This is a genomic window from Brevundimonas mediterranea (assembly GCF_011064825.1).
GTDB lineage: Bacteria > Pseudomonadota > Alphaproteobacteria > Caulobacterales > Caulobacteraceae > Brevundimonas > Brevundimonas mediterranea_A.
The window spans coordinates 1289410-1346627 of record NZ_CP048751.1; the positions used below are offsets into that span (position 1 = coordinate 1289410).

General features: G+C 67.9%; 50 protein-coding genes and 1 tRNA gene (2 of these 51 only partly in view). 16 read left to right on the top strand and 35 right to left on the bottom strand.

The window, feature by feature from the left end:
* The 4 genes in view from GYM46_RS06365 to mutM are tightly spaced (at most 53 nt apart) and all read right to left on the bottom strand, a layout consistent with a single transcriptional unit that may run on beyond the window.
* A protein-coding gene (locus GYM46_RS06365; protein WP_040349184.1) for an alpha/beta fold hydrolase crosses the window boundary here: on the bottom strand, positions 1 to 373 show its 5' portion. Its footprint begins 530 nt before the window's first position; 373 of the gene's 903 nt are visible here — the first part of the coding sequence; its start codon is at positions 371 to 373; the stop codon falls past the left edge of the window.
* 53 nt (positions 374 to 426) lie between these two features.
* Complete coding sequence (locus GYM46_RS06370; protein WP_008262106.1) at positions 427 to 1212, bottom strand: enoyl-CoA hydratase; 786 nt, start codon at positions 1210 to 1212, stop codon at positions 427 to 429.
* Between the two features lie 47 nt (positions 1213 to 1259).
* Positions 1260 to 1703: a hypothetical protein gene (locus GYM46_RS06375; RefSeq protein WP_008260728.1), complete on the bottom strand. Its 444-nt coding sequence runs from the start codon at positions 1701 to 1703 to the stop codon at positions 1260 to 1262.
* Between the two features lie 19 nt (positions 1704 to 1722).
* Positions 1723 to 2586, bottom strand: a complete 864-nt coding sequence (mutM, locus tag GYM46_RS06380; protein WP_164952624.1) for a bifunctional DNA-formamidopyrimidine glycosylase/DNA-(apurinic or apyrimidinic site) lyase — start codon at positions 2584 to 2586, stop codon at positions 1723 to 1725.
* A 139-nt stretch (positions 2587 to 2725) separates the two neighbouring features.
* Here mutM and GYM46_RS06385 point away from each other — a divergent pair, with 139 nt between their 5' ends.
* Entirely contained in the window at positions 2726 to 3508 is a 783-nt protein-coding gene (locus tag GYM46_RS06385) for a phosphatase PAP2 family protein (protein ID WP_154726061.1), read from the top strand.
* Positions 3509 to 3585: 77 nt separating this feature from the next.
* Positions 3586 to 5652, top strand: a complete 2067-nt coding sequence (locus GYM46_RS06390) for an OPT family oligopeptide transporter (protein WP_164952625.1) — start codon at positions 3586 to 3588, stop codon at positions 5650 to 5652.
* 177 nt (positions 5653 to 5829) lie between these two features.
* On the opposite strand, the gene ubiG is transcribed toward GYM46_RS06390, so the two are convergent.
* Positions 5830 to 6648: a bifunctional 2-polyprenyl-6-hydroxyphenol methylase/3-demethylubiquinol 3-O-methyltransferase UbiG gene (ubiG, locus tag GYM46_RS06395; protein WP_008262621.1), complete on the bottom strand. Its 819-nt coding sequence runs from the start codon at positions 6646 to 6648 to the stop codon at positions 5830 to 5832.
* Between the two features lie 56 nt (positions 6649 to 6704).
* Between ubiG and GYM46_RS06400 the strand changes: the two genes are divergently transcribed.
* From GYM46_RS06400 to GYM46_RS06425, 6 genes are all read left to right on the top strand, one after another.
* Positions 6705 to 7994 (top strand): aspartate kinase, encoded by a 1290-nt coding sequence (locus tag GYM46_RS06400; RefSeq protein ID WP_008258777.1) that lies wholly within the window; start codon positions 6705 to 6707, stop codon positions 7992 to 7994.
* Positions 7995 to 8056: 62 nt separating this feature from the next.
* The gene (ptsP, locus tag GYM46_RS06405) at positions 8057 to 10315 is read left to right on the top strand and encodes a phosphoenolpyruvate--protein phosphotransferase (protein WP_369732953.1); all 2259 of its coding nucleotides are present in this window, start codon (positions 8057 to 8059) and stop codon (positions 10313 to 10315) included.
* A gap of 184 nt (positions 10316 to 10499) precedes the next feature.
* Entirely contained in the window at positions 10500 to 11585 is a 1086-nt protein-coding gene (locus GYM46_RS06410) for a helix-turn-helix domain-containing protein (RefSeq protein ID WP_008259738.1), read from the top strand.
* Between the two features lie 46 nt (positions 11586 to 11631).
* A complete protein-coding gene (gene ispG / locus GYM46_RS06415) occupies positions 11632 to 12771 on the top strand; it encodes a flavodoxin-dependent (E)-4-hydroxy-3-methylbut-2-enyl-diphosphate synthase (protein ID WP_008263463.1) in 1140 nt (379 codons plus the stop codon).
* 171 nt (positions 12772 to 12942) lie between these two features.
* Positions 12943 to 13377 (top strand): PEGA domain-containing protein, encoded by a 435-nt coding sequence (locus GYM46_RS06420; protein ID WP_035311190.1) that lies wholly within the window; start codon positions 12943 to 12945, stop codon positions 13375 to 13377.
* Complete coding sequence (locus tag GYM46_RS06425) at positions 13377 to 13907, top strand: hypothetical protein (RefSeq protein WP_008263699.1); 531 nt, start codon at positions 13377 to 13379, stop codon at positions 13905 to 13907. The genes GYM46_RS06420 and GYM46_RS06425 overlap by 1 nt, the downstream gene beginning before the upstream one ends.
* 57 nt (positions 13908 to 13964) lie before the next feature.
* On the opposite strand, the gene GYM46_RS06430 is transcribed toward GYM46_RS06425, so the two are convergent.
* Genes GYM46_RS06430 through GYM46_RS06440 form a run of 3 tightly spaced genes read right to left on the bottom strand, consistent with a single transcriptional unit; the run spans position 13965 to position 15941 of the window.
* Positions 13965 to 14741 (bottom strand): sulfite exporter TauE/SafE family protein, encoded by a 777-nt coding sequence (locus GYM46_RS06430; RefSeq protein ID WP_008260663.1) that lies wholly within the window; start codon positions 14739 to 14741, stop codon positions 13965 to 13967.
* Positions 14742 to 14774: 33 nt separating this feature from the next.
* On the bottom strand, positions 14775 to 15215 hold the full coding sequence (locus GYM46_RS06435; protein WP_008264352.1) for an RrF2 family transcriptional regulator: 441 nt from the start codon (positions 15213 to 15215) through the stop codon (positions 14775 to 14777).
* 60 nt (positions 15216 to 15275) lie between these two features.
* A complete protein-coding gene (locus GYM46_RS06440) occupies positions 15276 to 15941 on the bottom strand; it encodes a response regulator (RefSeq protein ID WP_008259015.1) in 666 nt (221 codons plus the stop codon).
* 181 nt (positions 15942 to 16122) lie between these two features.
* Here GYM46_RS06440 and prfA point away from each other — a divergent pair, with 181 nt between their 5' ends.
* Entirely contained in the window at positions 16123 to 17190 is a 1068-nt protein-coding gene (gene prfA, locus GYM46_RS06445; RefSeq protein ID WP_008262463.1) for a peptide chain release factor 1, read from the top strand.
* Here the strand turns inward: prfA and GYM46_RS06450 are convergent, their stop codons facing one another.
* From GYM46_RS06450 to GYM46_RS06500, 11 genes are all read right to left on the bottom strand, one after another.
* Positions 17191 to 17535, bottom strand: coding sequence for a hypothetical protein (locus tag GYM46_RS06450; RefSeq protein ID WP_197019800.1), 345 nt, complete (start codon positions 17533 to 17535; stop codon positions 17191 to 17193). It lies immediately after the preceding gene.
* A gap of 154 nt (positions 17536 to 17689) precedes the next feature.
* Positions 17690 to 18325, bottom strand: coding sequence for a glutathione S-transferase family protein (locus GYM46_RS06455; protein WP_008263124.1), 636 nt, complete (start codon positions 18323 to 18325; stop codon positions 17690 to 17692).
* Positions 18326 to 18381: 56 nt separating this feature from the next.
* Positions 18382 to 19905, bottom strand: a complete 1524-nt coding sequence (odhB, locus tag GYM46_RS06460; protein ID WP_008259347.1) for a 2-oxoglutarate dehydrogenase complex dihydrolipoyllysine-residue succinyltransferase — start codon at positions 19903 to 19905, stop codon at positions 18382 to 18384.
* Between the two features lie 42 nt (positions 19906 to 19947).
* The gene (locus GYM46_RS06465; RefSeq protein ID WP_008258795.1) at positions 19948 to 22962 is read right to left on the bottom strand and encodes a 2-oxoglutarate dehydrogenase E1 component; all 3015 of its coding nucleotides are present in this window, start codon (positions 22960 to 22962) and stop codon (positions 19948 to 19950) included.
* A 372-nt stretch (positions 22963 to 23334) separates the two neighbouring features.
* A complete protein-coding gene (gene sucD / locus GYM46_RS06470; RefSeq protein ID WP_008262761.1) occupies positions 23335 to 24237 on the bottom strand; it encodes a succinate--CoA ligase subunit alpha in 903 nt (300 codons plus the stop codon).
* Between the two features lie 18 nt (positions 24238 to 24255).
* Complete coding sequence (locus GYM46_RS06475; protein ID WP_008262108.1) at positions 24256 to 24681, bottom strand: PIN domain-containing protein; 426 nt, start codon at positions 24679 to 24681, stop codon at positions 24256 to 24258.
* Positions 24665 to 24928: a ribbon-helix-helix protein, CopG family gene (locus GYM46_RS06480; protein WP_008263623.1), complete on the bottom strand. Its 264-nt coding sequence runs from the start codon at positions 24926 to 24928 to the stop codon at positions 24665 to 24667. The genes GYM46_RS06475 and GYM46_RS06480 overlap by 17 nt, the downstream gene beginning before the upstream one ends.
* Before the next feature lie 53 nt (positions 24929 to 24981).
* Complete coding sequence (locus GYM46_RS06485) at positions 24982 to 25893, bottom strand: hypothetical protein (protein WP_008263103.1); 912 nt, start codon at positions 25891 to 25893, stop codon at positions 24982 to 24984.
* Between the two features lie 33 nt (positions 25894 to 25926).
* On the bottom strand, positions 25927 to 27117 hold the full coding sequence (gene sucC, locus GYM46_RS06490; protein WP_008263529.1) for an ADP-forming succinate--CoA ligase subunit beta: 1191 nt from the start codon (positions 27115 to 27117) through the stop codon (positions 25927 to 25929).
* A 99-nt stretch (positions 27118 to 27216) separates the two neighbouring features.
* A complete protein-coding gene (locus tag GYM46_RS06495; protein WP_008259696.1) occupies positions 27217 to 28737 on the bottom strand; it encodes a spinster family MFS transporter in 1521 nt (506 codons plus the stop codon).
* Positions 28738 to 28856: 119 nt separating this feature from the next.
* Positions 28857 to 31082, bottom strand: a complete 2226-nt coding sequence (locus GYM46_RS06500) for a TonB-dependent receptor (RefSeq protein ID WP_008263148.1) — start codon at positions 31080 to 31082, stop codon at positions 28857 to 28859.
* A gap of 189 nt (positions 31083 to 31271) precedes the next feature.
* Here GYM46_RS06500 and GYM46_RS06505 point away from each other — a divergent pair, with 189 nt between their 5' ends.
* Complete coding sequence (locus tag GYM46_RS06505) at positions 31272 to 32039, top strand: TetR/AcrR family transcriptional regulator (RefSeq protein WP_008260658.1); 768 nt, start codon at positions 31272 to 31274, stop codon at positions 32037 to 32039.
* On the opposite strand, the gene GYM46_RS06510 is transcribed toward GYM46_RS06505, so the two are convergent.
* On the bottom strand, positions 32036 to 32560 hold the full coding sequence (locus GYM46_RS06510; protein ID WP_008260551.1) for a DUF2306 domain-containing protein: 525 nt from the start codon (positions 32558 to 32560) through the stop codon (positions 32036 to 32038). The genes GYM46_RS06505 and GYM46_RS06510 overlap by 4 nt on opposite strands.
* Positions 32561 to 32717: 157 nt before the next feature.
* On the opposite strand from GYM46_RS06510, the gene GYM46_RS06515 reads away from it, so the two are divergent.
* Entirely contained in the window at positions 32718 to 33491 is a 774-nt protein-coding gene (locus GYM46_RS06515; RefSeq protein WP_008263690.1) for a LytTR family DNA-binding domain-containing protein, read from the top strand.
* 13 nt (positions 33492 to 33504) lie between these two features.
* Here the strand turns inward: GYM46_RS06515 and GYM46_RS06520 are convergent, their stop codons facing one another.
* Positions 33505 to 33960 carry a COG3650 family protein gene (locus GYM46_RS06520; RefSeq protein ID WP_008263361.1) on the bottom strand — a complete coding sequence of 152 codons (456 nt, stop codon included), beginning with the start codon at positions 33958 to 33960 and terminating at the stop codon, positions 33505 to 33507.
* 79 nt (positions 33961 to 34039) lie between these two features.
* On the opposite strand from GYM46_RS06520, the gene GYM46_RS06525 reads away from it, so the two are divergent.
* The gene (locus GYM46_RS06525) at positions 34040 to 35206 is read left to right on the top strand and encodes a DNA cytosine methyltransferase (protein ID WP_008261759.1); all 1167 of its coding nucleotides are present in this window, start codon (positions 34040 to 34042) and stop codon (positions 35204 to 35206) included.
* Between the two features lie 51 nt (positions 35207 to 35257).
* On the opposite strand, the gene GYM46_RS06530 is transcribed toward GYM46_RS06525, so the two are convergent.
* The 3 genes from GYM46_RS06530 to GYM46_RS16685 form a co-directional block, all read right to left on the bottom strand.
* Positions 35258 to 35617: a DUF1318 domain-containing protein gene (locus tag GYM46_RS06530; RefSeq protein WP_008261324.1), complete on the bottom strand. Its 360-nt coding sequence runs from the start codon at positions 35615 to 35617 to the stop codon at positions 35258 to 35260.
* A gap of 32 nt (positions 35618 to 35649) precedes the next feature.
* Positions 35650 to 35838, bottom strand: a complete 189-nt coding sequence (locus tag GYM46_RS06535) for a YnbE family lipoprotein (RefSeq protein WP_008262758.1) — start codon at positions 35836 to 35838, stop codon at positions 35650 to 35652.
* Positions 35839 to 35914: 76 nt separating this feature from the next.
* Complete coding sequence (locus GYM46_RS16685; protein WP_232216201.1) at positions 35915 to 39223, bottom strand: intermembrane phospholipid transport protein YdbH family protein; 3309 nt, start codon at positions 39221 to 39223, stop codon at positions 35915 to 35917.
* Positions 39224 to 39576: 353 nt separating this feature from the next.
* Here GYM46_RS16685 and GYM46_RS06545 point away from each other — a divergent pair, with 353 nt between their 5' ends.
* Positions 39577 to 40902, top strand: coding sequence for a M23 family metallopeptidase (locus tag GYM46_RS06545; protein ID WP_008260466.1), 1326 nt, complete (start codon positions 39577 to 39579; stop codon positions 40900 to 40902).
* Between the two features lie 319 nt (positions 40903 to 41221).
* Positions 41222 to 42151, top strand: a complete 930-nt coding sequence (locus GYM46_RS06550; RefSeq protein ID WP_008259675.1) for a hypothetical protein — start codon at positions 41222 to 41224, stop codon at positions 42149 to 42151.
* Between the two features lie 131 nt (positions 42152 to 42282).
* Here GYM46_RS06550 and hfaB (GYM46_RS06555) read toward each other — a convergent pair whose 3' ends face one another.
* The 11 genes from hfaB (GYM46_RS06555) to GYM46_RS06605 all read right to left on the bottom strand — a co-directional run bounded on the left by hfaB (GYM46_RS06555) (position 42283) and on the right by GYM46_RS06605 (position 56126).
* A complete protein-coding gene (gene hfaB, locus GYM46_RS06555; RefSeq protein WP_156796388.1) occupies positions 42283 to 43347 on the bottom strand; it encodes a holdfast anchoring protein HfaB in 1065 nt (354 codons plus the stop codon).
* Entirely contained in the window at positions 43344 to 44234 is an 891-nt protein-coding gene (gene hfaB / locus GYM46_RS06560) for a holdfast anchoring protein HfaB (RefSeq protein WP_008262450.1), read from the bottom strand. The genes hfaB (GYM46_RS06555) and hfaB (GYM46_RS06560) overlap by 4 nt, the downstream gene beginning before the upstream one ends.
* Complete coding sequence (gene hfaA / locus GYM46_RS06565) at positions 44231 to 44668, bottom strand: holdfast anchoring protein HfaA (protein ID WP_050771585.1); 438 nt, start codon at positions 44666 to 44668, stop codon at positions 44231 to 44233. The genes hfaB (GYM46_RS06560) and hfaA overlap by 4 nt, the downstream gene beginning before the upstream one ends.
* A gap of 87 nt (positions 44669 to 44755) precedes the next feature.
* Complete coding sequence (locus tag GYM46_RS06570; protein ID WP_008263046.1) at positions 44756 to 45370, bottom strand: hypothetical protein; 615 nt, start codon at positions 45368 to 45370, stop codon at positions 44756 to 44758.
* A 441-nt stretch (positions 45371 to 45811) separates the two neighbouring features.
* Positions 45812 to 47386, bottom strand: a complete 1575-nt coding sequence (locus GYM46_RS06575) for a sensor histidine kinase (RefSeq protein WP_008258931.1) — start codon at positions 47384 to 47386, stop codon at positions 45812 to 45814.
* Complete coding sequence (locus tag GYM46_RS06580; protein WP_008260411.1) at positions 47383 to 48105, bottom strand: response regulator transcription factor; 723 nt, start codon at positions 48103 to 48105, stop codon at positions 47383 to 47385. Before GYM46_RS06580 ends, GYM46_RS06575 begins: the two co-directional genes overlap by 4 nt.
* A 2-nt stretch (positions 48106 to 48107) precedes the next feature.
* Positions 48108 to 49685 carry a DUF4153 domain-containing protein gene (locus tag GYM46_RS06585; RefSeq protein ID WP_008259869.1) on the bottom strand — a complete coding sequence of 526 codons (1578 nt, stop codon included), beginning with the start codon at positions 49683 to 49685 and terminating at the stop codon, positions 48108 to 48110.
* Positions 49686 to 50194: 509 nt separating this feature from the next.
* Positions 50195 to 53560, bottom strand: coding sequence for an error-prone DNA polymerase (locus GYM46_RS06590; protein ID WP_008262477.1), 3366 nt, complete (start codon positions 53558 to 53560; stop codon positions 50195 to 50197).
* Positions 53557 to 54975, bottom strand: coding sequence for a Y-family DNA polymerase (locus GYM46_RS06595; protein WP_035309439.1), 1419 nt, complete (start codon positions 54973 to 54975; stop codon positions 53557 to 53559). Before GYM46_RS06595 ends, GYM46_RS06590 begins: the two co-directional genes overlap by 4 nt.
* Before the next feature lie 43 nt (positions 54976 to 55018).
* Positions 55019 to 55813, bottom strand: a complete 795-nt coding sequence (locus GYM46_RS06600) for a hypothetical protein (RefSeq protein ID WP_155988146.1) — start codon at positions 55811 to 55813, stop codon at positions 55019 to 55021.
* 208 nt (positions 55814 to 56021) lie between these two features.
* Positions 56022 to 56126 (bottom strand) — tRNA-OTHER (locus tag GYM46_RS06605).
* 215 nt (positions 56127 to 56341) lie between these two features.
* Here GYM46_RS06605 and GYM46_RS06610 point away from each other — a divergent pair.
* Together GYM46_RS06610 and GYM46_RS06615 are read left to right on the top strand one after the other, a co-directional pair.
* Positions 56342 to 56674 carry a hypothetical protein gene (locus GYM46_RS06610; RefSeq protein ID WP_035309448.1) on the top strand — a complete coding sequence of 111 codons (333 nt, stop codon included), beginning with the start codon at positions 56342 to 56344 and terminating at the stop codon, positions 56672 to 56674.
* Between the two features lie 55 nt (positions 56675 to 56729).
* A protein-coding gene (locus GYM46_RS06615; protein ID WP_040349180.1) for a TolC family protein crosses the window boundary here: on the top strand, positions 56730 to 57218 show its 5' portion. The gene runs 765 nt beyond the window's last position; the window shows 489 of its 1254 coding nt (coding positions 1-489); it begins with the start codon at positions 56730 to 56732; the stop codon falls past the right edge of the window.

Consider the following 57218-nt stretch of genomic DNA (forward strand, 5'->3'; position numbering starts at 1 on the left):
CCAGCGAATGTCCGATCAAGGCAGGGCGCGAAAGCCGCTGTTCGCGGATGTAGCGTTCGATCTCCAGGGCGGCGGGCGCGGCCAAGGCGCCGCCGGCGTTGGCGCCGATGTCCGTCTGGCCGAAGCCCCGGATGGTGACCAGATGGACCCGATACCGGCCCTCCAGCTTGTCCGCCGTCGACCGCCACGCCGCCCCGGTCGAGCCCAGGCCCGGAATGAAGACGATATCCGGCCCCGCGCCGCGCGTCTCGACGATGATCCTGTCGGAACGGAAGGCGGGGGCCAGAGACGCCGATACTGTTGTCCGGGCGGCGGAGACGCCGGGCAGGACGAAAAGCAGGATCGCGAAAAGCGGAGCAAGAAGACGGCGCATGACCCGCACCTAACGCACGATCACGGCGATCGGTTGACGGCCGCGACCGTTAGTCATCGCCCCTTGAAGTCCGGCTTGCGCTTGTCGACGAAGGCGGACATGCCCTCCTTCTGGTCCTCGAAGGCGAAGAGAGAGTGGAACAGGCGGCGCTCGAACCGCACGCCCTCGGTCAGGGTCGTCTCAAGGGCGACATTGACCAGTTCCTTGTTCATCATCACCGCCAGCGGGCTCTGGGCCGCGATCTTGGCCGCGGCGACGCGGGCCTCGTCCAGCAGGGCGTCGGGGGCGACGACGCGGCTGACCAGGCCGGCGCGCTCGGCCTCGGCGGCGTCCATCATGCGGGCGGTCAGGATCATGTCCATGGCCTTGGACTTGCCGACCAGACGGGTCAGCCGCTGCGAGCCGCCGATGCCGGGCGCGACGCCCAGATTGATCTCGGGCTGGCCGAACTTCGCCGTCTCGGACGCGATGATGAAATCGCACAACATCGCCAGTTCGCAGCCGCCGCCCAGGGCGTAGCCCGACACGGCCGCGATGATCGGCTTGCGGAACCGCATGATCCGGTCATGGCCCAGGGCGAAGAAATTGCCCTTGAACATGTCGGCGTAGGACTGGTCCGCCATCTCCTTGATGTCGGCGCCGGCGGCGAAGGCCTTGGCCGAGCCGGTCAGGATCAGGCAGCGCACGCTGTCGTCGGTCTCGACCACATCGAGGAAGGCGGCCAGTTCGCCGAACAGGGTCGAGTTCAGAGCGTTCAGCGCCTCCGGCCGGTTCAGGGTCACGACGGCGTAGCCGTCGGCGCAGCGTTCGATCAGCAGGGTGGAATAGGCGTCGGCCATGGGCGGTCTCCTTTGAGCGCGGTCATACAGGGACGAAGGCGGGCTTGCTACCGGCGCGGCGTCAAGGCCAGCGTCAGGCCGGCGCGCACCAGTTCGGCGACGACCGCCATGCCGAGCAGCAGATTGGCGGCGATCACCTGGCCGCGCGCGCCCGACAGATCCAGCGTCCAGCCGAAGACGGATGAAAGCGCCAGGACCAGGGCCGAGAGCAGGATCAAGCCGACCAGCAGCATCAGGGCGACATGCCCCGCCTTCAGCGCCGCCTGAAGCGTCGGCCCGTCGTCCAGCGCACGGGTGCGCCGTCTAAGCAGACGGGCGATCAGCCCGGTGGCGGCCCCTTCTGCGACGACGGCGACGATCAGGGCGGCGAGAAACCACCAGATCAGTCCCCCGAGATCGCCGGAGCGCAGACCTTGAGCGAAATGAAGGAAATAGGCGCCCCAGACCAGGACGCCGACCACCAGACTGATCCACAGATGGATTTTGCGCATGGGGCGGACCTCCTCGGGATTACGTCTTCTGGCAGGACGGGCAGTAGAAGGTCGAGCGACCACCCTGGACGATGCGCGCCACGACGCCGGAGCAGCCTTCGCCCTGACAGGCTTGACCCTCGCGGCCATAGACGTCGAACCGGTGCTGGAAATAGCCCTGGCCGCCCTCGGCGTTGGCGAAATCCTTCAGGGTCGATCCACCGGCGGCGATGGCGTCGTTCAGCACGTCGCGGACGACGGCGGCCAGCCGCTCCAGCCGCGCCTTCGAGACCGATCCGGCCGCGACCAGGGGCGAGATGCGGGCGCGGTAAAGCGCCTCGCAGACATAGATGTTGCCCAGTCCGGCGACGATCCGCTGGTCCAGCAGCGAGACCTTGATGTTCTGTGTCTTGCCGACGAAGGCCTCGACTAGGTGCGCGCCGGAAAAACCATTGCCCAGGGGTTCGGGCCCCAGGCCGGCGAACCACGGGTGGACCTCGACCTGGTCGGTCGGGATCAGACCCATGAAGCCGAACCGGCGGGCGTCGGCGTAGCCGATCCGGGTCGAGGCGCCGTCACGGACGGCGCAGCCGCTGAAATGCTCGTGCTTGCCGGCGGTGGGCGCAGCCTCCTCGAACTCGCCCAGTTGGGTTCCGTCCAGGGTGAACCGGCCGGTCATGCCCAGATGGGTGATCCAGGTCTCGCCGCTAGACAAAGGCATCAACAGATATTTGGCCCGTCGGTCGATCCGTTGGACCGTCGCCCCCTCCAGCCGCTCGACGAACCGGTCGGGAAAGGGAAAACGCAGATCGGGCCGGTTGATCCTGACCCGGGACAGGCGCGCGCCCGCCAGTACGGGCGTCAGGCCGCGTCGGACGGTTTCGACCTCGGGGAGTTCTGGCATGGGTCGGTCCTAGCCCCTCGGTGATCGCGGGCCAAGCGGATCGTCCGCCCCCGCTGCGATCTTCAGAAAACCTTGTTCGAACCGACGTTCAGCCGACACCCTGGTCTGTCATCCGTTTTAGGCGCACTCCGGGGGGAACGTGTCTCAATCGATCATCATCCGCCGGCCCGGCGTCCGCGTCTCGAACCTGATTCGTTCGGTCGGTCTGACGCGCGACGACGCCGCGATCCTGGCGGCGGCGGCCGTTTTGGCGGTCAGCGTCTATTTCCTGGCCTTTCCCGGCGTCGATATTGCGGTCAGCCGTCTGTTCTACCGGCCCGAAGCCGGCTTCTTCCTGGCCGACAATCCCCTGCTGAAGGCGTTGCGCAAAAGCTCCTCCCTCGTTCTGGCCCTTATGCTTCTGGGCGTGATCGGCCGACTGGCGTGGCGCGCCCTGCGTCGCCGGCCCCTCGGCGCCGCCGCGCGCCGCGCGGTCTTCGTCCTGGCCGCCCTCGCGGTCGGGCCGGGCCTGGTGGTCAATCTGGTGCTGAAGGGGCTGTGGGGCCGCGCCCGTCCGGTTCAGATCGACCAGTTCGGCGGCGACGCGGCCTTCACCCCCGTCTGGATGGTCAGCGACGCCTGCCAGTCCAACTGCTCCTTCGTCTCGGGCGAGGGCTCCAGCGCGGCCTGGATGGTCGGGGTCCTGCTGGTAGTGACGCCGGCGAAATGGCGGCCGGTCGTCCTGCCCCTCGCCGTCGTCTACGCCTTCGCCCTGTCGATGAACCGGCTGGCCTTCGGGGGGCATTTCCTGTCGGACATCCTGCTGTCCTGGGCCCTGACCGCCCTGGTCATGACGGGGGTCTATCGGGTGACGGTGGCCTCGCCCGGCCTGGTTCGTCGGGCGCGGCGGCGGTTCCGAGGGCTTCAGCCCCTCCCCGCCTGAGCGTTGTCTGGGCGTGACCGGTTGCCGCAGGCGGCGTTATGGGCTTACGTCCGCGTCGAACGTGGGAACCGATCTCGATGACTGACGCCGCCGCTGCGCCCCAAAGCCCTGCCCAAAAGGGCCGGCTTGAACTGACCCTTCGCGCCCTTGTGCTGGGCTGCCTGCTGGCGGTGATCTTCACCGCCGCCAACACCTATCTGGGCCTGCTGGTCGGCCTGACCTTCGCCTCTGCCATTCCGGCGGCGGTCATATCGATGGCGGTGCTGCGCGCCTTCCGCACCTCGACCATCTGGGAGAACATGACCGTCCAGACCGTGGCCTCGGTCGGCGGGGCCATGAGTTCGATCATCTTCGTCCTGCCCGGCCTGGTGATGATCGGCTGGTGGCTGGAGTTTCCCTTCTGGCAGTCGGTGGCCATCTGTATCCTGGGCGGCGTGCTGGGGGTGACCTTCTCCATCCCGCTGCGCCGCGCCCTGGTGACCAACGGCGGCCTGCCCTACCCCGAAGGCGTCGCCGCCGCCGAGGTGCTGAAGGTCGGCTCGCGCGGGGCCGAACAGACCGAGAGCGCGGTGCGCGAGAACAAATCCGGTCTGTGGATCGTCGTCGCCGGCGCTGTCGTCTCGGCCGGCTACGCCCTGCTGGTCGCGGGTCGCGTCTTCGCCGGCGAGGCGGCGAAATTCTTCAAGCTGCCGGCCGCCCTGGGCGGCGGGGCCACCGGCATGGGTTTCGGCATGCAGTTCGCGCTTCTGGGCGCCGGCCATCTGATCGGCCTGACGGTGGGTCTGGCCCAGCTGTTCGGTCTGATCCTGGCCTGGGCCATCGCCGTGCCGATCCTGACCAGCCCCGACACCGTGGCCTGGCTGACGGCGCATGGGATCCCCTCCATCGCCGCCACCCTGCCCGCCGGCGCGCCGGCCGAGGAGCTGGCGGCGACCGTCTGGAGCCGTGAAGTCCGCTTCATGGGCGCCGGCGTCATCGGCGTCGCCGCCATCTGGACCCTGATCAAACTGGCCGGCCCCCTGGTCGGCGGCCTGACCTCGGCCCTGGCCGCCAACGCCAAACGCGCCCACGGCGAGGTGCTGGAACGGACCGAACAGGACCTGCCCATCAAGCTGGTCGGCGCGATTTCGGTCGCCTGCCTGGTCGGCATCGCCGGCCTGCTGGCCTGGTTCGCCCAGAGCGCCCCGGCCCTGGCGGGATCGACCCCGCTGCTGGTCATCGGCGGCCTGGTCTATGTCGTCCTGATCGGTTTCGCCGTCGCCGCCATCTGCGGCTATATGGCCGGCCTGATCGGCTCGTCGAACAGCCCGGTCTCGGGCGTCGGCATCCTGGCGGTCGTGATCGCCTCGCTGCTGATGCTGGGCGTCATGACGATCGCCGGCGTGCCGGCCGATCCGTCCATCATCGCCTTCGCCCTGATCGTGACCGCCGTGGTCTTCGCCGTCGCCGTCATCGCCAACGACAATCTTCAGGACCTGAAGACCGGCCAGCTGGTCGAGGCCACGCCCTGGCGCCAGCAGGTCGCCCTGATCGTCGGCGTCGGCGCCGGCGCCATCGTCATTCCCCTGATCCTCAACCTGCTGAACCAGGCCTTCGGCTTCGAGGGCGGCCCGCCCGCCATTGTCGAGGGCGCCAAGACCCTGGCGGCGCCCCAGGCGACGTTGATCTCGGCCCTGGCGCGCGGCGTCATCGGCGGCGACCTGCGCTGGGACCTGATCGGCCTGGGCGCGGTGATCGGCGTGATCATCATCGTGCTGGACGCCGTCGTGTCCAGGGCTACCAAGGGCAGGGTCAAACTGCCGCCGCTCGCCGTCGGCATCGGCTTCTATCTGCCCGCCGCCGTCACGACCATGCTGGTCATCGGCGCCGTCTGCGGCTGGATCTACGACAAGGCCGTGTCCAGCACCCGTTACGCCGACGTGGCGCGCCGCATGGGGGTGCTGCTGGCCTCGGGCCTGATCGTGGGCGAGAGCCTGTTCGGCGTCTTCACCGCCGGGGTGATCGTGGCCACCCGCGACGACGCCCCCTTCGCCATGTTGCCGGACGGTTCGACCTGGCCGGCCATGCTGGCGGGGATCATCGGTTTCGCCGTCGCGGTGTTCGGCCTCTACGCCTGGACCCGCAGCCGCGCCCAGGCGGTGTGACTCTGACATTCTCCCTCCCCCTGCGGGGGAGGGGGGCGGAGGCGTAGCCGGAGCCGGGTGGGAAGGGCCGGGCGACACATCACAGACCTGACCTGATTCAGATCGGTGCGTCCGTGCCTGGCCGCCCCCACCCCGTCGCTGCGCGACGCCCCTCCCCCGCAGGGGGAGGGAGAACCGCTAGGCCGTCCGCGTCGCCACCATCATATAGTTGATGCCCGCGTCGTCGCTCTGGCTCCAGCGGTCGGTCAGCGGGTCGTAGTTCAGGCCGTAAGGTCCCTCGACCGTCACAGCCTCCTGCGCCAGCATCGTCCGTATCTCGTCGGGCTTCAGGAACTGGCGCCAGTCGTGCGTCCCGGCCGGCACCCAGCGCAGGATGTATTCCGCCGCCACCTTGCCCAGGGCCAGCGACTTCAGCGTGCGGTTCAGGGTGGCGACCATCATCACCCCGCCCGGCCGCACCAGGCGCGAACAGGCGCGCACGAAGGCTTCCGGATCGGCGACATGTTCGATCACCTCCATGGTCAGGACCACGTCGAACGGCCCCGCCCCCTCGGCCTCGATCTGTTCGACCGTGGCGGCGCGATAGGCGATGTCCAACCCGACCATCCCGGCGTGGGCGCGGGCCGTGCCGATATTCTCGGACGAGGCGTCGATGGCGGTGACGGAAAAACCCATCCGACGCATCGGCTCGGCGATCAGCCCGCCGCCGCAGCCGACGTCCAGAAGCGTCAGCCCCTCGAAGGGGCGACGCGCCTTGGGATCGCGGCCCAGCCGGGCGCACAGCTGTTCGCGGATCAGGGCCAGCCGGGCCGGATTGAACCGGTGCAACGGCGCGAACGGCCCGTGCGCATCCCACCACTCGGCCGCCTGGGCCGAAAACCGGGCGACGTCGGCCGGGTCGATCGATGCGCCAAATGCGCCCTCGGACGAATTTTGCGGAAAACCATGCCCTTCGCGGGGTAGGCGAGACGGTGCGGCGTCGCTAGAAGCGGTCATGGCGCGAGGGATGAACCTTCGCGCCCTTTCACGCAAGCAGGGGGCGAAACGCCACGATGACGCGGCCCGATTCTTCACGATCCGACACCACGCGACTGGTGATGAAGTTCGGCGGCACCTCGATGGGCGACCTCGAACGGATTCGGCGCGCGGCGCGAATCGTCGCCGCCGAGGCCGCGTCCGGCAAGAAGGTCGCCGTCGTCGTCTCCGCCATGGCCGGCAAGACCAACGAGCTGGTCGCCTGGACCGACGGCGCCGGCCCGGCCGCGGCGGGCCTGCCGCTCAGCGACGACGAATATGACGTGGTGGTCGCCTCGGGCGAACAGGTGACGGCCGGACTTCTGGCCCTGACCCTGCGCAACATGGGGCTGAACGCCCGGTCGTGGATGGGCTGGCAGGTGCCGATCATCACCGACGACGCCCACGCCCGCGCCCGCATCATCGACATCCCCGGCGAGAAACTGGGCGCCGCCCTCGACGCGGGCGAGATCGCCATCGTCCCCGGCTTCCAGGGCGTCACCCCCGACGGCAAGATCACCACCCTGGGCCGGGGCGGTTCCGACACCTCGGCCGTGGCCGTTGCGGCGGCCCTGTCCTGCCCCTGCGACATCTATACCGACGTGGACGGGGTCTATACGACCGACCCGCGCATCGAGAGCCGCGCCCGGCGCCTGGCCAAGGTCTCCTATGAGGAGATGCTGGAAATGGCCTCATTGGGGGCCAAGGTGCTCCAGACCCGCTCGGTCGAACTCGCCATGGCCAAACAGGTGCCAGTGCGCGTCCTGTCCAGCTTCATCGAACCGGACGCGTCCGGCCAAATGCCCGACAAGGGCGGAACCCTGATCTGCGACGAGGAGGAGATCTTGGAAAAGCGCATCGTGTCCGGTGTGACCATGAGCCGTGACGAGGCCCGCATCACCCTGCTGGGCCTGTCCGACCGCGTGGACGCCCCCGCCGACGTCTTCACCCGCCTGGCCGAGGCCAACGTCAATGTGGACATGATCGTCCAGAGCCAGTCGCGCACCGCCGGGGCGGTCAACCTGACCTTCACGACCGGCCGTCGCGACGCCGTCCGCGCCGCCGACCTGATGAAGGCCGCCCAGTCCGAGATCGGCATCGAGGAAATCCGCGTCGACGAGGATGTCGCCAAGGTGTCCGTCGTCGGGGTCGGCATGCGCAGCCACGCCGGTGTGGCCCAGACCATGTTCAAGGCCCTGGCCGACAAGGGCGTCAAGTTCCAGGCCATCTCGACCTCAGAAATCAAGATCAGCGTCCTGATCGACGCGGCGTACGCCGAACTGGCCGTGCGCGCATTGCATTCGGCTTACGGGCTGGACGCGATATAGGATGATTTGAACAGGCGCCTCGGCGCCGGAGCGCGGGAGCCATGATGCCGGCAGGCGGCGCGATGACCAGAGGACCTCGGATCCTCCTGCGCCAGATCCGCGAGGCTCTGGGCGGGGCCGGCGCGGGCGCGACCCCGGCGCAGGACCGCCTGAACATGGTGGTGCGGATCATCGCCCGGTCCATGGTCGCCGAGGTCTGCTCCATCTATCTGCGCCGCGCCTCGGGCGAGCTGGAGCTGTTCGCCACCGAGGGCCTGAACCCCGACGCCGTCCACAACACCCGCCTGCGTCCCGGCGAGGGTCTGGTCGGCGAGGTGGCCCGGATGGCCCAGCCGATCAGCCTGTCGGACGCGCCGTCGCATCCGTCCTTCTCCTACCGGCCGGAAACGGGCGAAGACCCCTATCACGCCTTCCTCGGCGCCCCCCTGCTGCGTGGCGGCCGGGCCATCGGCGTCCTGGTCGTCCAGAACCGCACCGAGCGGCGCTATGACGAGGAGGAGGTCGAGGACATCCAGACCATCGCCATGGTCCTGTCCGAGACGGTGTCCTCCGGCGAACTGCTGGAACAGGACGAACTGCGCGACGTCGAACTGGCGCCCCACCGGCCCGAACGGCTGAAGGGCCAGAAGTTCGGCGACGGCCTGGCGGTCGGCCGGGTCGTCCTGCACGAAGCGCCCCTGCCGCCCGAGAAACTGCTGTCCGAAGACCCGGCGATGGAGGAGGCCCGGCTGAAGCTGGCCCTGGCCTCGCTGAAAACCGGCCTGGACGCCATGCTGGACAAGGGCCAGGGCCTGGCCGGACCCTCGTTCGAGGTGCTGGAGACCTATCGGATGTTCGCCGACGACCGGGGCTGGAACCGGTCGCTGGAAGAGGCCGTGCGCAACGGCCTGACCGCCGAGGCGGCGGTGGACCGGGTCCGGAACGAGCACCGCGCCCGCTTCGCCCAGGCGCGCGACCCCTATATCCGCGAACGGCTGCACGATTTCGAGGACCTGGCCAACCGGCTGCTGCGGGTGTTGGCGGGCGACAAGCCGGGTGAGCGCGAACTGCCGGACGACGCCATTCTCGTGGCGCGCAACCTGGGTCCGGCGGACCTGCTGGAATATCCGCGCGACAAGCTGAAGGGCCTGTTGCTGGAAGAAGGCTCGGCCGCCAGCCACGCCGCCATCGTCGCCCGCGCGCTGCAGATCCCGTGCGTCGGCCGCCTGATGGGCCTGCGCGACCGGCTGTCGGAAGGCGACGTCGTCATCGCCGATGGCGAGACCGGCGAGGCCTATCTGCGGCCCCGCCCCGATATGATTGAGGCGGTCCAGTCGCGTATGGCCGTGCGCGACCAGCGCCAGGCCCAGTTCGCCCAATTGCGCGACACCCCCGCCGTGACCCTGGACGGCCAGCGCATCACCCTGCTGACCAACGCCGGCCTGGCGGTGGACCTGGAGAATCTGAACGAGACGGGGGCGGAGGGCATCGGCCTGTTCCGCACCGAATTCCAGTTCATGGTCTCGGACGAGCTGCCCCGGCTGAACGCCCAGACGGCCCTGTACAAGCTGGTGCTGGACGCCGCCGGCGACCGGCCCGTCACCTTCCGCACCCTGGACATCGGCGGCGACAAGGTCCTGCCCTATCTGGAGGCCGAGCGGGAGGAGAACCCCGCCCTGGGCCGGCGCGCCATCCGCCTGGGCCTGGACCGGCCGTCTTTGTTACGGATGCAACTTCGGGCCCTGCTGACGGCGGCGGCGGGTCGCGAGCTGCGCGTCATGTTCCCGATGATCGCCACGGTGGACGAGTTCCGCGCCGCGCGCGAACTGGTCGACGTCGAATGCGCCTGGGCCAAGCGGCGCGGCCGCGCCCTGCCCGCCCTGCTGCGCGTCGGGGCCATGGTCGAATGCCCGTCGCTGCTGTGGCACCTCGACGCGCTTCTGCCCCTGACCGACTTCGTCTCGATCGGGACCAACGACCTGTTCCAGTACATGTACGCCGCCGACCGGACCAATCCCCTGGTCTCGGACCGCTACGATCCCCTGTCGCCCCCGACCCTGCGCGCCCTGCAGACGATCCAGAAGGCCTGCGCCGACACCGGCACCCCGGTCTCGATCTGCGGCGAACTGGCGGGCCGGCCGCTGGAGGCCTTCGCCCTGATCACCCTGGGCTTCACCCGCCTGTCGGCCCCGGCCGGCGGCGTCGGCCCGGTCAAGCGGATGATCCTGTCCGCGGACCTGACGGCGGCGCGCCGGGGCCTGAACAATCTGCTGAATCTCTCGACCGGCTCGGTGCGCAACGAGATCGAATCCCTGGCGCGGAAGTTGAACATCGCCGTCTGAGAGTCTTCGCGCGCGTTCCGTTTTGGGAATCGCCGTTGATGGGGCGGGCATTATGGTTTATCCACAGGACGCATCAGGACTGCCTCCGGGGGGAGGCGAGTCCAGTCACGAAGACATGCTACCGGACGGGTCCGTTTCGAGTACGGAGCGGCTTCAAGCCGTTCCGAGTGTGGGGTCAGGCGTCATGGCGCTGGATGCGGGGCAAGCCCCCGACGAGTTCAAGGCTCATCCTGATTGGAAGGACATTGCGCCCTCCATCGCAGAGTCCGTGACTCTGGGCGACGGCCTGCGCCGGGCGCGCGAGTCGTCCGGCAAGTCCCTGGCGGATCTGTCCGCCGAAACCAAGGTCCATTCGCGGTTCCTGACCGCTCTGGAGCAGAACGACTGGTCCTCCCTGCCCTCTCGGGTTTTCGCCATCGGCTATGTGCGTGGCTATGCGGCCGCCCTGGGCCTCGACGAGCAATTGGCCGTCGAACGGTTCAAGCGCGACAGCCCCGACACCTCGGCTCCGTTGAAAGCGCCCATCGGCATCGCCTTTGAGGATGTGAAACGCTATTCGCCGCGCATCATCGCGGTCGTCGCCGTGGCCGCCCTCGCCATCGTCGGATGGAATGTCTTCCAGCGCATCAATCTGATGAAGGCGCCCCGCGCCTCCGACATCGCCGCCGTGCCCGAGAGCTGGACCCTGGGAGACGTGCCCGGTCAGAACGGTCTGATCGACCTCAGCGCGCCCCGCGCCGCACCGCTGGACCAGACCACGCCGGCCCTCTACATCACGCCCGGCCTGGAGGCCCAGCTGACCGGGATCGATCCCAATGATCCTGCGGTGCTGGCGGCGACGGCGGCGGCCAACAACGCCCCCGTGCAAAAGGCCTTCAACCCACGCGGCGCCGTCTATGGCGCCCCCGCCACCGCCTCCCAGGTGGTGATCCAGGCCAAGAAGGCCGGCGCCCTGGTCGTTCGGCTGGGGGACGGTCAGGCCCTGTTCGCCCGCCAGATGGCCGCCGGCGAGGCCTGGCGCGCGCCGATGGGCGTCAGCGCCACCATCGATGTATCGGATCCGGCGGCCTTTGACGTCTATCTGAACGGCGAACACGGCGGCATCCTGCCGGCTGTCCTGACGCCCCTGGCCCAGTTGAACAGCCGCGCAGAACAGGCCGCCCGCCAGGTGGCGGAGGACCAGGCCCGCCGCGTGGCGCAGGCTCAGGCCGTGCGGGCGGCCCAACAAGCCGCTCAACCCGCCCCTCCCCCCGTCGCGGCGACAAACTGATCGTCGCCCCCGTGGCCCTGACGCCGTCTTCGGCCTATATGAGCCCGTGATGAGCGACCACACCCACGTCCGACCCTGGCGCCATATCGAGCGCCGCAAGAGCCGCCAGATCCGCGTGGGCTCCGTCCTCGTGGGCGGCGACGCCCCGATCAGCGTGCAGTCGATGACCAATACGCCGACGTCCGACGCGGCGGCGACGATCGACCAGATCCGTCAGCTGGAAGAGGCCGGCGCCGACATCGTCCGCGTCTCCTGCCCCGACGTGGAATCGACCGAGGCCTTCAAGACCATCGCCCGCGAGGCCAAGGTCCCCTTGGTCGCCGACATTCATTTCCACTACAAGCGCGGCATCGAGGCGGCCCAGGCGGGCGCCGCCTGCCTGCGGATCAATCCGGGCAATATCGGCAGTCCCGACCGCGTCCGCGACGTGATCCAGGCCGCCAAGGACCACGGCTGTTCGATGCGGATCGGCGTCAACGCCGGCTCGCTGGAAAAGGAGCTGCTGGAGAAGTACGGCGAGCCCTGCCCCGACGCCATGGTCGAGAGCGCCCTGAACCACGCCCGCATCCTGCAGGACCACGACTTCCACGAGTTCAAGATCTCGGTGAAGGCGTCCGACCCCTTCCTGACCGTCGCCGCCTATCAGCAGTTGGCCGATGCCATCGACTGCCCTCTGCACCTGGGCGTGACCGAGGCGGGGCCGCTGCGCACCGGCACGATCAAATCGGCCATCGGCATGGGCTCGATGCTGTGGGCCGGCATCGGCGACACCATCCGCGTGTCGCTGGCCGCCGATCCGGTCGAGGAGATCAAGGTCGGCTTCGACATCCTGAAGTCGCTGGGCCTGCGCCATCGGGGCGTCAACATCATCGCCTGTCCGTCGTGCGCGCGTCAGGGCTTCAACGTCATCGAGACCGTGACCCTGCTGGAAGAGAAACTGGCCCATATCTCGACGCCGATGAGCCTGTCGGTGATCGGCTGCGTCGTGAACGGCCCGGGCGAGGCCCTCTATACCGACATCGGCTTCACCGGCGGCGGCAAGGGGGCGGGCATGATCTATCTGAACGGCAAGATCGCCCACAAACAGGCCAACGACGGCATGATCGACCATATCGTCGACCTGGTCGAGCAGAAGGCCGCCGAACTGGACGCGGCCCGGGCGGCGGAGCTTCAGGCGGCGGAATAGACCCGCCCCTCGAGGTTGCACAAGGTTTGATGAAATTCACGCCTGAGTGATTGACCGATCGTGTCGGAAGTGCAACCTCTGCCGTTGGTTCGCCTGGGGAGGCTGAACCTTAATCCACTGAGGGGCCTTATGATTTCCAAAAATTCCGCACGTTTCGGCGTGCGCTTGCTCATGCTTGCCGGCGTGGCGATGTCGCTGCCCGCCTGCGCCACCGTGACGCGTGGCTCCAGTCAGCAATTCTCCGTCCAGAGCACCCCGCCCGGCGCCCAGGTCAGCACGTCGAACGGCTTCGAATGCCAGGCGACGCCCTGCACCTTCCGCATGTCGCGCAAGGACGCCTTCCGCATCACCGTGTCCAAGGACGGCTACGTCGCCCAGACCCATGACATCACCAGCAGCGTCTCCGGCGCGGGCGGCACGGCCATGGCCGGCAACATCCTGATCGGCGGCATCATCGGCGGGGCGATCGACGCCACCTCCGGCGCCATGAATGATCTGAAGCCCAATCCGCTGATCGTGACCCTGCGCACCCCGGCCGAAGAAGCGGCCGCAGCCCAGGCCCCCGTCGCGACGCCGCCCGCCGCAGCCGCAGCCGGAGGCGAATAATGATCCGTCGTCTCGCCGCCGCCGCCGCTCTGGGCGCCCTGATGGGCGTCGCGGCCTGCGCCAGCCCGTCCAACCCCGCGCTCATGACCTTGCCGGCGACATCGGGCCTCACGGCGGCGCCCGGCGATCTCGGCTATCGGTCGGTGACGACAGTCACGGTTTCCGGCGGCCAGAACACCAATCCGATGTGGACCTCCGAGGTTTCGAATGCGGACTTCAAGACCGCGCTGGAAGGCTCGTTGACGGCCGCCGGCTATATGGGGACCGAAGGTCAGCCCATGACGGTCTCCGCATCCTTGATCGACCTGAAACAGCCGATGGCCGGCTTTGACATGTCTGTGACCAGCCAGGTTCGCTATACCGTAATGCGAGCCGACCGTTCCGTCTTCGACGAAACGGTGGCGGCGACCGGCACAGCGACCATGGGTCAGGCCTTCATGGGCGTGGAACGTCTTCGGATGGCCAACGAAGCCTCGATCCGCGAAAACATCAAGGAATTCCTGACCCGCTTCCGCGCCCGCGCGCGCTGATCGGATCAAAGGACGACCACGGCGACGGCGGGCCGCGACCCGCCGTCGCCTTTCGTCTCAGATCACCCCGAACAGCCGCAGGGCCTGATAGCCGGCGGACAGCAACACAACGGCCCCGACGCCGTAGGTCAGGATCCGACGGGGCGCGATCCGCGCGATCACCCCGGCGAAGGGCGCGGCGATCAGACCGCCCAGGATGAGGCCCAGGATGGAGGCGGCGTGGGTGGCGACGCCTTTGGCCTCCGCCCAGTGACCGGTCAGCAGGGCGGCCAGGAAGGTCGCCGAAATGGCCGAGGTGACGAAGAACTCCGCCGTATTGGTGGTGCCGATCGCGGCGCGCGGATCGCCCCCCGACCCCACCAGGGTCGTCGTGACCGTCGGCCCCCAGCCGCCGCCGCCGATGGCGTCGAAGAACCCGCCGACGACGCCCAGCGGCCCCGCGAACCTGACCGGGAAGATCCGCGCGCGAGTCTGGCGGGTCGCGCGCCAGATGATCACGCCCCCCATGATCGCCAGGTAGGCGGTGATCCAGGGCTTGACCAGGTCGCCGTCGATGCTGGTCAGGACGAAGGCTCCCAGGCAACCGCCCACCACCCCGCCCATGGCCAGGGGCACGAACAGTTTCCAGTTTACATTCTTGTTGACCGTGTGAGATCCGGCCGACGCCGCCGTGGTGAAGACCTCTGCGGCATGGACGCTGGCCGAAGCTGTCGCAGGGGGCACGCCGAACGACAGCAGGACCGTCGAGGAGATGACGCCGTAAGCCATGCCCAGGGCCCCATCGACGGACTGGGCCAGGAAACCGACGAGGAGAAAGACGAGGAAATCTTGCATGGCCGCCCCTGAAAATCCGCCCGACGGTGCGTGTTATTTTCCTACTGGGTCAATAGGAGAAGGATTCGACGCGGCTTGCAGAAGGCTTCGCGCCTCGAACACCGCGGCGACGGCGTCGCGCCCATCCTGCAGGACCGGCTGCAACGGGCAGGTCTCGACGTCCGGACAGGTCTCGCAAGGCCCGTGGGCGGTGCGCGACGCGCAGGGCGCCAGGGCCAGGGGGCCTTCCAGCGCCCGGATCACATCGGCGAAACTGATGGTCTCGGCCGGCGCCGCCAGGGCGTAGCCTCCGGTCCGCCCCCGCTTGGACACCAGCAGATTTTGACGACGCAGATCCAGAAGTATGGCTTCTAGGAATTTGCGCGGGGCCGTGGCGGCCTCGGCGATCTCGCCGATGGTGGCGGGGCCGCCGCCCGGCAGGCCGGCCAGATGGATCATGGCGCGCAGGGCGTAGCGGGACCGGTTCGACAGCATGGTCCGTGATCGCGCGACCGCGCGCCGGACGCAAGACGCCGTTCGCCGTCCGGCCCGACCTCATCCCGGCCGGCCCAGCCGCGCCGCCGCCGCCAGGATCTGCGGACCGGTATAGGGTTTCAGCACCAGGGCCTCGGCCAGGGGGGCGTAGCGGGCGGCGGCCTCAGCGTCGCCGGAAATGAAAATCACCCGAATGTCCCAGCGCCGCGTCAGAACCTCGGCCAATTCGCCCCCGGTCGTGGCGCCGGACAGATTGATGTCCAGCAGGGCGCCGTCGATGGCGTGAAGGGCCGCCGCAGCCTCGGCCGCCGCCGCGCTGTGGAACGGGCCCACCACCCTGTGCCCGGCCTCGGTCAACAGCTCCGTCAGGTCGGCGGCCACCTCGGCGTCATCCTCGACCACCAGCAGGGTCAGGGGCTCCAGATCGCCCCCCACGACGGCGATCTCGGCCGGCCGGGGCGCGGCCCCTTCAGCGGAACCGGATGTCTGGGCCACGATGACCCGACGCAGATCGCGCCAGACCTCGACCGCCGGCCGGTCGCTATCCAGGCCATAGAGGCCCGCCATGGTCTTCAGGTCGCGCGCATCGTCCGGCGACAGACGGCCGCCCGCCGCGGTGAGACGCGCGTCATACAGGCGGCACAGCCGTTCCACGCTGTCGGCGCCGTCCGGAGTCGCGTCGGCGGCCTGGGCGACAGGCTTCGACGGCGGCGGGCGATCGAACATGACGTCCTCCTCACGGCTGATCGGCCGTCAGCTAGTCGTTTGGAACCCTCGGCGTAAGCGCCTCTGACGCCATCGTTATCCAAAATCACAATCCCGGCGCCGACCGGGGTCCCCGCCGACAATCGACATCGCGCCCCTCGGCGCGCTAAGGACGGCCCTCCCTTTCTCCAGGATTGCCCCCTTGCGTCTGCCCCAGGCCCGTCTCGATCAGGTGCTCGACCGTTTCCACGAGGTGGAGGCCCGCATGGGTGCGGCGACGGACGGCGTCGAGATCGTCCGCCTGTCCAAGGAGCACGCCGAGCTCAAGCCCGTCGCCGACGCGGTCCAGGGTCTGGCCCGACTCCGCGCCGAGATGGCCGATCTGGAGGTCATGGCCGCCGATCCCGAAATGGCCGCCATGGCCCAGGACGAGCTGCGCGACCTGACCGAGCGCCTGCCGCAGATGGAGCGCGACGTCGCTCTGCTGCTGGCCCCGCGCGACGCCGACGAGAACGCCTCGGCCGTGCTGGAAGTCCGCGCCGGCACCGGCGGCGACGAGGCGGCCCTGTTCGCCGGCGACCTTTTCCGCATGTATTCGCGCTACGCCGCCACGCGCGGCTGGCGGATCGAGCTGGATTCAGCGACCGAAGGGGACGCCGGCGGCTACAAGGAGATCATCGCCACCGTCACCGGCGACGGCGTCTTCGGCCGGCTGAAGTTCGAGAGCGGCGTCCACCGCGTCCAGCGCGTGCCGACCACCGAGGCCGGGGGCCGCATCCACACCTCGGCCGCCACCGTCGCCGTCCTGCCCGAGGTCGAGGACGTCGAGATCGAAATCCTGGAAAAGGACATCCGCATCGACACCTTCCGCGCCTCCGGCTCGGGCGGCCAGCACGTCAACAAGACCGACTCGGCCGTGCGGATCACCCACCTTCCGACCGGAATCGTGGCCACCAGCTCCGAGAAATCGCAGCACGTGAACCGCGACAAGGCGATGAAGAACCTGCGGGTCCGCCTGTACGACATGCAGCGCCAGGCCAAGGATCTGGCACGCGCCGACTCGCGCAAATCCCAGGTCGGGTCGGGCGACCGGTCCGAGCGGATTCGCACCTACAACTTTCCGCAAGGCCGGGTGACCGACCACCGCATCGGCCTGACCCTGCACAGCCTGCCCCAGATCCTGGAAGGCGATCTGGACCCCATGCTGAACGCCCTGATCGCCGAGGACCAGGCCGCACGCCTGGCGGATCTCGAGGCCGAGTTCGGCTGATCAGCCCAGCACGCCCAGCATGGGCAGGCACAGCACCAGGGCCGTGACGGCTGTATAGCCGGCGAAGGCGTGGACCGACCGGCGACGGCCGCTCAGGGCCGTAGGCTCGGCGATGCGGACGGCGCGATCATTCCACAGCAGATACAGGGCCTGGATCGTCCACCCGGCCAGGAAGGCCGCGACCGCCCAGCCGCTGAGCGCCGCCAGGGCCGCGCCGGAGGCCAGGACCAGCATGGCGCCCAGCGCAATCACCCCGTCCCCGACCTGGTCGGTGACGGACACCGGGATCAGCCCCGACAATGCACGCTGCAAACGCCAGTTGAGCCAGGCCTGATACAGAAGCATCAGCCCGCCCAAGACGTAGAACACCCCTATCGCGCGCGCTGCCCACTCCATGGCGGGAATAAGGCGTCATTCCCGCCCGGGCCGTAAGTGCGGAAAACCCCTTAGTCGGCTGAAAAGGTCCAACCGGCGCAAACGAGACACAACCGATGATATCTCAGGCTGCGCGCGTCTGCTCGGCCTGGAGCGCCCGGACGACCGCCGGACGCCGGCCCATCCGGTCGTAATGGGCGCGTACATTCGGAAACTCGGCCACATCCACGCCGTCGCCTTCCAGCCAGCCGGTGAAGGTGAACAGATAGGGATCTGCGACGGAATAGGCGTCGCCCATCACCCAGTCGCTGTCTCCGTTCCGGGCCAGATCCGCCTCGATCAGGGTGAAACAGTCCCGCATGTTCTGCGCCACCTTGGCCGCCATCGAGGCCTGGGCCGCAGCGTCGTCGCTCCAGCGCGAGGCCCGGCGGCCATGGGCGTGGGCGACGTGGACAGTCGAGGCCAGATAGAGGTTGAAGGCCTGCATCCGCGCAAGAGCGAAGGGCTCGACGGGCGCCAGCAGACCCTGCGGAGCGAGGGCGGCGATATAGGCCAGAATGGCCGGGCTTTCGGTCAGGACGCCCTGATCGGTCACCAGAGCCGGAACCCGCCCCTTGGGATTGATCGCCAGAAACTCGGGCCGGCGCTGGTCCCCCTGGCCGAAGTCGACCAGGCGGGCTTCGAACGCCAGGCCGGACTCTTCCAGCGCGATATGGCTGGCCCGGCTGCAGGATCCGGGGGCGGTATAGAGGGTCAGCATGATCGGCCTCGTCGGGAAAGAAAAAGGCGACGAGAACCTCGCCGCCTTTCCGTCTCTTACAGGTCCAGCAGGGCCCGCTGCGGGTCTTCCAGCAGTTCCTTGATGCGGACCAGGAAGGTCACGGCTTCCTTGCCGTCGACAATGCGGTGATCATAGCTGAGGGCCAGGTACATCATCGGACGGATCTTGACCTCGCCGTTGATGGCCATCGGGCGCTGGACGATGTTGTGCATGCCCAGGATGCCCGACTGCGGGGCGTTCAGGATCGGCGTCGACATCAGCGACCCATAGGTGCCGCCGTTGGTGATGGTGAAGGTGCCGCCCTGCAGCTGGTCCATGGTCAGGGCGCCGTCGCGGGCGGCCTTGCCCAGGGCGCCGATGCCCTTTTCGATGCCCGCCAGGCTCAGGGTGTCGGCGTCGCGCAGCACCGGAACCACCAGACCCTTTTCGGTGCCGACGGCGACGCCGATGTCATAGTGGTTCTTGTAGATGATGTCCGTGCCGTCGATCTCGGCGTTGACGGCCGGAATCTCGTGCAGGGCCGCAACCACGGCCTTGGTGAAGAAGGACATGAAGCCCAGCTTCACGCCGTGGCGCTTCTCGAACACCTCTTTGTACTGGGCGCGCAGGGCCATGACATTGGTCATGTCCACCTCGTTGAAGGTGGTCAGCTGGGCGGCCGTGTTCTGCGATTCCTTCAGGCGACGGGCGATGGTCTGACGCAGGCGCGTCATCTTCACCCGCTCTTCGCGCGGGCCGACGGCGCGCGGGGCCGAAGGCGCGGCGGCGGCGGCGGTCGGAGCCGGGGCGGCCTGACCGATGGCGGCGATGGCGTCAGCCTTGGTGATATTGCCCTTGGGCCCCGTGGCGGCGATGGCCTTCGGATCCAGATTGTTTTCGGCGACGACGCGCTGGACGGCCGGCGACAGGGTGTCGTTCTTGCCGCCCGAGACCTGGGCCGAGCCGGTGTTGGCCGGAGCGGCGGCAGGCGCCGGGGCAGCGGCGGCCGGAGCCGAAGCGGCTGCGCCCGAACCCGAAACCGAACCGATCTTCTGGCCGGGGGTGACGGTCGCGCCCTCGTCGGCGGCGATGGTCAGCACGCCGTCAGCCGGCGCCGAAACCTCGACCGCGACCTTGTCGGTCTCGATCTCGACCAGCAGTTCGTCCTTCTTGACGGCGTCGCCGCTCTTCTTGAGCCACTTGCCCATAGAGCCCTCGGCGACGCTTTCGCCCATCACCGGCACGGTGATGTCGATGCTGGACGCAGCGGCGGCGGGCGCCGCCTTGGCCTCGGCCTTGGCGGCCTTGGCTGGGGCCGAGGCCGGAGCCGCAGCGGCGGCCGCGCCGCCTTCGGTCACCGAACCCAGGACCGTGCCCGGCACGACGGTGTCGCCCTCGGCGGCGTTGATGGCGCCCAGGACGCCGTCGGCCGGCGCCACCACTTCCAGCGAGACCTTGTCGGTCTCCAGTTCGACGAGCAGTTCGTCCTTCTTGACCGCGTCGCCGACCTTCTTGGTCCATTTCGCGATGGTGGCCTCGGTGACGGATTCACCGAGGGCGGGGGTCAGGATGTCGGCCATGTCGGGTCCAGCTGTCTCTTTGGGAGTATTCGGTGAGGTGTATCAGGCGAAGGCTTCGTTGGTGAAGGTCTCGAGTTCCTTCAGGTGGCGGCTCATCAGGCCGGCCGCCGTCGAGGCGGAACCGGGACGGCCGACGTAGCGGGCGCGCTTGGAGGCGACGTCCAGCTTGTCCAGCGTCAGCTCCAGCCACGGATCGACGAAGGTCCAGCCGCCCATGTTCTTGGGTTCTTCCTGGCACCAGACCACTTCCGCCTTCGGGAAGCGGGCCAGTTCCTTGCGCAAGGACTGGATCGGCCACGGATAGAACTGCTCCAGGCGCAGGATATAGACGTCGTCCACCGCCTGGCCGTCCTTGGCCTTCTTCTCGCGGGCGTCCAGCAGGTCGTAATAGACCTTGCCCGAACACAGGATGACGCGGCGGATCGCCTTGTCGGCCTTGATCTTGATCCCGGCGACGTCGGGGCGGGTCTGGGCGTCGTCGTGCAGGACGCGGTGGAAGGACGAACCCTCCGCCAGATCCTTCATCGACGAGACCGCCTTCTTGTGACGCAGCAGGCTCTTGGGCGTCATCAGGATCAGCGGCTTGCGGAACGGCCGGTGCATCTGGCGACGCAGGATGTGGAAATAGTTGGCCGGGGTGGTGCAGTTGGCGACCTGCATATTGTCTTCGGCGCACTGTTGCAGGAAGCGCTCCAGACGGGCCGACGAGTGTTCCGGTCCCTGGCCTTCATAGCCATGCGGCAACAGCATGGTCAGGCCGCTCATCCGCAGCCACTTGCGTTCGCCCGAGCTGATGAACTGGTCGATCACCACCTGGGCGCCGTTCACGAAGTCGCCGAACTGGGCTTCCCACATCACCATGGTGTTGGGGTCGGCCAGCGAATAGCCGTACTCGAAGCCCAGCACCGCCTCTTCCGACAGAGCCGAGTCGATGACCTCGTAGTTGGCCTGGCCTTCGCGGAGGTTGTTCAGCGGGATGTACCGCTCTTCGGTCGTCTGATCGATGATGCCCGAATGGCGCTGCGAGAAGGTGCCGCGCACCGAATCCTGGCCCGACAGACGCACCGGGAAGCCTTCGTCCACCAGCGAGGCGAAGGCCAGGCTCTCGGCCGTGGCCCAGTCCAGGCCCTCGCCCGAGGTGATGGCTTCGCGCCGGCCGTCGATGACCCGTTTCAGCGTCTTGTGCATGTCGACGCTGTTGGGGATGGTCGTCAGGCGGTGGCCCAGGTCGGTCAGCTTGGCCAGGGGCACCGCGGTCTCGCCGCGCAGTTCGTCCTTGGGCGACTGGAAACCCTGCCACTGGCCGTCCAGCCAGTCGGCCTTCTCGGCGGACCAGGTCTTGCCGGCCTCGAACTGGTCGTCAAGGAAGGTGTCGAACCGCGCAATCTCGGCGTCCACCTCGGCCTGCGTCAGCACGCCCTCGGCGACCAGACGCTGCGAATACAGTTCACGGGTCGAGGGCTGGGCGCGGATCTTCGAATACATCAGCGGCTGGGTGAAGGTCGGATCGTCGCCTTCGTTGTGGCCGAACCGGCGATAGCAGAACATGTCCACCACCGCGTCCTTGTGGAATTTCTGGCGGTATTCGGTGGCCACCTTGGCGGCGAAGACGACCGCTTCGGGATCATCGCCGTTCACGTGGAAGATCGGCGCCTGGACCATCAGCGCCACGTCCGACGGGTACGGCGACGAGCGCGAGTTCCGCGGGCTGGTGGTGAAGCCGATCTGGTTGTTGATGACGAAATGCAGGGTGCCGCCGGTGCGGTAGCCCTTCAGCCCCATCAGGGCGAAACACTCGGCCACCACGCCCTGGCCGGCGAAGGCGGCGTCGCCGTGGATCAGCAGGGGCACGACCTTGGAACGGTCCAGCGCCCATTCGGCCTCGGGCTTGCCGGCGTTGGCCTCACGGATGTCGAACGCCTGTTTGGCGCGCGCCTTGCCCAGCACCACCGGATTGACGATCTCGAGGTGCGACGGGTTGGCGGTCAGCGACAGGTGGACGTGGTTGCCGTCGAACTCGCGGTTCGAACTGGCGCCCATGTGATATTTGACGTCGCCCGAGCCCTCGATGTCGCTGGGCACGGCCGAACCGCCCTGGAACTCGTGGAAGATGACCTTGTAGGGCTTGCCCATCACGGCGGCGAGCACGTTCAGGCGGCCGCGGTGGGCCATGCCCAGCACGACCTCGTCGACGCCCAGATTGCCGCCGCGCTTGATCACCTGCTCCAGCGCCGGGACCATGGCCTCGCCGCCGTCCAGGCCGAACCGCTTGGTGCCGGGGAAACGCTTGTGCAGGAAGCGTTCGAAGCCCTCGGCCTCGATCAGCTTGTTCAGGATGGCCAGCTTGCCTTCCTTGGTGAAGGCGTTCTGCTCGAACTTGTCCGGCCCTTCGAACCGCTGCTGCAGCCAGGACTTCTCCTCCGGCTCGGCGATATGCATGTACTGGATGCCGATATTGCCGCAGTAGGTGCGCTTCAGCAGGTCCAGCACCTGGCGGATCGTGCCGGTCTGAAGCCCCAGGACCCCGTCCAGGAAGATCGGACGATCCATGTCGGCGGCGCTGAAACCATAGAATTCCGGCGTCAGTTCCGGGTTTTCGACCGGCTGTTCGATGCCCAGCGGGTCCAGCTTGGCCTGCAGGTGGCCGCGCACGCGATAGCTGCGGATCAGCATCAGGGCGCGAATGGAATCATGGGCGGCGGCGCGGATCGCGTCGCCTGAAACCTCGGCCGGCGCGGCCTTGGCCGCTGCAGGCGCCGGCGCGGCGCCGGGCTTCTTGGGGTCGGGCTTGGGCGCCGGCCAGCGGCCGTCGAACACGGCGTTCGCCTCATTGGGCTCGGTGGCGGTTCCGCGCCCCCAGGCGCCGGCCTCGGCCGAGGCCTTCACGCTGGCGGCGTTGTCGCGCAACTGGTCGAAGAAGGCTTTCCATTCCGCCGAGACCGAGCCGGGATCATTGGCCCACTTCTCGTGCAGCTCCTCGATATAGGCCGCATTGGACCCGTAGAGGAAAGAGGTCTCGGCAAAGACCTGGTTCAGCCGACCCGCATCGTCCGCCATTGTTCTCGCTATCCCTTGGGCCCCGCCGGACACATCTCCGTGAGGGGCGCGCCCGTCATATAGGCGTGCTTTCCTTATGGGTCATGACCGAAACGGGGCAATTCGGTGAGAAATTGGTCGCAGGCGCAAAGAAAAACGCCCCCGGCCGAAACCGGGGGCGTCCAATCCTGCCGAGACCGGCATTTTTCATCCTCCCTCCCCCACGGGGGAGGGGGCGAAGCGAAGCGGAGCCGGGTGGGGCGGGCAGGGCGACGCCCCACAGACCCCCTAAAACTAGACAGGTGCGGCCCAGCCTGGCCGCCCCCACCCCGTCGCTGACGCGACGCCCCTCCCCCGCAGGGGGAGGGAGAGGCGCCTGTGCGCCTTGGCTTCTTAACCCTTCAGCACTTCCACCAGGGTCTTGCCCAGGCGGGCCGGCGATTCCGACATGCGGATGCCGGCGGCTTCCATCGCCGCGATCTTGGATTCCGCATCGCCCTTGCCGCCCGAGACGACGGCGCCGGCGTGGCCCATGGTGCGGCCCTTCGGAGCCGTGCGGCCCGCGATGAAGCCGGCCATCGGCTTCTTGCGGCCCTTCTTGGCTTCGTCGATCAGGAATTGGGCGGCGTCTTCTTCGGCGCCGCCGCCGATCTCACCGATCATGATGATCGAGGTGGTTTCCGGGTCGGCCAGGAACAGTTCCAGCACGTCGATGAACTCGGTGCCCTTGACCGGATCGCCGCCGATGCCGACGGCCGTGGTCTGGCCCAGGCCTTCGTTGGTGGTCTGGAACACGGCCTCATAGGTCAGGGTGCCCGAACGCGACACGATGCCGACCGAGCCCTTCTTGAAGATATTGCCCGGCATGATGCCGATCTTGCACTCGTCCGGCGTCAGGATGCCCGGGCAGTTCGGACCCAGCAGGCGCGACTTGGAGCCTTCCAGGCGGCGCTTGACGTTGACCATGTCCAGCACCGGGATGCCCTCGGTGATGCAGGTGATGAAGGGGATCTCGGCGTCGATGGCCTCGATGATGGCGGCGGCGGCGCCCGACGGCGGGACATAGATCACCGAGGCGTCGGCGCCCGTGGCGTCCTTGGCTTCGGCGACCGAGGCGTAGATGGGCAGGGTTTCGCCGTGCGAACCCGTCCAGTTCGTGCCGCCCTTGGTCGGGTGCACGCCGGCGACCATCTTGGTGCCGTGATAGGCCAGGGCCTGTTCGGTGTGGAAGCCGCCGGTCTTGCCGGTCAGGCCCTGGACGATGATCTTGGTGTCTTTGTTGACGAGGATGGACATGGGGTCTCGCTTCTTTGGCTAGGCGGAGAGGAAGGGGTTTTCGACGCGGACCGACCCGTAGGTCTGACCGTGAGTGAGAACTTCGGAATAGAGCACCTTGGCGCCCAGCCGCTCGGCGGCGGCGATGATGGCGCCGTCCCAGTAGGACAGCTGATAGCGGCGGGCGTTGTCGACGCCCGCGACCACCACCTCCGGCGTGATCGGCTGGCAGGGCTTCATGGCGACGACGCGGACCCATTCGCGGGCCTTGTCCGACGAAAGCGGCGGCGCGCCCTTGCGCGTGGCGTTGTTGTAGAATTCGGCGAGCACCTGGCCCGAGGTGCAATAGTCCTCGGTCAGCACGATCTCGCGCGCACGCTCCCACCTATGCCCCGCATGGTCCCGACCAAGAGCGGCGTAGAGCAGAATATTGGTGTCGAGAAAGACCTCAGAACTCGCGATCAAACCGAGGGTCTCCGCTGTAGGTTTCTTCCCGTGTGGGGAGACGCCAACCCTCGCCCCCGCGGCCTTCGGATTCGTCGATCAGTTTCAGCAGCGCCTCGCGCGCCTCGTCCTTGGAGGTCTCCTGCTCGACCAGCCGTGTCAGGAAGCCACGCACCATCTCGTTGACGCTGGTCCGCTTCATGGCGGCCAGAACCCGCACCTTGTCGAGCAGGTCGTCGTCGATGGCGAGGGTCAGGTTGCGGGTCATTGGTCTACACGGGTTATGTGGAACACATAGGCCGTGGAGCGAGACGGGGCAAGTCAGTCCCTTGTCGGCCAGCGGGGGCTCGGAATATCGAGCAACAATCCCAGCCGCCGCAGAATCCAGGCCTGAACCGGCGTCAGGGCGTACAGTCTCTCGAACAGCGCGGCCTCCCGGCCCGCGGCCCGCGCCTCGGCGTAGTCTGTCTGCTGTCGTCTTCGGCGACGGCCGCACTCGGCCGTATCGCCGACAGCCAGCCGTCGATCCCATTTGGCGCGCCAGCCGTCCAGGCTGATGGCGTCATAGTGGAGCAGCCAGGCCCGACCGCCAGCGCCGAGGTCGCGGGCGCGGGCGGCCTTCAACGGAACCTCCGCCCGCTTGGATTCGTGGATGCAGACGGTGATGTCTGCCAGGCCGCGCCGCACGGCGTGCTTGCCCATATGGTGGCCCAGCAGTCCCCGGACGAAGAACTTGCCGGCGCCCGGATAGAGGCCATTGCTCAGCTCGGACCAGAACGGCCCGCTGTAGGACTTGCGGGCCAGACTGGCCCCGTATTCCAGATTGAGATCGTCCCCGGATCGCCAGACCGCCTCGACGGTCTCGAAGATGACGGACTCACAGTCGGCCGGAACCGCCTCCAGCACGGCGGCCGGCGAGACCGCGCCGAACAGCCGCTCGTCGATATCGACGACCAGCAGCCAGTCGGCGGCCAGGCTGCGATAGGCCGCGCCATAGACGCCCCTTTGCCGATCCTCGACCGTCGCCGGCCGACCGCCAAGGGCGGACCAGAAGGCGTCGTCACAGACGATCAGCTCGCCTTCAGCCAGGCCCACGGCGTCCGGCGCCGGCGCGGCCGCGCTGTCGAAATAGACGCGAACGCGCGCGGCCCCCTTGCGGCGGAAGTGATCGACGAAGGCCGCGACATGCCGCTCCGGCGCCAGGGCCATGGCGACGACTTCGAACACGGCCATCGACGACGTCCGCCTGGGGGCGAGCCGCCGGACCTAGCCGACCGCTGCGACGATCTTCTGGGCGGCGTCGTCCAGATCGTCGGCGGCCTGGATGGTCAGGCCCGACTCGTTCAGGATCTTCTTGCCCAGTTCGGCGTTGGTGCCTTCCAGACGCACGACCAGCGGCACCTTCAGACCGACTTCCTTCACCGCGGCGACGACGCCCTCGGCGATGACGTCGCACTTCATGATGCCGCCGAAGATGTTGACTAGGATGCCCTGGACGTTCGGGTCGGCGGTGATGATCTTGAAGGCCGCAGCGACCTTCTCCTTGCCGGCGCCGCCGCCGACGTCGCAGAAGTTGGCCGGCTCCTTGCCGTACAGCTTGATGATGTCCATCGTCGCCATGGCCAGGCCGGCGCCGTTGACCATGCAGCCGATGTTGCCGTCCAGCGAGACATAGGCGAGGTCCCACTTGGAGGCTTCGATTTCCTTGGCGTCTTCCTCGGTCTCGTCGCGCAGGGCGCGCATGTCTTCGTGGCGGAACAGGGCGTTGCCGTCGAAGCTGACCTTGGCGTCCAGGACGCGCAGGCGGCCGTTCTCCATGACGATCAGCGGGTTCACTTCCAGCATGGCCATGTCCTTCTCGACGAAGGCCTTGTACAGCGCCGGGAACAGCGACTTGCCGTCTTCGGCCGCATCGCCCGTCAGCCCGTAGGCGGCGTTGATGGCGGCGACGTCGGCCTCGGTCACGCCCGTGGCGGGGTCGATGACGATGGTCTGGATCTTCTCGGGCGTGTCATGGGCGACGGCCTCGATGTCCATGCCGCCCTCGGTCGAGACGACGAAGGCCACGCGGCCATACTGACGGTCGACCAGCAGCGAGCAGTACAGTTCGCGGGCGATGTCGGCGCCGTCCTCGATATAGAGGCGGTTGACCTGCTTGCCGGCCTCGCCGGTCTGGGCGGTGACCAGGGTGTTGCCCAGCATTTCCTTGGCGTTCTTGACCACGTCCTCGATCGAGAAGGCCAGGCGCACGCCGCCCTTGGCGTCGGCCGGCAGTTCCTTGAACTTGCCCTTGCCGCGTCCACCGGCGTGGATCTGCGACTTCACGACATAGAGCGGGCCAGGCAGTTGCTTGGCGGCGGCCTCGGCCTGATCGGCCGAGGTGATGGGCACGCCCTCGGCGACCGGGGCGCCGAAGCCCTTGAGAACCTGCTTGGCCTGATATTCGTGGATGTTCATGGCGACCGCCGCAATCTTTGCTGGGAAGGGTTTGCGGGGCTTATAGGCTCCGCCCCTTCGCAGGCGCAACAGGGGTCGACCATGGTTTTGGTCTAAGCTTCAGTCGACCCAGTCCCGCTTCAGCGTCCGCGAGGCCCCGATCAGCAAGACCGCCGCCAGCACATAGAAGCCCATGCCGGTGTAGATGGCCCACCTCAGGCTCTCTTCCCCGAACCGGGGCGCCAGCAGGTCGCTCATCCAGCCGAAATAGTAGAAGCCGACCGCGATCCCGAGCAGATTGTTCAGTAGCAGGAACAGGGCCGAGGCCGTGGACCGCATGGCCGCCGGGACCAGATGCTGGACCGCCGCCGTGATCGGCCCCAGCCAGGCCAGGTTCAGGCCGGTCGGCAACAGGAAGATCAGGAAGGCCAGGACCAGCTGCTGGGTGTTGCTGCCGCCGCCCGGCAGGACCAGGCCGATCAGCCAGGGCGAGTTCATCGCCAAGATGAAACAGGGCGCCGAGATCAGGAAGGCGATGGCCGGGGTCAGGGGATAGGCGCCCTTGCCCTTTTTCGACAGCTTGTCGGCGATCATGCCGCCCAGCCAGATGCCCAGCAGACCGCCGATCAGGGCGATGCCGGCGTAATACCAGCTGGTCTGACGCAGGGTCAGGTCGAAGCTGCGCATGAAGAACAGCGGCAACCAGCCCGCGACGCCATAGCCGCACACCGAGGACGAGGCCGCGCCCAGGCCCAGCAGCCAGAAGCTGGGCTTGCGGATCACCACCGAGGCGGTGCGTCGCGCCACCATCAGCGACACGCCGATCACCCCGGCCAGCAGGCCGCCGAAGGCCAGGACCAGCGGACTGCCCAGGGACACGCCCAGCAACCAGTTCGCCGCCGCCAGGAGCAGCAGCCCGGCGCCCAGGCCCAGCATGACCTGGGCCGCGATCCTGCCCGCCCGGTCCGTGCCGGCCGGCGCGGCCGCCAGGGCGGCGACCTGGGCCTCGGTCTTGACCGCATCGGTTCCGCCGCGCTGGGGATCCTTCACCGTCAGCCTCAGCAGGGGCGCGACCAGCAGGCCCAGCAGGCCGACGACGATGAAGGCCGTGCGCCAGCCGTAGGTCGCCGCCAGCAGCCCCCCGACCAGGGTGCCCGCCGCCATGCCCAGCGGAATCCCGAAGGCGAAGGCCGCGAGGGCCCGCGCCCTTTGATGGGGCGGGAAATAGTCGGCGATCAGCGAATAGGCCGGGGCGACCCCGCCCGCCTCGCCCACGCCCACGCCCATACGGCACAGGAACAGCTGACCGAACGACCCCGTCATGCCGCACAGGGCGGTGAAGCCGGACCAGACCGCCAGGGCTCCGGTCATGATCCAGACCCGGCTGAACCGATCAGCCATCCAGGCCAGGGGAATGGCCAGGGTCGAATAGACCGATGCGAAGGCGATGCCGCCCAACAGGCCGAACTGGCTGTCGGACATGCCGAACTCTTCCTTCAGCGGCGCGGCCAGGATGCCGATGATCTGCCGGTCCAGGAAGTTCAGCATGTAGATCAGGATCAGCACCGCCAGCACATAGAAGCGGTAGCCCGGTCGGTGCGGCGCGGGCGCCTGCGCGTCCGTCAGCGTGTCGGTCGTCATCGGCGTTTCCCTCGGCGTATTTTTCTTGTTGGGGCGAGCCTAGCCCCAAGTCTGGTCTCTGCAAAGCAAAGGGCGGCGGCCCGAAAACCGCCGCCCCAGCATCAGGCATTTGGTGACAATCAGAACCGGTAGGTCAGGCGCGCCGAATAGGTGGTCGGCGGGCCGTAGAAGGCGCTGATCGAGTTGTTGTAGGTCGCGCCCGGGAAGCTGTAGCCCCCGACCTTGTAGCGGACATCGGTCAGGTTGCGGCCGAACAGGCCGACCTCCCACTGTTTGCTTGGCGCGATCCAGACCACGCTGGCGTCGGCCAGGACATAGCCGTCCTGGTCCAGGATGGGATCCGGCGTGTCGAACAGGTGGTAGTCCGAGCGATAGGACAGCGACGGCGTGACCCGGATCTCCCCGCCCATGATGTCGCCCCGCCAGGTCATGCCGTAATAGGCCGACCATTCGGGCGAGTTCTGCGGCTCGCGGGTGTCGGAGATATCGACCGGCGTGCCGGTGATCCGGGTGATGAACTCGTCGAACTCGTTCTTCAGATAGCCCAGCGAGAAGTTGGCGGTGATGTCGTCGGTCAGGAAGGCCGACCCTTCCAGCTCGAAGCCGTAGATGGTCGAGGCGCCGGCGTTGTCGACCACCGAGGCGATGCCGACGGCCGGGGCCGTGGCCACCTGCTGGGTCGTGATCTGCTGGTCCTTGTAGTCGGAATAGAAGACCGCCGAGGCGAAATTCATCCGCCGGTCGAAGGCCGACCCCTTCAGGCCCAGCTCATAGGTGGTGACCGTCTCGGGCTGGTAGCCATTGACCGTCTGTGGCACCAGGGCGGCGTCGCCCCGCATGTCCCAGCCGCCCGACTTGAAGCCCTGGCTGACCGAGGCGTAGCCCGTGATTTCCTCGCTGAAGTCATACGAGATGCTGGCGCGCGGCGTGAACTTCTCGAAGCTGTCCGAAGCGGTGTAGTCGGTGCGTGTGGCGAAGATCGGCCGGGCGACTCCGCCGGTGTAGGGCGTCGGCGTGGCGCCCAGATAGAAGAGGCGCAGGACCGAGGCGTCCTTGTCGTCCTTGGTGTAGCGCCCGCCCAGCGAGACGTGCAGCCGGTCAGAGATGTCGTAGCTGAAGTCGCCGAACACCGAGAAGGACTTTGTGTCCACCGACCCCGCCGCCGCGATGGCCAGGCCCAGATTGCCCGCGATGGTGTCGAAGGCGCCCGAGGAGGTGCCGTCCAGATAGAAGACGCCCGCCACGCCCGACCAGCGATCGCCGGTGAACAGGGCCTGGAACTCCTGGGTGAACTGGTCGTCCGAATAGATGGCCGGCACGTCCAGGGTTGGCAGCGGCGTCTGGTCGAAGTCGATGATGGTCTCGGTGTCGCCGCTGCGATAGGCGGTGATCGACTTCAGGGTCAGCATGTCGTTGACCCGGTATTCGCCGGTCAGGGACACGCCCTCGGTGACCACCTTCTGCTCGCCGGTGATGCCGGCGTAGGTGTCATATTCGTTGGCCGGGGGCGTATAGCCGCCGGTGGTCGAGTTCACCTCGCGGTGGCCGTGACGGGGGCTGGAGTCGTCCTCGACCCGGTCCCAGGCCAGACGGAAGAACAGGCTGTCGTTCGGCGTCCATTCGGCGCTGGCGCGATAGGCGGTGACGTCCTTGTCGTACTGGTCCTGGCCGGTGTTCAGGTTCTCGCCGTAGCCGTCGTGCTGATAGGTGGCGACCGCGCCGCCGATGGCGAAGGTATCACCCACCGGGACCGATCCGGACAGCAGGAAGTTGCGCTCATTGTACGAGCCCACCTCGGCCCGCGCCGTCAGGCTGGGATCGTCGCCCAGCCGCTTGGTGACGTATTTGATCGCACCGCCGATGGTGTTGCGGCCGTAGAGGGTGCCCTGCGGCCCGCGAAGCACCTCGATCCGCGAGATGTCGAAGATGTCCAGCACCGCGCCCTGGGGACGGGCCACATAGACGTCGTCGATATAGAGGCCGACGCCGGGCTCGAAGCCCCACAGCGGATCCTGCTGGCCCACGCCGCGGATGAAGCTGATCAGGGTCGAGTTGGAGCCGCGGGCGATCTGCACCGTGGCGTTCGGCGTCTGCTGCTGCAGGGCCGTGATATTGGTCGCGCCGGTCTGTTCCAGCCGCTCGGCGCTGAGGGCCGAGACCGCGACCGGCACGTCCTTCAGCTGTTCGTCGCGCCGACGGGCGGTGACGACGATGTCCTCGACCATATTGGCCTGCCCTGCATTGGCCGCCTGGGCCGCCGCCTCGGCGTCCTGGGCCGTGGAAGCCCCCGCCAGCACGCCCCAAGCCGCGCCGGCCAGCAGCGCGCACTTCACATGATGTCTCATGATCCTACCCCTTTGGTTGTCGTTTCCAGCCCGTTGACGCTTTTATTCAGCGTTCAATGATTTTCCTGAACCTGACCCGGTTTCCGCCGTCTGTCAAACCCTCCCCCTTCCCCGCGTCACCGCGCCGCCGCTTCGATCCGGGGCGTGGCGCCGTTGCACCGGTGCGAACGCCCGCCTAGCCTCCCGATCATGAGCAAGCCCGCCGCGTCGCCCCCCGCCGTCCGTTCCATCGCCGCCGCGCGCCGCAAGTCGGCCGTTGGCGCCCCTTCGGCTCAGGGGCCCGGCCGACGCGGCCGTCCGCCCAAGGCCCAGGCCAAGGCCGCCGGCGAGACGCGCGACCTGATCCTGGACGCGGCCGAGGACCTGTTCTCCAAACACGGCTTCTACGGCGTCACCATCCGCGAGGTGGCGCGCGAGGCGGGCGTGGACACCGCACTTGTCCATTACTATTTCGGGGCCAAGCGCGACCTGTTCGACGCCGTCTTCTTGCGCCGGGCCGAGGTCTGGAACGACGACCGCGTCGCCGCCATTGATCGTTACGCCGAGGCCGCCGGGCCGGACATGACCCTGGAGGGCCTGCTCGAGGCCTTCCTGCGCCCCCCGTTCGAATGGTCGCTGAAAGGCGGGCCGGGCTGGAAACACTATGCCGCCCTGGTGGCCCAGACCAACGCCAACCCCACCTTCGGGGGCGAGACCATGGCCCGCTATTTCGACCCCGCCATCCGTCGTCTGATCGAGCTGATCGCCGTGGTCCTGCCGGACGCCAGCGAGGTGGACCTGTACTGGGGCTATCACAATCTGTCGGGCGCCCTGACCCTGACCCTGGGCGAGACGGGCCGTCTGGACCGGCTGTCGGGCGGCCTGGCCCGATCCGGGGACCTGGAGACGGCCGGCGACTACATGGTTCGCTTCGCCGCCGCCGGCTTCCGCGCCGTCGTCGGCATGTCGCCCCGCTAGCTGAAGAAGATCGCCCACATCAGCCGTCCGGGCAGGAAGGTCAGCGCGCCGGCGACGATCAGCCCGCCCACGAACATGCCCGTCATCGCCCGCCGGTGCGCCTGCACCCGATGACGCCGCGCGGCATGGACCGCCATCGGCAGGCTCACCACCGTCCAGCCGCTGATCAGATGGATGAACGACAGGCCGGCCGGCCCGTCGGGGTTGATCGTGTGGATGAAGAACGAGCTGACCGCCGTCGTCCCCATGGCCAGCACCCAGATCCAGCCCAGCGCCCGGTGCAGCCGCGTCCCCTTGATCCCCGCCAGCAGCACGATGCCGATGGCCAGGGCGGTCAGGGCCGCCGCCACATGGATCTGGATCGCGGTCGGCGCCGCCGCCAGCAGGCCGAAGTCCGGCGCGCGCAAACTGAACCCGAGCAGGGCGATCCGCCCCCCGTCCGCCGCCAGATAGGCGACAATGGGGACGCCCAGCAGGACCAGGGCGGCGATGGACGGGGCGAAACGGGCGAAACGGGACATGGAGACTCCGGCGATGTGTCCCGCCGCTTCTGAAGCCCGGCTCGCGGTCGCGCCTCCCGTTCTGCGTCAACGACCACCCCGGCTTCGCGAACGGACGCCCCTTCCTCCGGCCCCGAAATCATGATTTCAGACAGGCGTCCCTCCTTCGAAAGCCGCCATGACGTCTCCCGCCGCCGACCGTCGCCGAACCTTCCTGCGCGGCCTGGTCGTCGCCAGTCTGGTCGGGGTCTTCCTGGCGACCACCGGCGCCTTCGGCAGCGCCAACGCCCCCTATGTCCAGCGCCTGGCCTACTGGGTGCTGATGATGATCCTGGGCGGGCTGTGGGGCCACCTGTGCAGCCGGATCGTGACGCGGTTCGTCAATGTGGACGACCGCCCCTGGCTGACGGTGGCGGTGATGACCGCCGTAATCACCGGCCCCCTCAGCGTCATCGTCTGGGCGGCGACCGGCCTGTTCTTCGCCCAGAAACTCTATCCGCTGGCGGCCCTGCCCCAGCTGTTCGGCCCGGTCCTGGTCGTCACCCTGGCGGTCACCACCGTCAATGTCTTCCTGGGCCGGGCCCAGCCGGTCCAGACCCACGCCGCGCCCGCCTCCCCCGCGCCGGCCTCGCCGCCCCCGGTCCGTTTCCTGGACCGGCTGCCGCTGAAGCTCAGGGGCGCGACCCTCTACGCCGTCCAGGCCGAGGATCATTATCTGCGCCTGCACACCGACCGGGGCTCGGACCTGATCCTGATGCGCCTGTCCGACGCGGTCGAAGAGCTGGAGGGGCTGGAGGGCGCCCGCACCCATCGCAGCTGGTGGGTGGCCCGATCCGCCGTGCGCGGCGTCGACCGGGGCGACGGCCGCGCCACCCTGACGCTGGAGGGCGGTCTCAGCGTCCCCGTCAGCCGCCGCTACGCCCGCACCCTGCGCGAAGCCGACTGGTGGTGACGGCAGGGGCCGGTCAGGGCGCCGGCGCGACTTTCAAGGCCGATGCCGATGCGGCGCAACCGCTCAGGGTGTCGTCGCCGATCTCGACCCGTGCGGTCAGCGGATAGGTGCGGTCGCTCATCCCGTCCGAACATTCGGTGGCGATCAGCACGACGTTCATCGCCGCATTCAGGTCGGTGGAGGTGGCGTAGGTGGCGACCGTCCCCTGAACCGTCGCCCCGCGGTTCGGCGCCCGCTGCGTCGGCTGGTCCATCCGGGTGTAGATCAGGGTGTCCGGCGTGATCTCTACGCTCCAGAAGGGTTCGGTCCCCAGGGCCCGCACCGGCTTGCCCAGATCGACCCCTGCCAGAACCGGCGCGGCCTCGGGCGGCGGCGCGGATTCGGGCGCCTTGTCCCGACGGTCGTAGCAACCGACCAGGGTCAGGCCGAGAACCGGCCCGATCAGCAATGTGGTGAGTATGGCGCGCATGACGGACCCCCGCGTTCGGCCTGCAGGTGTGGACGGGGCCGGCCTCGGTCAAGGGGCCGGGCTGAGTTATGGTGGCCGCATGTCGATTCGCCCGACCGCCTATGAATTCTTCGCCGGGGGCGGTCTCGCGGGCCTGGGCCTGTCCGGCGCCGGCCTCTCAGGCCAGAGATGGGCCGGCGTCGACACCGTCTTCGCCAACGACATGGACCCCGCCAAGGGGCGGGCTTTCGTCGCCAACCATCCCGACATCCGCTTCCATCTGGGCGACGTCTGGTCCCTGCGCCCCGCCGACCTGCCGGGCGCGCCCGATCTGGCCTGGGCCTCGTCGCCGTGTCAGGACGTCAGCCTGGCCGGGGCGCGAGGCGGACTGGAGGCCGGTCGATCCGGCGCCTTCTGGGGCTTCTGGCGTCTGATCCAGGGCCTGGCGGTCGAAGGGCGGGCGCCCCGCGTCATCGTGCTGGAAAACGTCATCGGTCTGCTGACCTCCGGCCCCAAAGACGAAACGGGCCGGGATTTTTCCGCCGTCTGCGCCGCCATGGTCCAGGCCGGCTATCGCGTCGGGGCGCTGGAGATGGACGCCGCCCACTGGCTGCCCCAGTCACGGCCCCGCCTGTTCATCGTGGCGGTTCAGGAGTCGGCCCTGAACGGCGCGCCCGAGGCCTGCGCCCCCTCTGGACCCTTCCACTCCGCCCGCCTGATCGCCGCCCATGCCCGGCTGCCGGACGCCGTGCGCGCGGCCTGGGCCTGGTGGAGTCTGCCGGTCCCGCCCCGGCGCAACCTGGATCTCGCCGCCCTGCTGGAGCCGGATGAATCCGTGGAATGGCTGGACGACGGCGCGGAGATCCTGGCCCTGGCCGCTCCGCTGCACCGCGCCCGGATCGAGGCCGCCGTCGCCTCCGGCCGGCGCGTGGTCGGCGCCGCCTATCGCCGGGTGCGGACCGAAGACGGACGCAAGGTCCAGCGGCTTGAGATCCGGTTCGACGGCCTGGCCGGCTGTCTGCGCACCCCGGCGGGCGGGTCGTCGCGGCAATATGTGGTGGTCTGCGACGGCGGTCGGACGCGGGTGCGTCGCCTGACCGGACGCGAGGCGGCAAGACTTATGGGCGTGTCGGACGACTATCGTCTGCCCGACAGCGAGAGCGCGGCGCTGAAATTGATGGGCGACGCCGTCGCCGTGCCCGTGGTGCGCGCCCTGACCGAAGGCCTGCTTCTGCCGGCCCTGAGCTCGCGTCGCACAGCGGCCTGAAGCCCGCGGGATCGACCCGGCGAAACGCCGGATCGATCATTCAGGCCCGGCTCAGCGCTGGACCCACTGGCCCTGGGCGTTGCGGTACCACTGGCCCGACTGGATGCGCGGCAGCAGCTGGCTTTCAAACATCCGGGCGCCGGCGACGTCGGCGCTGGTGCCCGCCTCGGCCGCGCTGCGGGCGTATGCGGCGCGGCGGCCGGCGTTCATGGCGTCGACGGCGGCGCGCAGGGCGGCGTCGGAGGTGCTGACGCGGAAGCCGACATAGCCGTCGGCCTGTTCACCCACGGTGCCGGCGGCCTTGGCCTGGTCGACCAGGGTCTTCTGGGCTGCGGTCTGGGCCAGGGCGGCGCCGCCGAATGAAACGGCTGCGGCGAGGGCGCCGACAGCGAGGAATTTACGAAGGCTCATATCGGCCTGTCCTTTCAAAAGAAGCGAGGCGATCAGAAGAGGTTCGGGTTCTGCTGAAGCAGTTGCTGCAGCTCCTGATCCAGCCGGACGCGGACGTCTGCGTCCAATTTGGCGTAGATCTGGATCGGCGCAACCTCCAGACGGATGGTCGGGGCGCAGGCCGCGACGGCGACGACGACCGCCCCGAGGCCGAGTCCGGCCAACTGGCGCTTGTTGATCATGGCGAGAACTCCGGGTCGGTCAAGGTTGAGAGGTCATTAGCACGCTATCGCGTGAACGGTCGCTGAATGGTTCGACTCACTGCGCTTCGGGCTCGGGCCCAGTCTCGGGCCCAGTCTCGGGCCCAGTCTCGGGCTCAGTCTCGGGCCCCGTCTCGGGCGCGGGCGTCGGCGCTGGCTCTTTCTGACCCTGACGCGCCCGATTGACCGCCATGATGTCGGCGAACAACTGGTTGGCGTTCAGGGTGGTGTCCAGCGTCAGGTCGATCTGGGTGCCCGACGGCAGGGGCAGTTCCCGGTTCAGGAACTCCCGGCTGATCAGCTCGGCCACCGTCAGGCGCAGTTCCTGGCGCTGCGGCGGTTCGTGCCGCCCGCGGATGTGGAACAGGACCGAGATCCGTCCCTCGTCCAGACTGTTCACATCCGCGCTCAGCACGTCGAAGGCCAGATGCTCCATCGCCTGATAGGCCAGGTCCTCGACCATATTGGGCGGAACGTCCGCGCCCCCGCCGCCCGCATCCACATCGGTCAGCACGTCGCGCTGGATCGACAGCCGCCCCGGCTGGACCGCGCCCAGGGCGCCGGCCGTGATCTTCAGGCCCAGTTTCGGGTCCATGGTGAAGGGCAGCCGGCCCGACACCACCGCGTCCAGCATCACCTTGTCGGCGAAACCGCTGTCGGCGACCACATCCCCCAGCTGGACCCGGTCCAGCACGATGACCCCGCTATAGGCCTGGGTCGGGTCCAGCGGCACGACCAGCGGTTCGATGGAGACGGTCCCGCCCCCGGCCTGGACCGACCCGCCGGCGATGCTGAACCCCGCCGCGTCGATGGCGAAGTTCAGGTCCAGGGCCGTCGCGTCGGCCCCGATGTCCAGACTGTCGACCGTCAGCCTCTGGTTCGGCGCCGTGATGATGGCGGGGCTCAGGCTGGTGAATTCGATCTCGCCGCGCGCGCCCTTGACCGGCCCGGCCGGGCTGACGAAGTCCAGCCCCGGCACGCTCAACCGCCCGCTGGACGTCGGCTCGCCGTCCTTGGTCCAGTCGAACCGGCCGTCGAACCCGACGACGCCGGTCGCCGGCGACTGGACGAAGGCCTCGACCAGGGGGCTCAGCATCGAGGGCTGAAGGCCGCCTTCGACGAACCGCACCTCCGGCGCGGCGATGTGAACGCCCCCGGCCCCGGTTCGACCGTCGTGGGCCAGGGTCAACCGCCCCAGGGTGGTCGCGGCCGCCTTGCCGGTTCCCTTCAGGTCGAACCCGCCGGTCCAGCGCTCATTGGCCAGGGTCGCCTGGCCGGAAGCCGCCAGGGTCTCGAACCGTTTGGGCGTGGTCGCATCGACGACCTGGGCCCCCGCCACCGTCGCCGTCAGCCCGACCCCCGCCTTGGTCCCATCGACCACCACTCGGCCCGAGGCCTCGGCGAACCGCATGCCCAGGAAGGGGGCGTCGGCCGACACGCCCTGGAAACCGCCGGCGACGCGCCAGATCCCGTCCTTGGAACTCAGCAGAGGCCCGGCCTCGGGACACAGTTTTCCGGCCACCCGATGGACGTCGTTCTCGTCCAGCTCCAGCCGTTCGACCGTCAGATCCACACAGTCGGACGTCGCATAGGTCAGCCGCCCGCCCGCCATGGCCAGCAGACCCCGCGTCCGGGCGTCGATGCCGCGCGCCAGGTCGAAGTCCAGCTGGGCCCGCCCGTCCAGCAGGGCCTCGAACCCGCTGTCCGTCAGCCGCCACTCAGGCACGGCCACGGCCATTTCCGGCAGGCCTCGCCCCCGCGTCGCCGTCAGGGTCAGGGCCCCGCCGCCCAGACGGCCCGGTTCGGCCTGATAGGCCCCCGTTCCCGCCTGGGCGACGGTCAGTATTCCGCCGTTGGCCGGCGTCAGGGTGACGGGCCGGGCCAGGGTCACGCTGGTCCCCGCCGACCCCGTGGCGAAGCGGATGGCGGGCGCGTTCAGGGCGAAATCCCCCAGCGCCGTCTTCATCTCGGTCAGCTCGGCGATCTCATCCGGCCCGACCGGCCCGAACAGGGGCCAGGCGCCGCCCGCCGAGCGCAGGCCGCCTTCGGCCGCGATCCGGATCGCCCCGTCCTGAACCACGTCGAGGCTCAGTTCGCCCCGCGCCTGTTTCAGCATCAGGTCGCCGAAACCGATCCGGTCGAACGCCGCCGTAACCGGCCCGGTCGCCTCGAAGGCCGTATTCCGCCCGCCCATGGACAGACCGTTCGATTGGATCGAAAGGTTCTGCGCCTTGGCCTCGCCGGCCTGGCCAGAGGCGGCTCTCAAATTGAGCGGCGTCTCCAGGCTCCAGCGGACGGCCTCATCGCGCGACACGGTCAACCGCCCGCCCGTCGCCGAACCGGCGACCTGACGCGCCGCCAGCCCCGGCCCATCGATCGCCGCCGCCTTCAGGTTCAGGGCGGTCGCGCCTTCCAGCCGGAAGGTCTCGATCCATCCGGCCGTCACGCCGTCGAACCGCGCCGACAGCTCCGCGTCCCGCGCCTGCGTCTGCTGTCCGCCCCGGCCCGCGCCCCCGCTTTGGGCGAAGCCCAGCACGTCGCCGACCAGACGGGCGTCGACCACGGCCCGGCCGTCGCCGCGCCGCCTCTTCATGTCGGGATAGGGCAGGTCGCCGGTCAGGTTCAGCCGCATCGCCCGACCGTTCAGGGCGGCGGTCTGGACCCGGTCGCCTTCGGCCTCGACCCGCAGCGCGACCCGGTCGCCGGTCGTCGTCAGATCGACGACGGCCCCCAGGCCGTCAGCCTCGAATTCTCCGCTCTTCAGCGCGGCCCGCGGCATCCGTGCGCTCAAACGCATCAGCTTGCCGTCGTCCACCCGCGCATCGGCCAGCAGTTGAACCGGCCCATATTCGGTATCGAGCCGCGCCCGCCCGCCCTCGACGATCACCAGAGGGCTGCGCGAGTCCGGCCTGGGCGGCCCGCCTGCGAACTGTTCGACCAGAGGATCGAGCGACCCCAGGGACAGTTTTCCCTTCTTCCAGCTGGCCCGCATCACCGGCCGCACCAGGCGGATCCGACTGGGCGTCACCCCCACGCCGGTCCTGGACCAGGGCAGGGCCACGGCGTAATCCACCTCGACCCGCTCGACGGTCACATCCGGATTGCGCGGGTCGCCGATGCGGATGCGGCCGACGAAACCGTCCAGCTCGATCCGCTCGACCTCCACATCGGCCTGGACGCCCTGACGCTCCAGCCAGCCGACCAGAACCTCGCGCGCTGCGGCCCGGCGATTCAGATAGAGGGCGGCCGCCAGCAGGGCCACGACCACGAACACGGCGAGCAGGCCCAGGCCCAGTCGACGCCGCAGGCCGCCCTTGCGCCTGACGCCTGGGGATCGGTCGGAAGGAGTGGCCGGAACTTCGGTCAAACAGGGACGCCGTATCGATTGAGAACTGATCGCCGGACCACCATCGCCACCCTCGATGCGAATACAAGCCTCAAGCGTCGCCGACAGGCCCGAACCCTGCGTCCGTCGCAGCCAAGCTGGGCGACAAGAGGGCGAGCCTGCGTGTCAATCGCATGAGTCTGTGAGACTTTTTCCGCCCACGTCCGGTTCTTAACGGTTTGTAACGGTCTGTCTTCCCAAACTGAGACAGGCAGGTTATAGCCGATGACTTCGCGCTCGGGGTCTATCGGCGCGATTTTGGGTAAAAAGTTTGGCGCCTCGGGCGTCGCAACACGATGAGACCGATGGCTCAGTTCGACCCACGCCGCCAACCTATGCGTCTCGCACCGCATGTCGTGACCGCCGCCGCCGCCATTTCGGTCGCCCTGCTGGCCGGTCGAGTCTACCAACCCGCTCAGGCGGAAGAAGTTCCCGTAATGTCGTCGGCCCAGATGGCCGCCATGGAAGTCCAGGCCTTCGCCGCCGCCAACGCCCCGGCCGGCATGACCGCCCCGGAAGCCGTCCCCGTCCAGATCCGTCGTGGCGAAACCTTCGAGCAGGCCGTGCGCCGCACCGGCGTCGCGCCGGAAGAAGCCAGCGCCGTCGCCGCCACCGTCGCCAACGCCTTCGACCTCGCCGACCTCCGCGCCGGCCTTCGCTTCGAAACCGCCATCGCCAAGCCGCGCGACGGCCGGGGCGACGCCCGCCTGATCGGCCTGACCATGCGCACCGGCCCGGCCAGCCAGCTGACCGTGTCGCGCAGTTTCGACGGCGCCCTGCGCCTGCGTTCGCTGGAAGAAAAAGTCACGCACGAGACCGTGGTCCTGAAGGGCGACGTCGAACGCTCCCTGTCCGCCAGCGCCCGTGAACTGGGGGCCACCGCCTCCATCGTCCGCTCCGCCAGCCGCCTGTTCGCCACCAAGTTCGACATGCAGCGCGACATCCGCGCCTCGGACGAGTTCACCATGGTCTTCGACCGCGACGTGACCGAGGCCGGTCGCACCGTGGGCGTCGGCGACCTGATGTACGCCGAACTGCGCGGCGTCACCTTCTATCGGTTCAAGCCGGCCGGCGCGAAGGAAGCCCAGTTCTTCGACGCCTCGGGCAAGAACCTGCGCTCGGCCATGATGCGCACCCCGCTGCAGAATTTCCGCCGCGTCTCGTCAGGCTTCGGTTTCCGCACCCACCCGATCTCGGGCTACAAGAAGATGCACCAGGGCATCGACTTCGCCGCCGGCTCCGGCACGCCCATCGTGGCCCCCGCCGACGGCGTGGTGGTCGAGGCGCGTCGCTGGGGCGGCTATGGCAACTGGCTGCGCATCCGTCACAACAACGGGCTCGAGAGCGGCTACGGACACCTGTCGCGCTACGGCTCCGGCATTCGCGCCGGCCAGCGCGTCAGCCAGGGCCAGGTCGTCGCCTATGTCGGTTCGACCGGCGCCTCGACCGGCCCCCACCTGCACTATGAACTGTGGCGCAACGGCCAGCGGATCAATCCCGCCGGCGTCCGCACCCAGGAAGGCACCGAACTGGCCGGCGGCGACCTGGCCGCCTTCCGCGCCGAAAAGGCCCGCATCGACCGCATCATCGCATCCGGCGGACAGAAGCGCCCGGCCCTGCAACAAGCCTCCGCCGACGGTCTGCGCCCCGTTCGGGGCTGATCAAGCCTGACGACGCGCTTCCTCAACCCGCGCCTTCGCCGGCGCGGGTTTTCTATTGCGCCGACTGCAGGGCGAGACGGATCGACGTCCGTCCTGCGGATGTACCAATCCGAGGCAGGCGCGGTCGCAAGCGTCGCAAACTGAACGAGGCGGACGGCGCGAAGGTTAACCCTGTCCTCCGTCCTGCGGGACGATCTTCAACGCCTATCGGTGCTTCGTCCCGAGACTCGGTTAACGCCTCGAACGCGGAAAGACGCGGCCGTTCTTGCAGTCGACAGAACGCCGTCATTTCCGGCGGACATCCTCTTGGGGCTTTCAAATGACTCACAATATCGGCGTGACCAGCCTGGCGGCCGCGGCCGCTCTCATTCTCGCATCCGGCGCTCAGGCGCAGTCTACTGCAACATCGAACCAGAAGAACACGGCGACCGTCCGAGCTCAGCTCAACGCCGTCGTCAACGACGTCAACGGGAACGTCTCGCAGACCTCGGCGGCGATCAGCAACTCCGCGACCATCTCCGGCGCCGGGCCGACGACCGTGCGAAATCTTCAGGATAGCTGGGGCTCCACCAGCGCCGCCCTGTCCAGCAATGTCGCCGACGTGAACGGCGATGTCGCGGCCACGGCGGCGGCCCTGGGCAACTCCGCCACCGTCACCCTGGATGGCAATGTCGTGTCCAGGGTCGCCAACACCCAGTACACCCATCGCGGACAGTTTCTGGCGGACGCCAACCTCAAGGTGGCGGACATCGACGGCGCCGTGAACGGCACCGCCGCCGCCATCGCAAACTCCTTCACCGCCTCGGGCGAAGGGGCGATGACCGTGACCAACGCCCAATATTTCAACGGCGACTCGCGAGCCGTGCTGAACGCGACGGTCCAGGACGTGTCCGACAAGGTGAACCTGACCTCGGCCGCCCTGGCCAATTCGGCGACCATCGACCTGCAGGGCGCGGGCAAGGGCACGGTCACCAACACCCAGATGTCCGGCTACGACCCGACCGCAACCCTGTCCGCCACGATCGCCGACGTCGATGGCGCGGTGTCGGCCACCTCGGCGGCGATCTCCAACTCGCTGACGCTGAACACCGGGCCGAACACCATGCTGACGGTCTCCTCTGTTCAGGACAACAAGGCCCTGACGCAGGCGATATCCAACGTCACGGTCCGGTCCGTGGATTCGGCGTCGCTGACGGCGGCGGCCATCGGCAATTCGGCGACCATCAGCCGGGTGACCGGGGGCCTCTGACCCTTCGTCGCGCGGGACGACGCCGTCCCGCGCGACGGATCGGGGGACTGACCCAGACGAGAAAGGCCGTCGCGACGCTCGCGACGGCCTTCTTCAATTGGCACTGGAGAAGTCGGAAAGTCCGTGGCGCCTCAACCGCCCGCAGCCGTCGTCCCGCGCACCGCGGACGACGGCGCGGTGCGCCAGCTGGAAGGATCCAGCACCCAGCGGGCCGGCGGTCCCGCCATCGGGCGGGACGGGGCCTGCCCGGTGGCGGGCGGCCTGTCGGACGGCCGTTCGGCCTGGGGCGCAGCCGCTTCCGCCGCGCGCAGCGCCAGCAGGCTCTCGCCTTGCAGCCCCGTTTCCGGCCGCGCGAGACAGCGGTCGCGGGGAATGGCGTAGAGGTCGGCGACGAAGTCGTACAGGCCGCGTTCGATCGCGGTCCGGACGGCGAACTGGATCGGCTCCATGCCGGAGGCTCCAGCGGAAAGGTCGAAAATATTGCCGTGGGTGAAGTCGAACACGCCCACGCGGATCTCGCGACCGACAAGCTGCTTTTGATAGGAGGCCGTGGCGACGACTTCCTGGGACCGGGTGTCGACCAAGCGAAGATCGATGGCGATGTTCATGACATAGCCGCTGCTGGTCAGCCCCCCCTTGACCCCGCTGGCCTCGATTCCCCCGGCGGAGGCATCGACCCCGGAAGACCGCAGATTATAGTTCAGCTCGGTGACCCCGCCCACGACATAGTATCGCGAACCGGCGATCTGACCGGCGTAGATCGGGCGGAAATTCTCGGCGCTTTCGCCGGCCGCCTGGGGGGTGTCGGACAGAAGATGAGATTGGGCATATTGTCGTTCGACCTCCGAAACCCCGCGATCCTGGCGCTCCACCGTGGGCACTCCGGCCTTGGTCAGGGCTGTCACGGCGAACAGGGACGCGCCCTGGCTGATCTTGCGTCCTGTCTCCAGATCATTGCGGCCGGTCAGGTCGGCGATGTCGCCGACCGCCAGCCGCGGCGCGCTGCGCCCCTCCGCCTGGCCCGCCGAGGCCAGACATCTCAGCGCGGCGGAATAGGCGGTGTCGTTGCCGGTCGCCGGCGCGCCGCCGATCGGATTGGCGTAGAGACCGGTGGCAGGGTCGTAGCGTGCGGTCGTGCAGCCGGCCAGACCGACCGCCGCGATCATCGACGCCTCCAGAAGCGGTCTCAGTCTCACGAAGCGGCTCCTGCGGCGATGGCGTAGGTCTGGACCCCGACAGGGTCGTCGGCCGGCAGGCAGGTCGCCTTGGCGCCCGGCGTCTGGATGCCGGCCAACAGTTCGAAGACGCCGCGTTCGACCACCGTCCGCACAGCGGCCTGCACCGGCTCCATGGCGCCGCCGCCGGCCGTCGCGACGCCGCCGACCGATCCCTGGGTTCCCGTCAGCCCGAGGCTGCGGTCCACGCCGACCACCTGTTTCTGGAAGCTGACGCTGTTCACCACCTCCTGCGAGCGCGTATCCACCAGTCTGAGGTCGACCGCGACGTTCATCACATAGCGCGACGCCTGACCCAGGCCGCGCAGGCCGGTCGTGCTCACATCGCCCGCCTGAACGTTCACGCCGTTCGAGGCGATATTGTAGTTCAGTTCGGTGACGCCGCCGACGAGATAGTACCGCGACCCCGCGACCTGGCCGACGTGGATCGGCCTGAAATTGTCGGGATCCTGACCGGCCCGTTCCGGGGCGTCGGACAGCAGGTGCTGGCGCGCATAGTTCAATTCGATCTCGGCGACCGTGTTGTCGAGCCGCTCGACCACCGGCGCGCCGGAGCGGGCCAGGGCCGTGATGGCGAACAGCGCGGCGCCCTGCGAGACGCGGGCTCCGGTCTGGAGATCGACCCGGCCCGTCATGTCGGAAATCCGTCCCACCGCGATCCTGGGCGGGGCGCCGCCGATCCAGCCGCCCCGCCGCGACAGGCAGGTCAGGGCGGCGGAATAGGGAGACGGATTGGCCGTGGCGGGGGCGCCGCGGATCGCGCCCGGATTCATCCCGCCCGAAGATTCCGCCGTCGCGGCTCCGGCGACCAGGCCGAGCGCGATCCCCGTGATCGTCGCCCGCCTCATGAGCCGGACTTCCGCACATTGGCGCTGACGTCGCCGCTGTTGGTCTGGCGGCTGTTCAGCACCACGGTGTTGCCGTGGCCGATGATGGAGACGTTGACCAGGTTGCCCACGGCCGTCGCGCTGCTCGTATCGCCCAGCGCCGCCGCGCCGCTGTCGAAATAGGCGGCGCCCGACTGCGTGTTCGACCCTGTGCTGGCGTAGCTGACGCTCGTGCCGGCCTGACTGTTCACGATGACGCCGTTGACGACCAGCCGATTGCCGTTGGCGTCGCGCGTGACAGGGTTGAAGGTCTGGGTCGCGACGGCGCCGGAACGGCCATAGCCGGCCTCCATCGAAGCCGCCCCGGCGGACTCGGTCGAGGATTGCGCGAGGGCCCGCCCGGAGAGACCGGACAGGGTCAGGATTACGAGCGGCAAGAGCGGCGTCTTGGTCATGATGTGTGTCATCTCAGCGGGAAGGAGAGCGGGGTGAAGCGGCGGAAAGGGCCGACGCCGCCTTCGCGGGGACGCCGGCCTGTCCATTCAGAAGCCGGTCACGGTCAAGCTGTTGCCAATGGCCGCCGCCGTGTTGGTGACGGCGCCCGAGACGTCACGCACGGTCGTGGTGGCGATGGCGGAAACCCCGGCGGTATTGGTCTGCGACGAGTTCAGGGACCCCAGTCGCGAGTCGATGGTGGCGGAGTTGCTGATGGCCGCCGCCGTCGCCGAAACCGTGCCCGACACGTCGCTGATGGTGGAGTTCAGCGTGGCCGAGGGGTCGTTATAGGCGACCTGGGTGTTGGTGATCGCCCCGCCCCAGTCGGAGGTCTTGATCGTCGCCGAGTTGGCGATGGCCGCCGACGTCGCCGAGACGTCCTTGGAGACATCGCCGATGGTCGCGTTCAGCTGGGACGCCGCGCCGCCCCAGGCGTTCTGATTGTTGTTCAGGGACACCGCCGTGCCGCCGTCGATGGTCACGCTGTTGGAAATGGCGGCGGAGGTGACGGAAACCGAATTGTTCACGTCGGTGATCGTGGCGTTCAGCTGCGAGCGGACGGATGCATTGTTCGACTGGCCTGATCCGATGCTTTGAGCATGGGCGGCGCCGGCCGTCGCGACGCCGAGAACGGCGGTGATGATGAGGATCTTGGTGGTCACGAGATTTCTCCAGAAGGCCCAACATCGGGCAAACCGGCTCAGTGCAAAAACCCATCCATTACAATGACTAACACAAATTAATCATAGACGGTAAGGGGTTGGTCGACGAGGACTACGCAAGCGGTTGATCTGACATCGAACCGGGTTCGGACAGGGTTAATACGGCGGCTCTCAAAGCGTGGGGCGGCAGACCGGCTCCGGGTCATCGTGAGTGCGGGCCTGTCGCAATTCGGCATGGACCGTTCGTCACTGTCTCGAGACGGGGCGCCTGCGGACAACGCCGCCTCCGCATCGGACCCCGCGGCTGAAGCGGGGCATGATCGGGTTTCGATCCGCCTCCGCCGATGGCGGCCGAGGCTGTCCCCGGACGGGTGATCCGCGGCGTACAAGGCTTGTCCGCAAAAGACGGCCCGGTTCCGGCCCCCGGTCGCACGGCCAAACCTATTGCTCGGCGAGCGGCATGACCAATTCGAAGACGGCGCCCTCGGTCGTAGGCAGCAGATCCAGGGTGGCGTCGTTCGCGGCCAGCAGGGCGCGGGCGATGGACAGGCCGAGGCCGGCGCCGCCCTCCCCGCGTCGCGTGGTGAAGAAGGGCTCGAAGACGCGACCGGCGTCGGCCGGCGCGACGCCTGGACCATCGTCCGCCAGGGTGACGACAAGTCGATCGGGCAGGGCCGCCGCCCTGATGCTGACGGCCGTCGCGCCGGCCTGGCGGCTGTTTTCCAGGAGCGTCGAAACCACCATCTCGATGGTAGACGCTGGAACGGCCACCCTGGGCGTTTCGTCCCCGAACATCACCGAGATCGCCAGCCGGCTTGACCTGGCGTCGACCGCCTTCGTGATCGGGAGGCGGACGTCGACCGAAAGCCCGGCTTGGGGACGCGCCATATCGGCGCGCGCCAGATCCAGCAGGCGCGTCACAAGGGCCGAGAGACGGCGGGCGTCGGCGGCGATGTTGTCGAGGAACCGCCGACGCTGATCAGGCGCCATCTCGTGGTCCTGCAGCAGTTCGACGGCGCCCTGTATCCCGGACAGGGGCGTCTTGAACTCATGGCTCACGGCGGCGGCGAAATCGCGCAGATAGCGGGACCGGCGATCCACGGCCTGGGCCATCCGCCCGAAGTCCTCGTAGAGAGTCCGAATTTCGACGGCGGCGGTGGCCGGCGCAGGGGGAAGCACGCCGCCGCCGTTGGCGACATCGCGCGTCGCCCGGCTGAGCGCCTCGATCGGACGGGCGATGCCGCGCGAGACCAGAACAGCCAAAAGGGCGATCACACCCAGGGTTCCGACGACGCCCAGCCCGATCTTGATCCGGTCCTGGTACAGCCCCTTGAACAGGGCTCGGGGCGAGCGGGACGCCACGACGACCCCCTCGACCCGGCCATTCACCATCACCGGCCGCGCATGGTGGATACGAACGCCCGCTGCGCGACTGAGCCATTCCATGGAATAGCGCGGGCGATAGGCGTCGTTGCGACGCAGGACCGTTCGCGGTTCGCCCGCAAGCGCCGAGCGCACTTCGGTCAGATCGGCCAGGCCGCCGCCCTGGCCGTAGCCCAGAACGATCGTCCCGTTGCGATCCAGCAAGAGGATCGAGGCCAGGGTTGTGCGGCTGGTCTGCTCGACGACGGAGCCAAGCCGGTCGGCGACCTCGACCGCCCCGGCCTCAGGCACGGCAGCGTGACGCGGCGCGGGCCGCGCCGGCAAGACCGGCGTGGACCCCAGGTCGATCGTCGCGGGTTCGGGCCTGTAGTAACCCGGATCGTCGCGCCGGGCGGGATCGGGCGGAACCACGACGGCGCCGGGCCAATCCGAGGCGGCGACGGCCGACAGGACGACGGCCTGGGCGACCAGTTCCGCCTCCGTCTGACGCACCAGGGTGTTCTCATAGACCCGCAGGAATATGGCGCTGAGCCCCGGCAGGACGCCGGCGAAGATCAGCACGGACAGCAGGATGGTCCGAAGCCTGAGCGCCGGCCAGTGATTGCGGATGAAGGCGCGCAGACGTGCGATCACGCCTCCGGCGCCCCGGGCGCGCCCAGGCAGGGGCCAAGCTGGTAGCCGATGCCCGGCCTGGTCTCGATCACGTCAGCCCCGCCCACCGCTGCAAACTTGGCCCGCAGGTTGCGGACATGGCTGTCGATCGTACGGTCGGTCATGGCGAAGCCTGGGCCATGGACCCGGTCGATGATGGCGTCCCGCGTGAAGACCCGGCGCGGCGCATCGGCCAGGGTGCGCACGATGCTGAACTCCGTCACCGTCAGCGGCACCTCCACATCGCGCCATGTCGCCCGCCATCCGTCCGCATCCAGACCCAGACCACCGAAGGCGAACTGGCCCGGCGTCGGCGGGGGCGGGTTCCGCGCGATACGGCGCAGGATGGCGGCGACCCGCGCCACCACCTCGCGCGGACTGAAGGGCTTGGTCACATAGTCGTCCGCGCCCAGCTCCATGCCCAGGATGCGGTCGATCTCGTCATCGCGCGACGACAGGAACAGGACCGGCAGATCGCCCTGGGCGCGGATTCGGCGACAGGCCTCGATCCCGTCCATGCGGGGCATGTTGATGTCCAGCACGACGAGGTTCGGCCTGTACAGGGCGATGTCGGCCAGCGCGGCTTCGCCGTCGGCGGCCTCCCGCGTCGCCAGACCCGCCTTCTGAAGCGCGAAGGTCAGCAGGTCGCGGATGTGCGGGTCGTCATCGACCACCAGGACGGTGCTTTGCATGATGGCCATGTTCAGCCTTCCGTCGGCGAGGTCAACGGGACAGGCGGCGGGGCGGCGACGGGCGCCGGCGCGGTGGGCGGCGGCATTTGGATGAGCCCGTTCCAGTGACGGGCGCCCGGCGCCGGCGCCGACAAGGCGCCCTTCTGTTGCAGGGCGGCGATGCGATCCAGACGACGCTGGTCGCGCCAGGTCCAGCCGCGCCATTCGCTCTGTCGCCGACGGACGTTCAGCAGGATGTCCTGGCGGACGGCGGCGACCCGGTCGCGCAGGACGGCGTCGTCAAGGGTCGTTTCCAGCTCGGCCAGTGAGACGAGGGCGGGCGCGCCCAGGGTATGGAGATAGCCGAGGTCCAGCGCGACCCCGCGACTTCCGACTTCCCTGGCATGCCGCACGTTCCAGCCGGCCACGACGGCGCCGAGGTCGACGACGCTGACGACCGCCAGCACGATCAGCGCGGCCGCGGCGTTGGCGTTGATCAGCCAGTGCGCCGACTTGCCGGCCAGCATGCGCCAGCAGATCAGCATCAGGCCGACCGCCACCAGCGCCATCCAGATCATCGCGGCGATGCGGAAACGGGTCAGGGCGTAAACCTCGATATAGTCGGCGGTGCGCAGCAGGCTAGACGCGACCAGCACCATGTTCTGGGCGATCCAGACCACTACCAGGCACCGGACCAGCGGCTTGCTCGCGGTGTCGGAACCCGGCTGGAGCGCCACCAGGACGAACAGGCCGGCGAGCAGGGCGGTGACGATCAGGGGATAGGCGCCGCGATGGGCGTATTCGGCCAGACCCATGTCGCCGGGAAGCGGCGCGCCGCTCCACAGGAAGGCGATGTCCAGGCCGTTCTGGAGCGCGAAGACCGCATTGAAGACGATCAGGGACAGGGTGATCGTGCGGGTCAGGAAGGCTGAAGGCTTTCCGATCTTGCGTTCAGGCAGGCCGAGCAAGGGCTTGCGCCAGCGCGGACGCAGCAGGCCCAGAACGCCGATGAAGACGGCGCACCAGAACAGGATGCGGAGGACGTTCTGGGGCGACAGGGACGGCAGGGACAGGTTGGCGAGCGCATTCGAAATGAGCGGATTCGCCGCCGAGAACAGGGCGAGGAAGACACCGCCGCCGACCACGGGCATGATGAGAAGGCCAAGCAGGTTCAGAGCGGACATTCCGCCGCGACCGCGCCTCAGCCGCGAGACCTTGAACAGGTCGATCACGGGGCCAAACAGGGCAAAAAACCAGTGGAGCGCCAGTCTTTGGGCCCAGCCCCACGCCGTCTCGTTCGGCCCCACCCGGCTCGACAACGCCCCGAGGCTGATCGAGACCCCGAACAGCGCCCAGGCCAGCACCCCAGGCCGGTCCGCCAGAACCAGGGCGAAGGCGACGCCGGCCAGGACGAAGCCCCGGCCTCGACGGTCTTGCAGCAGGTCTTTCCGACCAAGGAGCGCGCCCCCTAGGACCGCGAAGGCGAACAGGCCAAGACTCGTACCGGGGGCATGGGCGAAGAACAGCAGGTCGGCGAGGCCGACCAGGGCGGCGCCGACGGCGACCCTGAGCCAGAATGATGATCGAGGCAGAACGGGTATGTGAAGCATGGGGCCTCCCTTTCGGGAAATGCTTCTCGGCCATGTCCGTCGAGAACGGTTGCGCCGTCGATGGATTGTCAGCGCAGGCGCCATGCAGGTTCGATGCAGACGGCGGCGCTACGCCCCGCCGACCTGAGCTGTCGTGGTCGCTGGAGGCGCCGGATGCGGTCCTAGTCAATCACGCCTTTTCACGAGTTTCGGACCCCATCAACCGGGCGTGTCGTCTAAAATCAGAGGCTTGGATTCGACTTCCGGCAGTATTGCAGCCAGCCCGTCAGCTGGACTCGCAGCGCGGCCCATCTACCCGAATGATAGATTTGTGGAAATGGCGCACCCGGAGCGATTCGAACGACCGAACCCCAGATTCGTAGTCTGGAGAAATAAGTATTAACTTCAGAAGATTATTTCTTCTTGGCTGTAACGGCCGGCCTTGGAGCGGGTGTGATCTTCAATGAGCTACAAATTTAAGCGTGAGGATGCTCCTATGGCTTATCAAGCCGCCCTTCGGCTTGACGTAATCAATGGAAGTCCCGCGATCCCGGCAATATCCGCGCATTCCTGGGATGGGTATGAACGGTTTCACGAGGATATTGAGGCCGGATGATCTCATCGGCACGGCTGGGAGTGATTTCTGTTGTGTTCGCGTCGGATAACCGGTCCAGTTCAGCGGAGCGATCGAACACCCTGTGCGTCATAAGATGCACGACACCCTCCGGGCTTTTCTCGACCACACCCTCCACGCCCATCAACCGAGCCGCCATGACCACGCGACGGTATTCCTCGAACATCCGCGCCCATAGCACCAGGTTGGTGACGCCAGTCTCGTCCTCCAGCGTGATGAAGATGGCATTGCCTTTGCCGGGGCGTTGCCGGACCAGGACGACGCCGGCTGTGCGAACCTTGGCGCCGCTTCGTCTCGTCTCCAGTTCGGCACACGTCAGAGTGTTTTCTGCCGCGAAGATCGGGCGCAGGATCGCCATGGGATGGGCCTTCAGCGACAAGCGCGTGGTCTGGTAATCGGCTGCGACGTGTTCGCCCAAAGCCATTCGAGGTAGGCGGGCGTCATCCTCTTCGCCCAGTTCACGGGCATCGGCGGCGGCAAACAGCGGCAAGGGCGCATCGTCGGGAAGGCGGCGCACGGCCCATAGGGCCTCGCGTCGATCCATGCCGATCGAGCGAAACGCATCGGCGTCGGCCAGTTTGCGCATCGCAGAACCCGGCAGGCTCGCGCGACCGGCCAGGGCCTCGACGCCTTCGAACGATCTGCTGCGTGCGACGACCAATGCCTTGGCCCATTCTTCGCGGAACCCATCAATCTGACGAAAGCCCAGCCGCAGCGCCAGCAATCCGGGCGGCCCCTCCAGCGTGTTGTCCCAGTCGCTCAGATTGACGTCGATGGGCCGGATTTCAACGCCGTGCTCCTGAGCATCGCGCACGATCTGGGCCGGGGCATAGAAGCCCATCGGCTGGGAGTTCAGCAGGGCACAGGCGAAGGCGGCGGGGTATCGGCATTTGATAAAGGACGAGATGTAGACCAGTTTGCCGAAACTGGCGGCGTGGCTCTCGGGAAAGCCATAGGAGCCGAAGCCCTTGATCTGGTCGAAACACCGCTGGGCAAAGTCACGTTCATAGCCGCGCTCAACCATTCGATTGACCATCCGGCCCTCATATTTCCACAGTGTGCCGTCGCCTCGAAAGGTGCCCATGGCCTTGCGTAGACCGTTGGCCTCCTTTGGCGTGAACTCGGCGGCGACCATGGCGACCTTCATCGCCTGTTCCTGAAAAAGCGGCACCCCCAGCGTCTTGTGCAGCACCTTTTTCAGTTCGTCGGGGTCATGGGGCGGCGCGGGTTTTGAGTACTCCGGTTCTTCCAGCTTTGCCCGTCGCCTCAGATAAGGATGGACCATGTCTCCCTGGATCGGGCCGGGCCGCACGATCGCGACCTGGATCACGAGATCGTAGAAGGTGCGCGGCTTCAGCCGGGGCAGCATGTTGATCTGTGCCCGGCTCTCGACCTGAAAAACGCCGATCGAGTCGCCCTTACACAGCATGTCGTAGACATCGGCCTGTTCGTTGGGAACGGTGTGCAATTCGTAGGCTGCGTCGTCGTGAGCGTGCATCAAGTTCAGCGCCTTTCGGATACAGGTCAGCATCCCCAGCGCCAGCACATCGACCTTCATCAACCTCAGATCGTCGATGTCGTCCTTGTCCCATTCGATGAAGGTTCGATCCGGCATGGCCGCATTACCGATGGGGACGAGTTCGTCCAGCCGGTCCTGAGTCAGGATGAAGCCGCCGACGTGCTGCGACAGATGACGCGGAAAGCCCAGCAGACGCGACGCCATCGCAACCGCCCGCCCAATCATCGGGTTGGCGGGGTCCAACCCGGCCTGCTCGACATGACAATCACCGATCTCCGCGCCCCAACTACCCCATTGGCTGGCGGCCAGCCGGGCCGTGACATCCTCGGTCAGGCCCAGCACCTTGCCGACCTCGCGAATGGCGCTCTTGGGGCGATAGCGGATGACGGTCGCGGCGATCCCCGCGCGGTGGCGGCCGTAGCGATCATAGATATGCTGGATGATCTCTTCGCGACGCTCGTGCTCGAAATCCACGTCGATGTCGGGCGGCTCGCCCCGGTGGTCGGACAGGAAGCGTTCGAACAAAAGATCGTTCTCGGCCGGGTCGACGCAAGTGATGCCCAGCACATAACAGACCGCCGAGTTCGCCGCCGATCCCCTGCCCTGACACAGTATCCCCTTCGAGTTCGCCACCCGGACGATGTCGTGGATGGTCAGGAAATAGGGTGCGAAACCCTGGATCTGAATGAAGGCCAGTTCCTTGTTCAGCAAATCCGTGACCTTGGCAGACACTCCTCCGGGATAACGGATCTGGGCATGCCGCCAGGTCAGGTCTTCCAGATAGGCCTGTGACGACCAGCCGGGCGGCGTGGGCTCCTGCGGATAGTTGTAGGTCAGGTCTTTCAGGTCGAACCGGGCGCGGTCCAGCAGAAGTTGCGTCTGTTCCAGGGCCTCGGGCGCATCCGCAAACAGCCGGGCCATCTCAGCCGGCGGCTTCAGATGGCGTTCCGCATTGGCCAACAGCCGCCGCCCCGCCGCCTCGATCGTCACGCCCTCGCGTATACAGGTCAGGACATCCTGAAGATCGCGCTCCGATGGGTCGTGATAAAGAACGTCGTTGATCGCCAGCAGGGGCACATCGGCGACATTAGCGATCGCCTTCAGCCGGGTCAGCCGGCGCCGGTCGTCGCCCTGTCGCAGCATCGCCGCCGACAGCCAGACCGAACCGGGCGCGGCCGCTTCCAGCCGAGACAAAAGAGGGGGAAGGGCCTCCAGATGTCGCTCGGGTATGACGATCAGCAACAGACCCTCGGGATCGCCCAGCAGGTCGCTTATGCCGATCTCGCATTGCCCCTTAACGGCCCGACGGTTGCCCAGCGTCAGCAGTCGGGTCAAACGGCCCCATCCCGCGCGATCCTCGGCATAGGCGATGATGTCCGGCGTGCCGTCGTTGAAAGCCAGACGGGCGCCGGTCAGCAGGCGAAAATCCTGTGCCCGCGCCTCGACCATGTCAGACAGGGCCGGATCGTTCATCAGGTCTTCGACGAAACCTGTCTCTCCCGGCCCGCCACCATCACGGACTTTCTCCGGCGGCGACAATCCCTCTACGCGTAGGGTGTTCAATGCGCTCCAGGCCCGAACGACACCCGCCACCGTGTTGCGATCCGCCAGACCCAGACCGGTATGGCCGCGCAGGATCGCGCTCAACACCAGCGACTTGGGATGCGAGGCTCCACGCAGAAACGAGAAATTGCTGGCCGCCGCCAGTTCCGCATAAGCGGGCGGAGAGTTGCCGTCGGTCATGCGAACAGCCCGTGGATATACCAGCGCGGTTCGGGCTCCTCACCATAGAAGCCCGCCCGAAATAGCCAGAACCGCCGCCCCTCATGGTCCTCGACGCGGTAGTAATCCCGGGCTCGATGTCCGGACCGACGCCACCACTCGTCGCCGATACGCTCAGGGCCTTCGGCGCGCGCAACCTGATGCGTGACTCTCCGCCAACGGAAAAGCGCTGGGGGCCCATCGGGAGCCAGGGCTATGGTTTCGATCGGCTGGGGTGGATCGAACATCTGCAACGGGCGCAGGGGTGGGGATTCAGGATCGCGAGCAGGCCAGGCGGTTTCGCCCTGACGACGCCCAGCCCATACCAGACGCGCCGCACGTTCAGGCAGATGCGACTCCACCGGCTCGAACCGACCGACCGCCTCTGGCCCCAGACGCGCCGTCAGACGGTCAATCAACCGGTCTAGGTCTTCGGCGCCTGTGGGCTCGCCCTCGAATCCCGCCTGTGTCGGCGCCAGGACCTGGGTCACAGGGACCGACAGGCGCAGTTGGTCGAACCCGAAGCCCGCATCCAACGGACTGGCCAAGGCCGCCAGCCGTTCCTTGAACAACAGCATCACGCTCGCTGCGTCGCGTGTAGCCCATCCTGTCCGAACAGTGATCCGCCGTGTCGCGCCATCGACGCGGAAGAAGGCGACCTCGAAAGCCCGGCCGCCCAGCCTTCGCTGATCCAACCAGGCCATGGCCTCGGTCAGCAGGTCGTCGATCACCGCCATGACATCGGTCGTCTCGGTGATAGGCTCGAACAGGATGCGATCGACGATGCAGGGCGCAGGCGGCCTTAGCGGCGTGATCCGGACATCCTCCTGTCCTAGGATACGCGCCAACCGCACCGGCAGATCGGGCCCGAACCGGGCGGCCAGCGGCGCGGTCGGGCGGTCGTCCAGATCGCCGAGAGTACGCAGACCCGCTCGCGTCAGGGCCTGATGGTCCTTGGCACCCAATTCCAGCGCCGTGATCGGCAGTGAGCGCACCACCATCCGATCCTGACCGGTCGTGATCGTCCCGCCGCGACCGAACCGCACCAGGGCTCGCGCGGCTTGGGGCGTGCCAGCCAGCGCCGTGCGCACGGCCAGACCAATCCGCCCCGCGCGAGCCTCGATCGCATGGATCAGTCCCGCTTCATCACCGAACAAATGCGTGCAGCCCGTGACGTCTAGGATCAGGGTGTCGTCACCATCGGTAGCCACCATCGGCGTAAACCGGCCGAAATCATCCACCACCTGGGCCAGCAGAGCCCGATCGGCGTTTGGGCGATGCACGACCGTCTTCAGGTCGGGCGTCCGCGCCTGGGCATCGGCCAGCGTCATACCGCGCGTCAGGCCCAGAGCGCACGCCTCCGGATTCAGCGCTGCCAGCCGCAATGCGCCCCGCACCTTCTCGACCAGCGCTACGGCAGGGGTAGCTTCAGACCCTGTGTTAGCCGGCTCGGCGGAGCCTCGACGCGATACCTCGCGTCGCAACCGATCCGACGACAGGAATGGGAACCAGACGGCCAGGTACCGACGCGGGCTCGCAGAAGGCGTGGTTGTCACGATCCCACTCCAGCGTCCATTCGGTCGGCGCCGCCCCCTGTCGACTGCGGGTTAGGGCGGCGACGAAGGCCGGTCGCCCCGGTGCGTCTGCCTCCAGCCCGGTCGACAGGGCTGCCCGCACGGACCAGCGGGTCTCGGCGGCGCTGGGCGTGGTGGGCGCTGCCGCTCGCACCACAAAGGCTGTGCTGCCTCCCCGTCGGGCCGCCAAGGCCAGACGCCGACTGGCAGTCAAGGTCATGACCTTCGCCTCGCCCCAACCACTCATTAGGACCGCGCCGACCGCTCCGCTCTTCAGCGCTTCCTCGCCCGCCGCCAGCAGGGCCGCAGCATCGCGCACCCGTACGATCAGCACGGTTTCTGGCCGCAAGCCCCATTCGTGCAGCCCCGAACCATGCAAGCCGCCCGCCTCCTGCGACGCAAGGTTCTGGAACACCCAGACCAGAGGCCGGTCTCGTGTGGCACGTGACGCAAGACCCAGCGCAAAAGCGTTGGCGGCCACAGCATCGGCAGCGGTTTCGGCATGAACGTCGTGCAGGCAGAAGAGGCAAGGTCCGGGGTCCAGATACGCATCAACACGGTCCATCCCGAGCGTGAACCGGCCCGGCTCGCTCACGGTCTCATGCCGAGACAGCTTGGCTAGACGGGATTTCAACTGCTCAATCTGAAAGGTCGAAGGCACCAAATGTTCCTGTTATGTTCTCCAATATGCCCCTTTTTCGATGTCGAGAGTCAAGCGGCAAGAACCCAGCGCGAGAGCGCGAGAGTGAAAAATTCCGGATATTTATGTAATTTCAATGCACTAAGCCAGCAGCGTGCGTGTCGTTACAGATCGACCACGCGTTAGCTGCCCCAATAGGACAAGCAAGTTTCTGTTATTAATCAGAAAATGGCGCACCCGGAGCGATTCGAACGCCCGCCCCCCAGATTCGTAGTCCGAAGAAAATTCTTTTATTATCAATGATTTGATTTCTGACCGTTGTAAAAACGAATGCCTACCGACCTGTGAGACCGTCGCCGTAACAGAAGCGCACCCAATGGGGGTCTGCGCCCCCCAACCCTCTGAGCATGAATCTTGGTCGCTCAGGCCCCTGGTTGAGCGGCAGCCCTTGAGTATCTGGCGCTGCGATCGACCCCAAGGGTCGGTCAATTTGACTGCCTGATGGCGATAGACAGTGAAATCTGCTAGGCGGCGACGATGGCGTCCGTGATGACGAGAACCCGGTGGATGGCGGCGCTCTTCGCGCTGATCGTCGCCATGTTCGCTCTGGCGCCGATCGTCGAGGCCGCCGAGTGCGGCGTCGAACTGCCGTCCGCACACCAGATCCTGGCGGGTGACGTCGATGACAATCGCGATCAAGGCCAGCAACCGATGCACGGCGCTTGCTCGCATGGTCACTGCCATCACTCCGGCTCCGTCGTCACGCCCGACCTGACGACGGCGACCAAGGCCGCCGATCTTCGTGCCGACCACGCCTTCCCGCTGGATGACCTGCGCGTGTCCTACGCGCCAGACGGTCTGGAACGCCCTCCCAGAGGCTGACGCGACGCTCGCGCTGACCAGCGCACGCCCTCGTCCTCTCTCTGGAAAATGAAACATGACATCCCTTCATCGCCGGCCGCCGCGTTTCGCGGTAGGCTGCGCGTGGGCCGCCTTTGCGGCCCTTCTCGCCGGCCCGACCTGGGCTGACCCCGCCCCCGCGTTCGAAACCTTGCTCGCCCAGATCGGGCTTACGCCCTCCGCCGTCGAAGCTGACGCCCTGTTGGACGCGGCCGAGGCGCGTGTCCACCAAGCGCGGGTGCCACCTAATCCGACGCTTAGTCTTGAAGCCGAGAACGCTTTCGGCAGCAGCCCCTTCAGCGGCTACGACAAGGCCGAGACGACCCTGTCGTTCAGTCAGGACCTAGAACTGTGGGGCCGTCGCAGCGCCCGCGTCGGTGCGGCGCGCGCCGACGCCGCCACGGCGTCTCTCCGACGAGACCAGGCGACGGTCGAAGCCGCCGCGCGTCTTGCGCTTGTCTACGCCGAGGCCGAAGCCGCGCAACGCCGCTACGATCTCGCGGAAGAGGCGCTTGCCGTCACGATC

Bases quoted from the DNA above. Each gene is read 5' to 3' on its own strand.
- GYM46_RS06585 (WP_008259869.1), bottom strand. From the start codon at position 49,685: ATGCTTCACATACCCGTTCTGCCTCGATCATCATTCTGGCTCAGGGTC.
- hfaA (WP_050771585.1), bottom strand. From the start codon at position 44,668: ATGACCAAGACGCCGCTCTTGCCGCTCGTAATCCTGACCCTGTCCGGT.
- GYM46_RS06390 (WP_164952625.1), top strand. From the start codon at position 3,586: ATGACTGACGCCGCCGCTGCGCCCCAAAGCCCTGCCCAAAAGGGCCGG.
- GYM46_RS06530 (WP_008261324.1), bottom strand. From the start codon at position 35,617: ATGAGCCTTCGTAAATTCCTCGCTGTCGGCGCCCTCGCCGCAGCCGTT.
- GYM46_RS06375 (WP_008260728.1), bottom strand. From the start codon at position 1,703: ATGCGCAAAATCCATCTGTGGATCAGTCTGGTGGTCGGCGTCCTGGTC.
- GYM46_RS06425 (WP_008263699.1), top strand. From the start codon at position 13,377: ATGATCCGTCGTCTCGCCGCCGCCGCCGCTCTGGGCGCCCTGATGGGC.
- GYM46_RS06515 (WP_008263690.1), top strand. From the start codon at position 32,718: ATGACGTCTCCCGCCGCCGACCGTCGCCGAACCTTCCTGCGCGGCCTG.
- GYM46_RS06510 (WP_008260551.1), bottom strand. From the start codon at position 32,560: ATGTCCCGTTTCGCCCGTTTCGCCCCGTCCATCGCCGCCCTGGTCCTG.
- GYM46_RS06545 (WP_008260466.1), top strand. From the start codon at position 39,577: ATGCGTCTCGCACCGCATGTCGTGACCGCCGCCGCCGCCATTTCGGTC.
- sucD (WP_008262761.1), bottom strand. From the start codon at position 24,237: ATGTCCATCCTCGTCAACAAAGACACCAAGATCATCGTCCAGGGCCTG.
- GYM46_RS06505 (WP_008260658.1), top strand. From the start codon at position 31,272: ATGAGCAAGCCCGCCGCGTCGCCCCCCGCCGTCCGTTCCATCGCCGCC.
- sucC (WP_008263529.1), bottom strand. From the start codon at position 27,117: ATGAACATCCACGAATATCAGGCCAAGCAGGTTCTCAAGGGCTTCGGC.
- GYM46_RS06435 (WP_008264352.1), bottom strand. From the start codon at position 15,215: ATGCTGTCGAACCGGTCCCGCTACGCCCTGCGCGCCATGATCCATCTG.
- GYM46_RS06430 (WP_008260663.1), bottom strand. From the start codon at position 14,741: ATGCAAGATTTCCTCGTCTTTCTCCTCGTCGGTTTCCTGGCCCAGTCC.
- GYM46_RS06535 (WP_008262758.1), bottom strand. From the start codon at position 35,838: ATGATCAACAAGCGCCAGTTGGCCGGACTCGGCCTCGGGGCGGTCGTC.
- GYM46_RS06520 (WP_008263361.1), bottom strand. From the start codon at position 33,960: ATGCGCGCCATACTCACCACATTGCTGATCGGGCCGGTTCTCGGCCTG.
- GYM46_RS06400 (WP_008258777.1), top strand. From the start codon at position 6,705: ATGACGCGGCCCGATTCTTCACGATCCGACACCACGCGACTGGTGATG.
- GYM46_RS06450 (WP_197019800.1), bottom strand. From the start codon at position 17,535: ATGCTTCTGTATCAGGCCTGGCTCAACTGGCGTTTGCAGCGTGCATTG.
- odhB (WP_008259347.1), bottom strand. From the start codon at position 19,905: ATGGCCGACATCCTGACCCCCGCCCTCGGTGAATCCGTCACCGAGGCC.
- GYM46_RS06580 (WP_008260411.1), bottom strand. From the start codon at position 48,105: ATGGCCATCATGCAAAGCACCGTCCTGGTGGTCGATGACGACCCGCAC.
- GYM46_RS06465 (WP_008258795.1), bottom strand. From the start codon at position 22,962: ATGGCGGACGATGCGGGTCGGCTGAACCAGGTCTTTGCCGAGACCTCT.
- GYM46_RS06525 (WP_008261759.1), top strand. From the start codon at position 34,040: ATGTCGATTCGCCCGACCGCCTATGAATTCTTCGCCGGGGGCGGTCTC.
- GYM46_RS06485 (WP_008263103.1), bottom strand. From the start codon at position 25,893: ATGGCCGTGTTCGAAGTCGTCGCCATGGCCCTGGCGCCGGAGCGGCAT.
- GYM46_RS06455 (WP_008263124.1), bottom strand. From the start codon at position 18,325: ATGCTGACCCTCTATACCGCCCCCGGATCCTGCAGCCGGGCCAGCCAT.
- GYM46_RS06550 (WP_008259675.1), top strand. From the start codon at position 41,222: ATGACTCACAATATCGGCGTGACCAGCCTGGCGGCCGCGGCCGCTCTC.
- GYM46_RS06500 (WP_008263148.1), bottom strand. From the start codon at position 31,082: ATGAGACATCATGTGAAGTGCGCGCTGCTGGCCGGCGCGGCTTGGGGC.
- GYM46_RS06495 (WP_008259696.1), bottom strand. From the start codon at position 28,737: ATGACGACCGACACGCTGACGGACGCGCAGGCGCCCGCGCCGCACCGA.
- GYM46_RS06420 (WP_035311190.1), top strand. From the start codon at position 12,943: ATGCTTGCCGGCGTGGCGATGTCGCTGCCCGCCTGCGCCACCGTGACG.
- GYM46_RS06610 (WP_035309448.1), top strand. From the start codon at position 56,342: ATGACGAGAACCCGGTGGATGGCGGCGCTCTTCGCGCTGATCGTCGCC.
- GYM46_RS06410 (WP_008259738.1), top strand. From the start codon at position 10,500: ATGGCGCTGGATGCGGGGCAAGCCCCCGACGAGTTCAAGGCTCATCCT.
- GYM46_RS06440 (WP_008259015.1), bottom strand. From the start codon at position 15,941: ATGTTCGATCGCCCGCCGCCGTCGAAGCCTGTCGCCCAGGCCGCCGAC.
- mutM (WP_164952624.1), bottom strand. From the start codon at position 2,586: ATGCCAGAACTCCCCGAGGTCGAAACCGTCCGACGCGGCCTGACGCCC.
- GYM46_RS06480 (WP_008263623.1), bottom strand. From the start codon at position 24,928: ATGACCCGCAACCTGACCCTCGCCATCGACGACGACCTGCTCGACAAG.
- GYM46_RS06590 (WP_008262477.1), bottom strand. From the start codon at position 53,560: ATGACCGACGGCAACTCTCCGCCCGCTTATGCGGAACTGGCGGCGGCC.
- ptsP (WP_369732953.1), top strand. From the start codon at position 8,057: ATGACCAGAGGACCTCGGATCCTCCTGCGCCAGATCCGCGAGGCTCTG.
- GYM46_RS06370 (WP_008262106.1), bottom strand. From the start codon at position 1,212: ATGGCCGACGCCTATTCCACCCTGCTGATCGAACGCTGCGCCGACGGC.
- hfaB (WP_008262450.1), bottom strand. From the start codon at position 44,234: ATGAGGCGGGCGACGATCACGGGGATCGCGCTCGGCCTGGTCGCCGGA.
- ubiG (WP_008262621.1), bottom strand. From the start codon at position 6,648: ATGACCGCTTCTAGCGACGCCGCACCGTCTCGCCTACCCCGCGAAGGG.